Genomic DNA, 56,902 nt, shown 5'->3' on the forward strand with positions numbered 1-56,902 from the left:
GACATACATTTTTTAACGTTTATACCCACAAACTTACTAATTTATCTCTCACTCCCCACCGCACATCATCAACTCCAACAAGAAAAGCGTCGCCCCCGTGCGGCGCTCACCGAAGTACGTCCACGTACTCAAATTGCCTTGGAGTCCGTCATGGTTACCGCAGCAACAACTTCCGCCCCGCTTATCGAAAAACACACCATCGGCTACGTGCCCCCCGAAGATCGCCACGGAAAAACCAGAGACCTGTTCACCCTCTGGTTCGGCGGCAACATCGCGCCGTTGCCCATCGTCACCGGCGCCCTCGGCGTGCAAATGTTCCACCTGAACCTGGTGTGGGGCATCGTCGCCATACTCGTTGGCCATCTGGTCGGCGGCGTGCTGATGGCGCTGCACTCCGCGCAAGGCCCGCAGATGGGCATTCCGCAAATGATCCAGAGCCGCGCCCAGTTCGGCTCCCTCGGTGCGCTGCTGGTGGTGCTGATCGCCGGCATCATGTACATCGGCTTCTTCGCCTCCAACATCGTCCTCGCCGGCAAGTCGCTGCATGGCGTGGTCGACAGCGTCCCGGTGCCCGTGGGCATCGTCATCGGCGCCCTCGGCTCGGGCATCATCGGCATCATCGGCTACCGCTTCATCCACGTGCTCAACCGCATCGGCACCTGGGTACTCGGCGCCGGCATCGTGCTCGGCTTCGGCTACATCTTCACCCACGTACAAACCGCCGACTTCCTCACCCGCGGCAGCTTCAACATCTCCGGCTGGCTGGCCACCGTCTCCCTCGCCGCGCTCTGGCAAATCGCCTTCGCGCCCTACGTCTCCGACTACTCGCGCTACCTGCCGGCCAACGTGCCCGTGGCCGCTACGTTCTGGACCACTTACCTGGGCACCGTGCTCGGCTCCAGCCTCTCGTTCATCTTCGGCGCCGTCGCCGTCCTCGCCACACCCGTCGGCATGGACACCATGGACGCCGTCAAACTCGCCACCGGCTCCATCGGCCCGTTGATGCTCGTGCTGTTCCTGCTCAGCGTCATCAGCCACAACGCCCTCAACCTCTACGGCGCCGTGCTGTCGCTGATCACCCTGATCCAAACCTTCGCCTACCGCTGGATCCCGACCGCCAAAAGCCGCGCCGTCCTCTCGGTCATCGTCCTCGCCGCCTGCTGCTTCGCCGCCGTCGGCGCCTCCGCCAACTTCATCGGCCACTTCGTCGACATGGTGCTGGTGCTGCTCGTGGTGCTGGTGCCGTGGACCGCGATCAACCTGATCGACTTCTATGCGATTCATAAAGGTCAGTACGACATCAACTCGATCTTCAAGGTCGATGGCGGGATTTATGGGCGGTACAACCCGCAGGCGCTGTTGGCGTATGCGATCGGGATTGTGGTGCAGATTCCGTTTATGAATACGCCGTTGTATGTCGGGCCGATTTCCGAACATATCAACGGCGCAGACCTGTCCTGGCTAGTGGGGTTGTTGGTGACTTCGCCGTTGTATTTCTGGCTGGCGAATCGGGACAGTGCTTATAAGCGTCGGTTGTCGAGAGGGAAACTGGCCACCAGTCTGTAATTGGAACCCAATCCCCTGTGGGAGCGAGCCTGCTCGCGAAGAGGCCCTGACAGTCAACATCCATGTCGACTGTCACACCTTTCGCGAGCAAACCCGTTTTCGCTTTACCCGCCCGCCCCACAAAACCCCAAAATTTAATGAACCCCGCCCACACCCACTCACCTAACTGAATGACCATCAGGAGGTAACTCATGCAAACCGAAACAATCTGGATCGCACTCACAGCAATTCTTTTGCTGGTCGAGTTATGGGCGATCAACAGGGTGCGCAAAGCCGAAGGCAAATCGAGCAACAAACTCTTGTGGATAGTGGTAATCGTGTTTGTACCGCTGTTCGGGCTGATAGCGTGGGCATTGACGGGACCGAAACACACTGATCCCAACCCGCATTCACCGCAGGCCAGACAATGACGTCGGAGGGTGTGCGGTAAGGATTCAAGAACTGCGCAAACTCAAACAACAAAGCCCCAAAGATTCGGGGCTTTGTTGTTTCCAGTCATTAGATCAGCGTGGAAGCCACCGAAAGCCAAAATCTTCTGATCTTCCGATCCGAAAATCTTGTAGGAAACCACCCTCTGTGGCGAGGGAGCTTGCTCCCGCTGGGCGGCGAAGCCGACCCAAACCCTGCCGATCAGTTAAACAACGCCCAACCCCTGTAGCAGCTGGCGAAGCCTGCGTTCGGCTGCGCAGCAGCCGCAAACCCGCCACGCAAGGTCCACCTGACACTAAACAACTTCTGATTCCCGATTGTTTCTCAGCCGAATACAAGCTCCGCCATTAACCACAAAACCCGAATTTACGTCCTACACACCCGTTTGCAGCCACGAAAATCGACGCCTATATTCGACGCGTCGCTGACCGCAGTTAGCGATTGGGTTTCGCAGCCCTACAGAATAGAATCAGCCGGCACCGTCATAAGACACCCAGGCGAGCTTCGCCTGCGTCGCAGTTTATGGCGGCTGTGCGTGGGAGACTTTCGAGTCTGCCGGGTTTGATTCTTTCCTGGTCTGCGAACCCGCGCACAGTTGCCACCCATTTTGTTTCGCAGCAAAAAGGTGGCAGTTCATTCCCTTCATAAAGAATCTTATCCAATGACAATGAACAATCCGCCTCGCCGCTTCACCCCCATGTCCCAATTCGCCACCGACTACCCCGTCCTCCTCATCGACAGCGACGCCCCACTCCGCGAACTCCACAACTGCGTCAGCGAACGCCTTAGCGCCGTCCTCAAGTACCTCAACCTCATGGCCTGCACCAGCCTCCCCGACTACGCCGAAAACGACATCAACACCGTCACTAACATCGCCCGGATCATGATCCAGGATGTGAGCGATGTGTTTCGGGTGATTGAGCAGCGTGGGTTTGATGTGCCAAAGACCCAGTGCCCGAGTTAAATCGCAAAAAAACCGCATTACTGCGGTTTTTTTTCCATGAAACGGCGTTTGTCGGTCATTAAAAAGCTCCTCGGTAGATATTTTCCACCTACCGGGGGGCTGGGGAAATTAGACCACTACACCGATCCCGTCTAGTGAGCGGGAGCCATCATTGCCACGTCTATGGACAGACTAATGGCAAAATAGTAGCGTTGCAGGGCTGAGAGCAGCAGAAATAGCTGCAAATATTTAAGCGAAAACATGTTTAAGGAAGAATTGTTAATGCGTTCACCAGTTAAGGTTTTTGTTAGTTATAGTCATGAAGACGAATGTTTTAGAGATGAGCTAGTAAAAGCATTTGCAAATATGGTACGCAATAACGAAATATCAACCTGGACTGATCGCGATATCAGTGCAAGCCAGTTATGGCGCGAAGAAATAGATAAAAATCTAAAAGATACTCAAGTCATTATTTTTCTAATCAGCTCAGACTTTATTAATTCCGACTACTGTGTTGATGTGGAAATGACACAAGCACTAAAGATGCACAGTGAAGGTGTCGCATTAATTGTCCCAATTTATGTTCGAGCTACAGACGTAAAGAACTCTCTGCTTGCAGAAATCCAATTCTTGCCTACTGACAAGAAGCCTATAAAATCTTGGGAGGATAGAGATCTCGCTTGGCTTGATGTAGTTGAAGGTTTGAGAAAGTCAATAGAGACCTTGCCAGAGGTAAAAACTATGACCAAATTAATAAGTGAAATCTTAAAAGTTTCAGAAACACATATCAATTGGCTTGATGATACAGAGATAGCATTGGTACATAGATTGGTACCGAAAGTTAAATTGAGCGATATATATGTTCCGCCGGATTTTACGCTAAAAATTGGTGACTTCAGCAAAGTCAGACGAGTAGTGAACTACAGGAGGATTCTTGATGACTTTGACGGGACTGTAGTTATTGGCGAAGAGCAAGCAGGTAAGACTTCGCTCGCCAAGTTCATATTCAGAGAAAGCCTGAGCGAAGGTTATTTTCCGGTCTACTTGAGCGGAAAATAAATTGTCTCATCTGCTGTAGACAAATTAATCAAAAAACGAATTGCAGAGCAGTATTCCGAGCCTTTAGGTGGTCTTGAAAAAAATGGCAAACGGGCAATCCTATTGCTCGATGACTTTCATCTAATTACACTTAACAAGAAGTATATTAATCAGCTTGTAGAATATGTACAAGGCGCGTTTGCAAAAGTAGTTATCTTTGCGAAAGACACTTTCCGATACGTGATGCCTGACCACACGTCTCTAGATACATTTCAAGTGATGAGTATTCATGATTTCGGAAATGTGAAACGGACTCAGTTGATTGAAAGATGGGTAGCATTAGGGCGGGAGGAGCAGATTGATGATTCCGACTTGTTCAGAGACGCGGATGACATCAAGATCAGAATCGACGCCATCATCCGAAAGAATGTTGTTCCTTCAAAACCAATTTTTATATTATCCGTATTACAGATGCTGGAGGCGTACACTTCACAGCGCTTAGAAATGACCTCGCATGGTCACTGTTATCAAAATCTAGTTTATCAAGCGCTTGAAAAGATTCATATCAAGTCCAAAGAGATAGATAAATATATCAATGTGCTTGCAGAGCTTGCTTGGGCACAATATACAAATGATAGTAACCCACTAACTTCAGACGGACTATTAAGATTTTTCTCCGAATACGAGAAAAAGTACCTAAGTGTGGACCGAGACAAAGTCACAAGCGATCTTGTGAGTTGCCATTTATTACAGCAAGTAGATGATGAAATATCTTTCAAATATCCTTATATTTACTACTTCTTTGCTGCAAAAAAAATTGCGGATACTTTTGGCAAAGACCCCGAAATAAAGAAAGAAATAACACGACTCCTCGATGGACTGCACAGAGAGGACCACGCCAATATAATAATATTCATAACCCACCACACGAAAGATGCATGGATTCTTGACGAAATACAACTATCGTTGATGGCCTTATTTCCGGAAAATCGATTAGCAACCCTCGATGCTGCGGATTTAAGTTTCTTGGATGATTTTTTAAAAGAAATTCCTAAGCTAGTAATGAATGAGCGTGTGGTTCAGCAAGAGCGGTTGAAGCGAAATGAAGCGCAGGACGAATATCACTTTTCGGAACAACAGTCTCAACCCAATGAGTCACAGCCGGATGAAGATCCAGAAGAATCCAATAGTTTATTCGCAAATGTTAACAAGGTATTCAAGGGTTCTGAGCTTATTGGGCAAATTATTCGAAATAGACATGCGTCGCTTAATAGAGATGAGATGACCCATCTCTTGAGAGAGACTTATGGTTGTGGATTGAGATTTTTGCAATTTTTTATTGAACTGTCTGATATGGCTAAGGAAGGAGTGATTCAGACAATCTCTCTGGAAATGCGACAGAATCCACTGCAAACAAATTTAGCAATTGAAAAGGAAGCGAAAAGCACTTTCTTATCCATGACATTCGTTGCCATTTATGCCGTTTTGAAAAAGATGGCCACATCTACCGGATGTGCTGAAGCGGAAGAAATCTATAAAAGTCTGGAAAATGAAATTTCAAGCCCAGCAATTAAAATAATTAATCAAGCCATAACACTCGACTTTCATAAGAAAATTGATTTTAAGGCGTTGGGCGCTCTGGCAGAGGAATTCAAGGCGAACGCTGTATGCGATAGGATATTAAAAGAGATAGTGATACAGCACGTTTATATGTTTCCCGTAGATTATAAGGATAAGCAAAAAATATCGTCTTGCCTTAATGTCCCCATTGAACGACTTCAGCTCCAGGACCTTAACAAAAATGTAAAAATGCTAGAGGTTAAACGTTAATGGTCTCAACAAACAAAGCTCCGCTTATCATTTATCCGGAATTGCAGAAGCTAGTTAGCAACAAGTCAAAGCTTGCTCAAAAATGCCATTTCTACTTGATCTTTTTGAACTTGGCGCTTTTAGTTACGGCCGCGTTCTTGAGTAAGTTCAAAATAGGCATTCTTGATTTTCAATTTAATCAGACGTTGATATTGATTTGTGGTTTTTCAATATTGGTTTATTTGGGACTGATTAAACCGGAAAGGGCTTGGTATGCTAGTCGATCCCTTTCTGAAACGATAAAAACGTTAAGTTGGCGTTTTTGCTACAAAGCGGGCCCATTTGGAAATTCTGATGAGACCGATTCAAGTATTTTCGCGGAACGTGTGCGTGAATCCTGTATGGAGAGTGACTCCGTTGATGGGTTCAGCGCAGGCTATCAATTGCCTGCGGAGCCCACGCTTCAGATGCTTCTTATTAGAGAACTTACATTGGAAGAAAAGACAAAATTTTACGTAGTTAATAGAGTTGGGTCGCAGCTTAGCTGGTACAAACGCAAGGCGAAGGCAAACAAAACTCTTGCTAAGTTTATTTTTGCCTTGTCATGCTTTGTCAGCGCGGGGGCGGTTGTTTTTTCCTATTTCAACGAGTTAAGGGGAAATGCGCAGTTGCCTACGGACTTACTCATTGCGCTTTCAAGTTCCCTTATAGCGTGCATGCAAACTAAAAAATATACCGAGTTAACTGCAGCTTATGAATTAACGGCTTATGAGATCAGTCTGGCTAGAGATTTAGTCCATTCACTTAAAACTTCTCTCGAATTGGAGCGGTTTGTTAACGAGATGGAAAATTTATTTTCTCGTGAGCACACGCAATGGACTGCAAAAAGACAGCCGTTATTTAGATAAACGTAGAGATCGTAAATTCCTCATCGAGCTCGACGACATATACTCCACTCTTCTGCCCTTCGAATAATTCGCTCTGGCCAATCAGGATTAAGAGCAGAAAAAAGGTGACAGATCTATTTATTTAAATAGATCTGTCACCTTTTTTACGGTTTCCTTTTTTTCACGTTCTCTGGATCTCTACTTTTACTCTTTTGGCTTTAAAGGGATTATAAATGGCATTTCAAATTCAATGTTACCATGACCATTTGGAGGCCGCGCAGTAAACTCCGCACCATTACAGTAACCACCTAGAACACCCATTTGCCCCACAACACCTGTCACCAGCTTGGAAACAACTCTCTTTTCTTTGGACTCTTCGTCCACATAACATACAACTTTAGGCGGTTTAAACACTACATCCAATTTTGGCGGATTATTAGTATTACTACATGCCGTATCTAGCATGCCTTGTGTCAACCCAATTACCCCAATCATGTTAGCGCCGCTAAGATCCGCATCTGACAGACGCGTATTACTTAATTTAGCATTGGAAAGATTTGTTTCTTGCAACTCTGAAAATGACAAGTCCGCATCAGTAAAATCAGCCTGGGTGAAATCAGCTTTTGAGAAATCCGAGGCGGTTAAAGAGGTGCCTTTAAAACTTGACCATCGAGATATCGACTCCGAAAAGTCTGAAAAAAGCATGTTTGATCCGTCAAAATTAGCATTATCGACAATAGCACCTATATAAGAGCTTGTATTCAACTCACTATGGGAAAGGTTAGCCATATACAGATTAGATCGTATGAACTTTACACCAGTACCTTTCAGCCATTCAGCGCTCATTCTACTCAACTCTAATTTTGACATGTCTTGACACCTAAGTGATGCGGCATCCAAATTTACACTATCCAAACTAAATTTTGCCGAACGCACAGCAGACACTGATTCCGCAAATGACGGCGGCAAAGGAGCGTTTCGAGCAGAGTAAATCACTCTAACCGATTTCTCTAAATAGGTTTGTGCTTCCGGTTTATATAAGTACCACGCCACACCCAGTACAAACGCCGCGGCAATACCAAAAAACCCTAAAACCTTCATGTCTCTGTTGCGTTTTTCCTTCGAAAGAAAAATATTAATAACCGATTGAGCTTCAGCAACAGTAACTCGTTTGTTTTCGACAAGTCGAATAGGCGTACCTTCGCGCGATAGTACGGAGGTAAGAACATCAAGACCCGGCACGTTAAGTGTACTGGCGTCTTCGACAAGCTGTAGCAACGCTGAGCCCAGACTCCTTAGTTTTGTGACTGGTAATGCATCAAGCCTTGGCAGACTAAAAAGATTAGAGGCAATATCTTCGCGAAACTCCTCAAGACTTTTCCCCTTGACAAACTCCAACTTTCTTAAAACATCTTTCAATACACTCAATGGAAGTTTTGCAGAATTCGATATCCTTTCTAACTCCTCCAAATAAATCTCTTGAGACAGCTCTTCGGAACTATTGGAAATATTTTTTAGAACAATTAGACTTTTATATTTTTTTGCATCTGCACTCGCCACTTCCGATGGTATATAAGGGGGCACATTCGAATAGATATAATATTTATTTATATTTTTCCCAAATTTAATTTCGAGCTGCCCAAACTTGGAAAGAGATTTAACAATATCTTTATCTCTAGACGTCCATTTTGGTGCTGATGACTTTGTTTTAACTTGAAAAACATCTATCTCTCCGTTTTTTCTAACCCCTATAATGTCATCCTTACGTTCATACCAAAACTCTTTGTATGTTCCATTTTTGATAGCATCGCAAAGAAGGAGAACCCCCGCCACACTTTGGTAAATATAGGCCCTTCGCACTTCGGAAGCGACATCGGAAGAAATTGAGGGTTCTTCCTCAAAATCTAAAATAGTATTTCCTGTATTACTTTCTAGACTCAACGACTTCCCACCCTGAATTATTGTTCTGCAAAAAAAGGTGACAGATCTATTTATCCAAATAGATCTGTCACCTTTTTTCTGACCTTTTTTGCTGAATTTTTGTTGATCATGGAATTAATTAGCGCCTGCGACCCGGCTTCCAAACATAGTGAGAAAAAACAAACACGGCACATGCAAAAGCAAAAAACAAAGCCCCAATGGCACCCCAATGAGGTAAATTACTCAAGAATTTGACCTTATCTATCTGAGGGATAAAAATTATGGTCCCAATTGAAGCGCCGATGAAGATTGCTATCCTGGAAGCTTGCACACTGGTGTACTTGCCATTCAACGTCTCATCGAGTTCAATTCTCCGCAACCTTGGAACGTAGTAGCGCAAGCCGAGAAAGCAAAAAATCACATAAACTGCAAGCCCCACAGCATAGAAGTGTGTGTCTTCCAGGGTTATTACCTGTATCAACCCCAACATAAGTATCGCAGAATAAAACGCTGCACAGGCGAAGACCATGGGCCATGCCCAGAGGTAATAGCGAATTGTTCGAATATCCATAAACACATAATCCATCATGAGTACAACGTTCAAAACCTTCAGGGCCCTGCATCCAATGCAGGGAAACACTGAAACAGTTAACTAATTAGAAGTTAGCCGGCGTATTCGCACTAATAATCTCCGCCTCATCCGCCCCAATATTCCGAAACCGATGCGGCAGCGTCGTCGGAAAGTAATACCCATCCCCGGCATTCAACACACTAATCTGCCCATCAACCGTCAGTTCAACAGTGCCACGGGTAACAAGCCCACACTCCTCCCCTTCCGAGTGCACAATCGGCTCCTCCCCCGAGCTCGCCCCAGGCGCGTACTGCTCGCGCAAAAGCCGCATCTGCCGACTCGGCACCGAAGCGCCAATCAGCAACAACCGCAGCCCATGACGCCCGAGATCCGGCTGTTCATTGGCGCGGAACACGTATTGGTGTTCGCGAGGCGGTTGGTCGAAGGTAAAGAAGTCCGCCAAAGACATAGGAATGCCTTCGAGCAGTTTTTTGAGGGAGCTGACGGAGGGACTGACGCGATTTTGTTCGATCAGGGAGATGGTGGCATTGGTGACGCCGCTACGCCGGGCCAGCTCGCGCTGGGAGAGTTTGTAGCTTTCGCGTACTAATTTGAGTCGTGAGCCCGTGTCCATGACAGCCTTATGCGAAGAATACTTAAGGGTTATGGGGGTGGATGGCGGGCGACTTTTGGCCGCGAAGATACCGCTTCCCTGTCCCGGAAATTTGAAAGGCGGGTATTAAATCACGTTTGGTGGTGTTGCTCAGCAGGTTCGATAAATGGTTGGGTAAAAAGGTTGTTTTGACCTGAAGTTGGGTGGTTTGACCGTGCGAACTGTGGATGCGATTACTGGGTGTCAGGTGGGATTGATAGCGACTGGGATGGCCTCTTCGCGAGCAAGCCCGCTCCCACATTTTGGTTCTGGTTGTATACAGATTTTGTGTATGCCATGGATCTCTGTGGGAGTGAGCTTGCTTGCGATGGCGGTGTATCAGGCGACATTGATAGCGACTGATATGGCCTCATCGCGGGCAAGCCCGCTCCCACAGGGATTGCAGCAGGCTTAACTTAAATACCGAATCGGTCGCGCAGTGCGTAGTACGCGGCGCCCATGGCGGTGAGTGGGGCCTGGAAGGTGCGGCCGCCGATCATTGGCATGTGCGGGAGCGAAGCGAATGCATCGAAGCGTTCGGCGTCGCCGCGGATCATTTCCGAGATGAGTTTGCCGGCCAGGTGCGAGCAGGTGACGCCGTGGCCGCTGTATCCTTGCATGTAGTAGGCGTTTTTTTCGATGCGGCCGAATTGCGGCATGCGTGACATGGTCAGCAGGAAGTTGCCGGTCCAGCGGTAGTCGATTTTCACGTCCTTCAGTTGCGGGAAGGTCTTGAGGATTTTCGGTTTGATCAGCTGTTCGATGTCGTCCGGTTCACGGGCGCCGTAGACCACGCCGCCGCCGTACAGCAAGCGGTTGTCGGCGGTGAGGCGGTAGTAGTCGAGCAGGTAGTTGCAGTCTTCGACGCAATAGTTGTTTTTGATCAGGCTGCGCGCAACCTTTTCCGACAACGGCTCTGTGACGACGATTTGCGAGCCGCACGGCATGCTTTTGCGCGTGACGCGGTTGTCGAGGTCTTGCGGCAAATAGGCGTTGCCGGCGATCAGCAGGTACTTGGCGCGGACCACGCCTTTGGCGGTGCGCACGGTGATCGGTTCGCCGTAGGTGATTTCCACTGCGGCGGATTGCTCGTAGATTTTGCCGCCCAGGCCGATGATGGCCGAGGCTTCGCCGAGGGCCAGGTTCAGCGGGTGGATGTGGCCGCCCTGCATGTCGAGCAGGCCGCCGAGGTAGTTGTCGCAACCCACTTCGCGCTTGATATCCGCCGCGTCGAGCATTTTAAGGTTTTTGTTGCCGTAGCGCTCCCAGCTGCTTTTCTGCGCGGCCAGGCCTTTGAGTTGCTTTTTGTTCAGCGCAGCGAAGATGCCGCCCGGACGGTAGTCGCACTGGATGTCGTAGTGTTGTATGCGCTGACGGATGATGTCGGCGCCTTCAAAAATCATGCTGCCGAGGACTTCGGCAGTCTTGTCGCCGTAGCGTTCTTCGATGACATCGACGTCGCGGCTGTAGGAGTTGACCAGTTGACCGCCGTTGCGACCGCTGGCGCCGAAACCGACTTTGGCGGCTTCGAGTACGGTCACGCTGTAGCCCGCTTCGGCGAGGAACAGGGCCGAGGACAAACCGGTGTAGCCGGCGCCGATCACGCAGACGTCGCAGTCCACCGCTTGTTCGAGCACCGGGAAGTCGCCGGTGAAGTTGCGGGTGGCGGCGTAGTAGCTGTTTACATGTGCTTGTTTCATAGGTTTCTCCGATGGCCGCTGGCACCTGCCGGCGACCGTCGCTTTTTTTATAGGTATTAGAGCTTGATCCAGGTCGCTTTGAGTTCGGTGTATTTGTCGAACGCGTGCAGCGATTTGTCCCGACCGTTACCCGACTGCTTGTACCCGCCAAACGGCGCGGTCATGTCGCCGCCGTCGTACTGGTTGACCCAGACGCTGCCGGCGCGCAAGCCGCGAGCGAAGGTGTGAGCCTTGCTCAGGTTGCTGGTCCACACGCCTGCGGCCAGGCCGAAGATGCTGTCGTTGGCAATCGCCAGAGCTTCTTCTTCGGTGTCGAAGGTGATCAGCGACAGCACTGGGCCGAAGATTTCTTCGCGGGCGATGGTCATGGCGTTGGTCACGCCGTCGAAGATCGCCGGTTCCACGTACAGGCCACCGGTGTCTTCGAGGGTGCGACTGCCGCCGGCGATCAGTTGCGCGCCCTGGTCTTTGCCGACCTGGATGTAGCGCAGCACGTTGTCCAGTTGACGCTGATCGACGACTGCGCCGACGGTGGTTTCTGGATCGAGGGCGTGCCCCGGTTTCCAGGCTTGCAGGGCTTCCACCAGCAGCGGAATGAACTGCTCGCGAATCGAACGTTCCACCAGCAAGCGCGAACCGGCGGTGCAGACTTCGCCCTGGTTGAAGGCAATCGCACCGGCCGCCGCTTGTGCTGCCGCGCGCAGATCCGGCGCGTCGGCGAACACCACGTTCGGGCTCTTCCCCCCTGCTTCGAGCCAAACGCGTTTCATGTTGCTTTGCCCGGCGTAGATCAGCAGTTGCTTGGCAATCGCGGTCGAGCCGGTGAAGGCCAGCACGTCGACGTCCATGTGCAACGCCAGCGCCTTGCCGACGGTGTGGCCGTAGCCCGGCAGGACGTTAAACACGCCTTTCGGGATGCCCGCTTCCAGCGCCAGTTGGGCGATGCGAATCGCGGTCAGTGGCGACTTTTCTGAAGGCTTGAGGATGAACGAGTTGCCGGCCGCGAGGGCTGGAGCGAACTTCCAGCTGGCCATGATCAACGGGAAGTTCCACGGCACGATGGCGGCGACCACACCGGCAGGTTCGCGGGTGATGAGGCCGAGTTGGTCGTGCGGCGTGGCGGCGACTTCGTCGTAGATCTTGTCGATGGCCTCGGCGCTCCAGCGGATCGCGTTGGCGGTCGCTGGGATGTCGATGCTCATCGAGTCGTTGATCGGCTTGCCCATGTCGAGGGTTTCGAGCAGGGCGAGTTCTTCCTGGTTGGCCAGGATCAAGTCCGCGAAGCGAATCAAAATGCGCTTGCGTTCTGCGGGTGCTAATCGCGCCCAGATGCCGGACTCGAAGGTGCGGCGCGCGACGGCGACGGCCGCATTGGCGTCGGCTTCGTCGGTGCTGGCGACGTTGGCCAGGAAGCGACCGTCGACCGGGCTCATGCATTCAAAGGTGTCGCCGCTGAGTGCCGGGCAGTATTGGCCGTCGATGAATGCACGGCCTTCGAGTGTTAAGGACTGGAAGCGTTGCTCCCAGTCGCTGCGAGTGTTTGTCATGGTTGTGACTCGACGCAGAGGAATAAGTGATCGTCAGGCTGATGCCCGTCAGTTGAAACTTGCAATGCAATCCCCTGTGGGAGCGGGCTTGCTCGCGAAGGCGGTGTGTCAGGCGACATCAGTGTTGACTGATCCACCGCTTTCGCGAGCAAGCCCGCTCCCACATTTGATTGTTGGTGTCTGCAGAGAATGCGTACACCTCTTGGCTCATCAAACCGTGTGCAAGTACCAGTTGTACTCAAGGTCCGAGATGGAGTTCTCGAATTCAGCCAGCTCGCTTTCCTTGCACGCCACGAACACGTCGATGTACATCGGGTCGATGTAACGGGCCATGACTTCGCTGTCGTCCAGTTCGCGCAGTGCATCGCGCAGGTTGTTCGGCAGGCTCTGCTCGTTCTGCTCGTAGCTGTTGCCTTCAACCGGGGCGCCCGGTTCGATCTCGTTGGTCAGGCCGTGGTGAATACCGGCCAGTACCGACGCCATCAGCAAGTACGGGTTAGCGTCGGCGCCGGCTACACGATGCTCGATGCGCACGGAGTCCGGCGAACCGGTCGGCACACGTACCGCAACGGTACGGTTGTCGATGCCCCAGCTCGGTGAGTTCGGCACGTAGAACTGCGCTCCGAAACGACGGTACGAGTTGACGTTCGGGCAGAGGAACGCCATCTGCGCCGGCAGGGTCTCGAGCACACCGCCGATCGCGTGTCGCAGCGCGGCGTTCTGCTCGGGATCCTCGCTGGCAAAGATGTTGTTGCCTTCTTTGTCGAGAATCGAAATGTGCACGTGCAAACCGTTGCCCGCCTGGCCCGGATACGGCTTGGCCATAAACGTGGTGTCCATCTCGTGGTCGTAGGCGATGTTCTTCACCAGACGCTTGAGCAACACCGCGTAGTCGCAGGCCTTGATCGGGTCATTGACGTGATGCAGGTTCACTTCGAACTGCGCCGGGGCGCTTTCCTTGACGATGGCGTCAGCAGGGATGCCCTGCTCTTTCGCGCCTTCGAGGATGTCTTGCAGGCAATCGACGTATTCGTCGAGGTCATCGATCAAATACACCTGAGTCGACATCGGACGTTTGCCGGAGACCGGCGAACGTGGCGATTGCGGACGACCGTTCACGTTGTCCTGGTCGATCAGATAGAACTCGAGTTCGAACGCGGCGCAGATGGTCAGGCCCATTGCATCGAACTTGCTCACGACCTGACGCAGCACTTCGCGAGGGTCAGCGAAGAACGGCTGGCCTTCGAGTTCGTGCATGGTCATTAACAGTTGCGCGGTCGGGCGCTTCTGCCAGGGCTCGATGCTGAGCGTATCAGGGATGGGGAAGCAGATTCGGTCTGAGTCGCCGATGTCCAGACCCAGGCCGGTGCTTTCCACCGTAGAACCGTTGATGTCCAGAGCAAACAGTGACGCCGGGAGGTTAATGCCTTTTTCGTAAACCTTATGAAGACTGGTGCGCTCGATGCGCTTGCCGCGCACCACACCGTTCATATCCGCAATCAGAAGGTCGACGTACAAAACCTCAGGATATTTCTTAAGGAATGCGTTTGCTTCGTTGAGTTGAACGGTACGCAGAGGGACCGACATGATGCACCTATTAGCTGTTAATTATTATGTTCACTACCTTGTTGCGAGCCCAGTCAACCCGAACGGCAAAATGAAGTCAATAGCGAACACCTGGCCTCTCAACCTTTATTTTCGGGCCTTTCTTGGGCACGAGAGTGCCAGATCAGTCCTGCGCACCGTGTAAATCCTGAAGATCGGACGTGCGGCGTTTAGAATTTTTTACATGAGAGTTGTTAATTAAAATCAACAAGGCTAAGCTCCGGAAAAGCTCGTTCAAGTGTGAAACTTCGAGGTGATAAAAATGGCATTCAAGCCATTGATCGGCGTTACAGCGTGCGTCAAACAGATTGGCCTGCACCCCTACCATGTCAGCGGCGACAAGTACTTGCGTGCTGTCAGCGTCGCGGCTTCGGGGCTGCCGGTCGTCATTCCTTCCTTAGGCGATCTGACCGAAATCGATGACCTGCTCGCGCAGCTCGACGGTCTGCTGCTGACCGGCTCACCCTCGAATGTGGAACCTTTCCACTATCAAGGCCCCGACAGCGCCCCCGGCACGGATCACGATCCGCAACGGGACGCCACCACCCTCCCCTTATTGCGTGCGGCCATTGCGGCGGGCGTTCCGGTGCTCGGCATCTGCCGGGGCTTTCAGGAAATGAACGTGGCGTTCGGTGGCAGCCTGCATCAGAAGGTCCACGAACTCCCCGGCATGCTGGATCACCGGGAAGCGAATCATCCGGACCTGGCGGTGCAATACGCGCCGGCGCATGCGGTCAACGTGCAACCGGGCGGCGTGTTCGAGGCGCTGGATTTGCCGCAGGTGTTCCAGGTCAATTCGATTCACAGCCAAGGCATCGACCGACTGGCTCTCGGACTGCGCGCCGAAGCGATTGCGCCGGACGGCTTGATCGAGGCGATTTCGGTTGAACACAGCCCTACTTTCGCCGTTGGCGTGCAATGGCACCCGGAATGGCAGGTTCTGTCGAACCCTCCTTATTTGAGTATTTTCCAGGCGTTTGGCGACGCGTGCCGGCGACGGGCGGTGTTACGTAACAAGCGCTGACTTAACACTCGATTAATCAATTTACTGCCCCCGTGAGGCTGGCGGGTGTGCCTTTGCGCATCCGTGACTCGCGAAAACAACACACTGCAATAACAACAAGTACTACCAGGCAGCCAGGACGGCGGCGCCGAATAAGCCCAGGCCGGGCGATGCCAGTGAGCCAAACGCAATTCCAGGGTGGGAGCGGGCTTGCTCGCGAAGAGGGAGTGTCAGTCGACATTGATGCTGCCTGATACACCGCTTTCGCGAGCAAGCCCGCTCCCACAGGGGATCACAGCTGGATTCACTGGCATCACCGGGATTGGGCTTGTAATCAACTATTAAGTCAGGCCGCGTTGGCCCGACGACTGAAACCTGTTGGGAGTTTCACATGGCAAACGCCTCCAGCATCTACAGGAAGGCTCTTGAAGGTCACCAGACATCGAAAAAGGTGTTGGTGAAAGTCGACCGCGTCACCAAGAAATTCGACGAAACCACCGCAGTGGACGATGTCTCGCTTGAGATCCATCAAGGGGAAATCTTCGCCCTGCTCGGCGGTTCCGGCTCCGGCAAATCGACCCTGCTGCGCATGCTCGCAGGCTTCGAGCGTCCGACCGAAGGGCGGATTCTGCTCGACGGTGTCGACATCACCGACATGCCGCCGTACGAACGGCCGATCAACATGATGTTCCAGTCCTACGCGCTGTTCCCGCACATGACGGTGGCGCAGAACATCGCCTTTGGCTTGAAGCAGGATCGTCTGTCCGCCAGCGAAATCGACGCCCGCGTCGAAGAGATGCTGCGCCTGGTGCACATGACCCAGTACGCCAAACGCAAACCCCATCAGTTGTCTGGTGGTCAGCGTCAGCGTGTGGCGCTCGCTCGCTCCCTGGCAAAACGTCCGAAGCTGTTGCTGCTCGACGAACCGATGGGCGCGCTGGATAAAAAGCTGCGTTCGCAGATGCAACTGGAGTTGGTGGAGATCATCGAGCGGGTCGGCGTGACCTGCGTGATGGTGACCCACGACCAGGAAGAGGCCATGACCATGGCCCAGCGCATCGCGATCATGCACCTCGGCTGGATCGCGCAGATCGGTAGCCCGGTGGACATTTATGAGGCGCCGGTCAGCCGCATGGTCTGCGAGTTCATCGGCAACGTGAACGCCTTCGACGGCACGGTTGTGGAAGACCTTGAAGGTCACGCGATCATTCACAGCCCGGACCTGGAGCAGAAGATTTACGTCGGTCACGGCGTCAGCACCTCGGTGCAAGACAAGTCGATCACCTATGCCATCCGCCCGGAAAAACTGCTGGTCAGCACCACCAAACCGGATACCCGCTACAACTGGTCCAGCGGCAAGGTGCATGACATCGCCTACCTCGGCGGTCACTCGGTGTTTTACGTGGAGCTGCCTGGCGGCAAGGTTGTGCAGTCGTTCATGGCCAACGCCGAACGCCGTGGTTCACGTCCGACCTGGGACGATAAAGTCTACGTGTGGTGGGAAGACGACAGCGGCGTGGTACTGCGCTCATGAAAACACTCAATCAGCAGTTTATGCGGCTGATGCCGAGTGGTCGAAAGCTCGTCATCGGGGTTCCTTTCCTGTGGCTGTTCCTGTTCTTCATACTGCCGTTCTTCCTGGTGATGAAGATCAGCTTCTCGGAAGCGGCCCTGGCCATTCCTCCTTACTCAGAAATCTACACCTTCGCCGAGCAGAAATTTCAGCTGCTGCTGAACATCGGCAACTACTCGCTGCTGACCGAAGATGAGTTGTACATCTCGGCCTACTTCGGCTCGTTGAAGGTCGCGTTTTTAAGCACGCTGATGTGCCTGGTGATCGGTTTCCCGATGGCCTACGCGATCACCAAAGCGAGCAAGGAAACGCAAAACGTTCTGCTGCTGTTGATCATGATGCCGACCTGGACGGCGATCCTGATCCGCGTTTATGCGTGGATGGGCATCCTCAGCAACAACGGTTTGCTCAACGCATTCCTGATGTGGACCGGGCTCACCGACCACCCGATCGAGATCCTCAACACCAACACGGCCGTGTATATCGGCGTGGTGTATGCGTATCTGCCATTCATGGTGCTGCCGTTGTACGCCAACCTGGTCAAGCACGATCAAAGCCTGCTGGAAGCCGCTTCGGACCTGGGTTCGAGCAACTTCAACAACTTCTGGAAAATCACCGTGCCGCTGGCCAAGAACGGGATCATTGCCGGTTGCATGCTGGTGTTCATTCCGGTGGTCGGTGAGTTCGTGATTCCGGAGCTGTTGGGTGGCCCGGAGACCCTGATGATCGGTCGCGTGCTGTGGCAAGAGTTCTTCAACAACCGCGACTGGCCGGTGGCGTCTGCCCTGGCGGTGGTGATGCTGTTGATCCTGATTGTGCCGATTCTGCTGTTCAACCGCAGCCAGGCCAAAGAGATGGAGGCACGGGGATGAAACGCTTCGGATTTGCAAAGTTCATGCTGATTTTCGGCCTGTCGTTTATCTACCTGCCGATGTTGATTCTGGTGATCTACTCGTTCAACGCCTCGAAACTGGTAACCGTATGGGGCGGCTGGTCGTTCAAGTGGTACGCGGGCCTGCTCGATAACTCGCAACTGATGGGCTCGGTGGTGCGCTCGTTGGAAATCGCCTGCTACACCGCGATTGCTGCGGTGGCGCTGGGGACGTTGGCGGCGTTTGTGCTGACTCGCGTCACTCGCTTCAAGGGCCGCACGTTGTTCGGCGGGCTGGTGACGGCACCGCTGGTGATGCCGGAAGTGATCACCGGTCTGTCGCTGTTGCTACTGTTCGTGGCCATGGCGCAGTTGATCGGTTGGCCGCAGGAACGTGGCATCGTCACCATCTGGATCGCCCATACCACGTTCTGTGCGGCGTATGTGGCGGTGGTGGTTTCGGCGCGCTTGCGTGAGCTGGACCTGTCCATCGAAGAAGCGGCCATGGACCTCGGGGCGAAGCCGTTCAAGGTGTTTTTCCTGATCACCATTCCGATGATCGCGCCGTCACTGGCGGCCGGCGGCATGATGTCATTTGCCCTGTCGCTGGATGACCTGGTACTGGCGAGCTTCGTGTCCGGCCCGGGTTCCACCACCCTGCCGATGGAAGTGTTCTCGGCGGTGCGTCTGGGCGTGAAGCCTGAGATCAACGCCGTGGCCAGCTTGATTCTGTTGGCGGTATCGATCGTGACCTTCATGGTCTGGTTCTTCAGCCGCCGCGCCGAAGCGACCCGTAAACGTGCGATCCAGGAAGCCATGGACCAGACCGCCAGCGAGTCCTGGCAGCAACCCAACAAGCAAATGGCTGGAGCAACGGCTTAAGAGCCTGCAGGACGCACACTTTGTAGCAGCTGGCGAAGCCTGCGTTCGGCTGCGAAGCAGTCGTGAATTCAGACACTGCAGTTCTTTCAGGAAGATTGAATTCGCAGGTTTTACGACTGCTTCGCAGCCGAACGCAGGCTTCGCCAGCTGCTACAAGGGGTGCCCCAAGACTGCAATTGTTTTGCGTATCTGAATAAAAAAGAATGGAGTTGTACCGATGAAAATGTTTGGCAGGACTCTGCTGACACTGTCCTTATTGGGCGCAATGGCTACCGGCGCCCAGGCCAATGACAAGGTACTGCGCGTCTACAACTGGTCGGATTACATCGCCCCGGATACCGTCAAGAAGTTCGAAGACGAGACCGGCATCCGCGTGACCTACGATGTGTTCGACAGCAATGAAACCCTTGAGGCACGGCTGCTCGCCGGTAAATCCGGCTACGACATCGTCGTGCCGTCCAACAGTTTCCTGGCCAAGCAGATCAAGGCTGGCGTCTATCAGGAACTGGATAAGTCGAAGCTGACGAACTGGAAAAACCTCAACCCGGTCCTGCTGAAAAATGCTTCCGCCAGCGACCCGGATAACGGCCACGCCTTCCCGTACATGTGGGGCTCCATCGGCATCGGCTTCAACCCGGACAAGGTCAAGGAAGTGCTCGGCAGCAATGCGCCGACCAACTCCTGGGACTTGCTGTTCAAACCGGAAAACGCCGCCAAGCTGAAAGCCTGCGGCATCAGTTTCCTTGATTCGCCGACCGAGATGCTCCCGGCCGCCCTGCACTATCTGGGTTACCCGGTGAACTCGCAGAACAAGGAGCAGATTGCCGAAGCTGAAGCGCTGTTCATGAAGATTCGTCCTTCGGTGGCGTACTTCCATTCCTCGAAATACATCTCGGACCTGGCCAACGGCAACATCTGCGTGGCGGTCGGTTACTCCGGTGATGTACTGCAAGCCAAGGCGCGCGCCCAAGAAGCTGGCGATAAGGTGAAGGTCGATTACAGCATTCCCAAGGAAGGCGCGGGCAGTTTCTACGACATGGTCGCAATCCCCCGGGACGCGACGAACGTGGAAAACGCCTACCTGTTCATGAACTTCCTGATGCGCCCGGACATCATCGCCGAGATCACCAACAACATCGGCTACAGCAACGCCAACGCGGCGGCCACGCCTTTGGTGGATGAAGCGATTCGGGATGATCCGGGGTCGTATCCGTCGCAGGCTGTGATGGCGACGCTGTATGCCATTCCGGATATGCCGATTGGCGTTCAGCGGGTGATGACCCGCGGGTGGACAAGGGTGAAGCTCGGTAAATAACCACGAAAATCGGCTTCTGTAGGAGCTGTCGAGTGCAACGAGGCTGCGATCTTTTGATCTTGTTTTTTCCGGATCAAGATCAAAAGATCGCAGCCTCGTTGCACTCGACAGCTCCTACAGAGGGTTGTGGACACCCTGAATTCTGTTTTCCGTTCACGCAGCGCCTTACCACCGCTGCACTCCTATCTGCAGAACGGCCTCACCTGGCTTCCTCGGTTAAGGTGAATTTGGGCGCCCTCCTCGGGCGCCTTTTTTTTATGATGGAACGAGCGGCCATTCGGCCAGCGCTCGGTAGCGGCCCTTATGGGATTCGAACAAGGTGAAGTGATCGGCCCGCAGATAGAACTCGGGCGGCGTTGCGGACTCAGGCACCGGCACTCGGTAATCACGCATCAGCGTCAGATGCGGGCGGAATTCCTTCGGCGAATCCTCAAACCCGAACGGCAGCATTGCCTGCTCAAGCGCATAAACCAGCCGCAGCAACTCCGGTGATGCCTGCTCCGGAGCGAGCACCAATACCCCTGCCCTGCGCCAGACATCCAGCCGATCAAGCGCAACCCTCAAAGGCACACCCGGCGTTCGAATATTGGCAGCGGCTGTGCAGATATCGGCGATTTTCGCCACCTCGACAGCGCCCAAAAACATCAACGTCAGATGAAAGTTTTCCACCGGCACCGGGCGTCCGCTCGTGAGCTCAAGTGCGCTGCGCCATTGGGCAATGGCCCGACGTTGCTCGGGTGTGCAGTTCAGGGCAAAAAACAGTCGTTTCAACGGTTCATGGGATTCGTCGCTCATATCTGGCACCTCCTGACATCCAAGTTATAGTTCATGCAAACGATTCAACTGGAGGGGGCCATGCGCGAGATCATCAGCAAGGAACCATGGTGGGCCGTGCCACCGAAACCTGGTCAGGATGAGTCCGAGCTGGAATGGGGCTGGCTGGTTCATTACAACGAAGGTGAGCCGCGCTTCGAGTTCGTCAAAGAGCGGCCGACGGACAGCGAGATTCGTAATCGCAAGAGTTGCAGGATCACCCCGACACCAGAGTGATCCTGTCGTTGGTTTCAGGCTTTTACGATCATTTCGAACCCGCCAAAGATCAGCCTCTGACCATCGAACGGCATCGGGTTGACGTCCTGCTGCATGCGCGGATCGGTCATGAGTTTTTCCATGCCTGCATCGCGGGTGACCTTGTCTGGCCAGATGATCCAGGAGAACACCACGGTTTCGTCTTCCTTGAGTTTTACCGCCATCGGAAACGAGGTCACTTTACCGTCAGGGACGTCGTCGCCCCAGCATTCGGCAACGCTGAGGGCGCCGCTTTCCTTGAAAATGACAGCGGCGGTTTCGGCGTGCTTCTTGAATTTTTCGCGGTTGGCGGTAGGTACGGCAGCGATGAAGCCATCAACGTAGGACATGGTCGTTCTCCTTGGTTATGGGGCGATCTGCTGGTTAGTCGATTCCGTCGGTCCCCAATCGACAGTTCCGCTGCCCGAACTGACCGACGGTACTTCGGCGCTCCCCGCCAGATTGCCCTCGATCTGCGCCGCCATGTACAACGTACCGGCCATCACGCCGGTGGTCGGGTTTTGCACCAGTTTCAGCCAGGCCTTGTCGAACGTGTTACCCAGACTGCTGCGAATCAGTGCCTCGCTGTCAGGCCGATCATTGGCCTGGATAATCGCGCGGATCCCCGCCACACCCACGGAAATCAAGCCCCCGGCCAATTTGCCCGCTGCAGCGGCCACAGCACTGGCCGCACCTCGCGGGACCATTTCGGCTTCCATCCGTTTACTGGCGCGCTTGGCCACCGGCGCCATGGCGGTGTCTGTCGAAGCCACCCCCTTGTCACCGCCCGCCTTGTGGATCTTCTCGATCAGCGCCGCGTAGGCCGGCAAGGTATTCAGCGGCTGGGTATGCACCACTTGATACAGCGAAGCATCCCGGGCCGGCGGCGGCCCGAGAGCGATCGCCGGGATTTTCTGGATTCGGCCATTGAGCTGGGCCATCGGCACGCCGTGACGCTGGGAGATTTTCTGCAGTTCTTCCTGAAGAATGTCCACGTAGAACGCCGTTGCCAGGCCAAGAATGGCATCGGGATCGATCTCCACTGCGACCGGCGCCAGCACACGCTCTTGGTATTGCTCCAGCAGATAGGCCGCCAGGCGCTTGGCCGAGGCATCCTGCTCGCCCTTGGCGCTGAGGGTGTACCAGCTGACTTTCATCGACAGCCATTCCTGGGTCCAGTAACTGCTGAACCAGGGAATGAAGTTCTCTTCGGTCAGTTGATGGACCCGCGTTCGCCAGTAATCCATGGCACCGCGCGCGTAGATTCTGGTCTGCTCGGTGGCCGATTGCGACGCCGAAACAATCTCCTGGTCCACCATCTGCCAGGTGCTTTGGGAAATGATCACCGGCACCACTTCCACCGGGGCACGCTCAGTCGTGACGCATCCCGCCAACACCACCAACACGGCAACGATCAGCGAACGCAGGTTCAAGATCGCGGTTCCTACAGACTTGCCCGAACGGGATGTCCGGTGTTCAAAGGTCTATTAATTTGAGTATAGGTGTCGGTGTTTGTTCGCTTGGGGTTGAGGGTGTTCTTAAGGGCCTCTTCGCGAGCAAGCCCGCTCCCACATTTGATCTTCAGTGGACACAGTATTTGTGAGCGCCGCGGGCCAAATGTGGGAGCGGGCTTGCTCGCGAAGGGGCCGGATCAGACGGCGAAGATCTCACCATCACTTATGTCGATATTCACCATCGCCACGAATGCCTTCCGCGTAAAAACCGTCAGCGTAGGATCAGCCTTAACCCAACGCAAAACCCCGCATCGGAGGGGCGAATCATGATTATCCATCTCCTGACCTGCCTGGCCCTGACGGCCGTCACCCTGAGCGTTTTTTCCTGGTACGTCCTGTCCGAGGAGCACACGTCATGATTCACTCCGTGACCCTGGCTGTAAGCTTTGCGGTGTTCGGCAATAACTACTATTCCCAGTCCTTCGTTTCGCGCAAAACGTTCGAACTGGTGTTCGACAAAAACTTCGAGGCGTTGCTGATGCCGTCCGCCGCCAATCACTTCAACAATGAAGTGATTGGGCTAAATGATCAGTTCCGATTCTTGAGCGATGTGCTGGAGGAGCACCTGCTGGCGACTGAGCTCGCCGCTACCGCCCCCCGGAATCAATACTTCTGAGCAGCTGCCCTAGGCCCTCGGCAAAACAGGTCGGTGATTTCAAGGAAAAACGCTCAAGCAGGCGACTGTTGTCCGCTCGCGAATGTTTGATATCCCCGGAACGTGGCGCGTCGTAATTCAATGTCAGGGACCGTCCCAAAAGCTCGCTTAACGTCGCCGCCAATTCGTTAACGCTAGTGGATCGGTTAAACCCGACATTGACCGGTTCGATAATCGGCTCTGACTCACCGACCGCCTGTACCAGGACCTTTACGAGGTCATCGACGTATACAAAATCCCTTGTTTGCTCCCCATCACCGTAAACCGTGATGGGGAGTTTTTTTTGCGCCCTCTCGCTGAAAATGCTGATGACACCGGAATAAGGCGATGAAGGGTCCTGACGGGGTCCGTAAATATTGAAGAACCGCAGGATGACCGGTTCGAGACCGTGTTGGCGTCGGTAGAAATCGAGGAAATGTTCGCTGGCCAGCTTGTCGGCGGCATACGGGGTCAGCGGATTCTTGGGCGTGTCCTCGGTAATTGCCATGCCCTCGCCATTGTTGCCATAGATCGCCGCACTGGACGCGTAAACCACCCGTCTAACGCCAGCCTCGCGCATGGCTTCGCAGATATTCAGCGTACCGATGAAGTTGCTTTGGTGAGTCGCGATCGGGTCATCGACCGACGCCTGCACCGAGGCCACCGCCGCCAGATGCACCACCGCGCTGCAGTCTTTCATCGCCCGCTCCACCGTCGGCGCGTCGGCGACATCCCCCACCACCAGGGTCAAATGGCAGCGATCAATCGGCAGGTTCGACAGTTTCCCACTGGAAAGATCGTCCAGAACCCGAACGCTATAACCGCTTTCAAGCAGTGCTTCGACCAGGTGCGAACCGATAAAACCGGCACCGCCCGTCACAAGAATTCGATCAGCAGTCATGATTTATTTACTCCCCGGCGCAGTGGTGGGTGTTCGATCCATTGCAATGAAGTCGCCTAATTGCTCGATGAATTCACGGCTGTTACTGAGCATTTGTTGCCAGTCGGTCGGAAAACGAACATTCAACGGCAGTTGATCGATTCTCCAGCGCGGCGACAGGGGGCGATCAAACCGGGCGGCGACCTGCAAACCCATCTCGCTGGCAGCGAACGGCCCACGCAACACCGTCGGCGTGCGACCGGCGCTGTCGACGGCCTGAACAACATGGGCTGCCAACCACTCGCCATCGGGCATGCGAACGCGCAGCGGCTGGCCAATCGCGGCGTAGCTGATGTTCAGCGGTTCCAGATAAATCCACAGCAGGGGCTCTTCCAGCCGCTCAAGGCGCATTAACAACGTTCCGGCGCCGACGTTTTCGCCGGGCGTGACCAACACCTCCGCAATTCGACCGCTCTGGGTAGCTTTGACCGACAACGCGGCGAGTCGCGTTTTCAACCACTGTTGCTCGGCGGTCTGTTGAATAATTTCGCGCTCAACGCTCAGCGGCGACTGACGAGCCAGTTGTTCGCGGCGCTCGAACGCCAACAGGTCGGCTTTAAAAGCGTCGAGTTCGGACTGGGCGGCCAGCACTTCTCCACGAGAGACTGCGCCTGATACAACGAGGTCCTCAAGCACCTGCACGCGCTCCTCCGTCCTGCTCACTCGGGTTCTGAGCAACTGACGCTCCCTGGTGTCCAGTTTGGTGTTGTTGGTGGGCACCGTTTTGGTCGGCATCGCGGCGAGTTGCAATAGCCGCGCACGCCATTCGGGATTGTCGAGACTGACCAACGGCTGATCAACCTGGACCTGCTCCCCGGCCATGACGAACAGCTGATCGACCCGACCGGCATCCCGTGCGCGTACCTCAAGAATCGGCAGGCGCAATTGCGCCGGCGCGTCGATCATCACCAGGCCGTAAGTCAGCCGCGCTCCCAGCCAGATCAAGGGACTCGCGACCAGGAACAGGATCAAATACCAACGCACGCGAAACGCCATGCGTTTGCCCGGTGCGTACAGCACCGTCAAACCCTGTTCCTGGGTGGGGTTCAGTTCTTTGCGACTGTCGAATCGAATCTTCATGACGGCTCACCGTTTTGGAAAGTCTCGCCAGGCTTGCCAGTCAATGCCGGCAATTCCCCGTGGTTGCAGCTGTTCGCGCCAGACATTGGTCTGGTGCTGCAACTGCTCAGTCGACGCGCCGGCCCAGGATTCTGTGGAATCCAGTTGCGGCTCCGTGCTTTGCGCCAGGCGAAACTGCAGATCAGGCCAACGTTGGGCGATCTGCTCTGCCATTCGTGCGCTGTTTTTCGGGTTGCGGGTATAGATCATCAGGCTGACCTGACGCACGCCCGCCTCGGGAAGCGCGCACGGCAGACAGGTTTTTCCGGGTTTTGCCTCTGCAAACCAACGATGATGGCTGGAGATTTCTACCGGCCATGGGCTGGCTGCGGAGGCTGCGCGCAAGGTATCGAGCAAGTCCTTCAAGCGCTGATCCGGGACCGGCACGCCCAGTTGTTCGAGTTCCAGGTCCAGGTGCAGGCTGGTGAATGAAAGCCCCTTCAGCTTCGCCAGTAAATCGGTGAGCTGATGGCGTTCCTGCGGCTCGATCCAGGCCGGATCGCCGAGCAACAGACTGACTTGCACCCCCTTGCCGGCCGCGTCCTGCAGCAATTGTTCCAACCGTTGGCGCGTCTTGGCAAAGTCTTTCAACTGGGCGGACTTGAGGCCAAGGTAGATCTTGTCCATCCCGGCTTTACGCAGTTGCTCGAGCTCCGCCTTGCGCTGATCGGGATCGAGCAACGCTTCGCTGTCCCAGACATAACTGGCCTGGGACCATTGGCTCGACGGCGCCACCGCCGCCTGAGCCGGCAGAGTTTGTGCGGCCAGTATCATCGGCGGCAACGACAGCGTCAGAAGCAGAAGTATCGATCGCATAATCAAAACCTCGTGGCTCGTTTAAGCACCCACCACGGCGCCATCGAGCTTTCTTCGTGGCCCCGGCGAAAGATCTCGTTGAGCATGGCCACTGCGCTCCAGCACCGCAGGAGTAGCATGAACAGCGGGAAGAAAGGCACCAACAACCCCAGGACCATGTCCTTTGCAGGTCGGTCGGACACCATCAACAACATGGCGGCGAATAACATCGCGGTGATCGTCAGGTACAGCGCATAGATCAGTACAAACAGAAACAACAGCGTCTTGCCCGGCAGAACAAACAGCGCCAGCAACGTGTAGCTGAAGATGAGAAACGGCAGCACCAGCTGAAAAAAGAAGCCGCTGAGCAGGATCATCAGAAAGGTCGGCCAGCCCAACAAGCTGGGGTTGATGTTGTGGTTGTGTTTTCTGATGTACAGAAAAAACAGGTCGCCATCCCAGCGCAAGCGCTGCATCAGAAACTGACTGAGCGTCGACGGTGCATCGGTGTGTCCAATCGCTTCCGGCTCAAAGGGAATCCTCAAGTCGTGTCGCTTGAAGTAACTTTTGATGCGCAACGTCAGGTCCAGATCCTCCGCGGTGTGCGTGTTCCAGCCTCCGATTTTCACCAGAAAGCTGCGGCGGAATGCCCCGAAGGCCCCCGAAACGTTATTGACCAGGTTCCATTCGGCCAGACCGATTTTCGACATGTGGATGGATAACAGGTATTCCAGCGCCTGCATCGCGGTCACCCACGAAGCCCACACATTGCGCACTCGCAGGCTACCCGCGACCGCAGGCACCGACGGGTCCTCGAAATGGCGCACGATGGAGCTGACCATGTTGTTGTCGAAGGACGTGTCACCATCGAGCGCCATCACGATTTCACCGCTGGCAAGCGACAGGCCGGCGTTCAATGACGACACCCGCCCGCCCCTCTGCCATTTGGCGATCGGGCGCAAATGGCGTCTGGGGTACAACTGCGGATCCACGTTGAAACTGCGCACGGCGCTGAGCGTCGGCTGATTCATCGTGGCCCCGTCCACAACCGGAATCATCTCGATGTGGCCGGGGTACGTCTGCTCGCACAGGCTTAACAGCGTGGTCTGAACGTCCATCCCTTCGCTGTAGCAGGTAATGATGCAAGAGACCTTGGGCCGATAGACACTGATCTTCGGTACACGGGTACGCCGACGTGCGAACCAGCGCAATACCCCCAGCATCACCATGATCATCAGGGGCAACTCAAAGATCAGAAACAAAGGGAAAAGCATGAAAAACACCCGGCTCAAACCATCCGGCCCCATGAGCCCGCCGAGTGCGCTGAGGAGTTGCTCCAGGAAAGGACTCATGGCGGTCACGCCAACTCACTGGCCAGACGGGCCAGTAGTAGTTCGCCATCTTCCTGTTCGAGCAGATCCTGGGGCGCCGTGATGCTGACGACACGCAAGGAAATGTCGCTGACCTCCGGTGCTGAAAACAACTCGGCGACCCGGCTCAAGCGTTGTTTGACGGTTTCCAGGCCCTTGTCATCGGTATGCGGAAGCATGATCCAGAAGTACTCTTCGGTACTTCGAGAGCAGCGGTCCGTGTCCCTGACGGTTTCCTTCAACCGATCAGCCACGCTATCGATGAAGGCATGTCCGTGATGTTCACCCAGGCGAGTCAACGTACCGGCCAGGTTGACGAAGCGCAGACCGAGCACTGAGAAGGCAGGCGACTGGTAGCGACGTACGACCTGCATCTGCCAGGTCAGCAGGTCATAGAAATCCTTGCCGCCTAACAGATTGAGTCGACCGAAGTGATGGACCGTTTGATCACTGAACTCCTGGCGGCAGCGGAAACGGCCGGCCTCGGCCAGGCGAAAATCCCTGACCTCGCGTACTCGCAACTTGTCAGGCGTGTGTGACAGGCCGCAGTCCAGGCAGCGCGCCTGCACGTCGGCATCGACAAAAAACGCCTGACATGAGCGACAACGATAGTTTTCCATAGGACGGTCGTAATCACTGCCGATATGGCGCAACCGGTTCAAGCAGTTGGGGCACAACAACACCCCGTCTTTGAGAAAGTTTTCCTGTGGCCCCACATGCCCACAGGTAAAGCAGTGCAATGAAGGCTGCCGTGAAATGTCCAGGGCCTGGCATTCGGCACACACATCAATGTAATTGAGCCGGCCCGAGCCACACTCCGAACACAGGCGAACGCGATCGACCAGGACCCCCTCTTGCAGCCAGTCCTGCTGCACCATCAAGCTGAGCCAGACAAACGAGTTGACCTGCTCGTTATCAGCCAGGGCGTCCAGCAGTGGGTAGCGATAATGCTGAGGCACCTCTGGGTCTCGCAGGGCATAAATGTGCGCGTTGTCGCGCAACCACAACCACGAAAGCACCCGACTTTCGAAACGCTCAGGGGCAGAACCCTGATTGAACAACCTGTAGCGTTCTTGCCACACGCCCCAGAGGGTTCTTATTTCGCTGGAATCGACAGGGCACGCACCATCACCCAAGGCTTCACACCAGCCGTTCTGATCACGGCAACAGTAAATGAGGCTGTAGCGATAAGGGGGAATCGAGCGCAACTTTCGAAGCACCCGCCCTGCGTAAGCGGCTGGCAGGTCCAGCAGCACGACATCGAAGGCGGGGGCAGCCAACAAGCTGGCTATATCGGCAAAGTGTTCAAGCTCTGGACTATTCAAGCTTGGAGCTCTAATACCCAGTATTGCAATTCGTGGAGTTGGAGTCGGCATGACGCACGGCCTCTGCAGACAGACAAGTACGATGAAGACGAGTTAGAAACACTAGCACCGCAACAGAAAAACGTCAGTATTATTATGAAGTTATTTTTTGATATATAGACCGTCAATATTTCGCCATCATCCTTAATTGGATCCCGCCTTGCTCACCGCGTTTCAGCGCAATAAAGCGCCTGATCATCGTAAAAAATAATTACTTATATTTCATCATCTTATACGCACTAAGTAACTCAAGAGTTACAACCACACTCACTACTAGTTAATGGCCACCATTGATAGCGTCGCGCCATTTAATGGCATCAGCAGTTAATTCCCACTTGCGACAAAGCCTTTCAGCTACCGCCTATATATTAATAAGTTCAAAGTATTTTTATACCAAAATTACTCACTTATAGAACCAGAATAGTCATGCAATAGTTACACGAGTGAAACACCCCCTGTTTCAATAATTAACATTAGATCAAATCTGACAATTTTTTACTCAGAACAAACCTCTCGAAGGCAACCACGCAACCAGCGATGCACAGGGTCGGCATCCAGCCGCGGATGCCAGAGCATGGCGACGGTGAACGCCGGCAGAGACAACGGCAGTGCAAAGCTGTGCATGCCGGCGCGCAGGCTAGCGGTGTGGCGTTCGGGAACGCTGGCGATCAGATCAGTGACCCGGGCGACCGTCAGCGCAGTGGAGAAGCCTGCAACGATTGTTGCTATGTGCCGCTCCAGTTCCAGGTGCTCAAGGGCTTCATCTATGGGCCCCTTGTCGAGCCCCCGCCGAGAGACGCTGATGTGGTTGCCTGCCGCATAACGCGCGGGGGTTATCTCGCCTTCGCTCAGCGGATGCCCCATTCGCACGACGCCAATAAAACGATCCCGAAACAAGCCCTGGGTACGCAACTCCGGGCCAGCGGCTGTCCCAACCACACCCGTTTCCAGATCGACCGTGCCGTCGCGCAGTGACGTGCTGTCTTTGTCGGGTTTGTGCATGAAGCGCAGCCGCACGCCAGGGGCTTGCTCGGCGACGCGGGCAATCAGGTCCGCGCCGAAATTCTCGACAAAACCTTCACTGGTGCGCAGCGTGAACGTGCGGCTCAGCAGTTTGAGGTCGGGTTGCTCGGCAGGCCGAAGGACCGCTTCGGCGTCCTGCACCAGCTGACTGACCCGCTCGCGAAGTTCGAGCGCTCGCGGGGTGGGCACCAGTCCCCGCCCGGCCCTGACCAACAGCGGATCGCCTGTGGTTTCACGCAATCGCGCCAGTGCCCGGCTCATCGCCGACGGGCTCAGTCGCAAGCGTTTGGCGGCGCGCACCACGCTGCCTTCGGCGAGCAACACATCAAGGGTGATCAGCAAGTTGAAATCAGGAGTGGACATGCGGTGCCCCGTGGCAGAGTGATATGGCGTTGAACGCACGTATCAAGTGCAAACGGTGCGTCTTCCGCCATGTTAGGCCGAGGCGTAGATTTCTGATAGCTCCGCTTCGGGAGTGGCCAGAGAAGAGGAACAGCATGAAATCACTCAGTGCAATCGCAGAGCGTGCGCAACAGACACCGTCGGTTCGGTGGGCGCTGGCCAGTCTTTCGTTGTCGATGCTGCTGTCCTCGCTCGGCACCAGCATCGCCAATGTGGGTTTGCCGACCTTGGCCCAGGTGTTCAACGCCTCCTTCCAGCACGTGCAGTGGATCGTCCTCGCCTACCTTCTGGCCATTACCACCCTTATTGTCAGTGTCGGTCGGCTCGGTGACATCACTGGCCGTCGGCGGCTGCTCTTGGCCGGTATCGGTTTGTTCACCCTGGCGTCGGCCCTGTGCGGCTTTGCGCCCACGCTCTGGCTGCTGATTGGCGCCCGGGCGCTGCAGGGCATCGGTGCGGCAATCATGATGGCGCTGACCATGGCCTTTGTCGGCGAGACGGTGACGAAGGCAAAAACCGGCAGCGCCATGGGCTTGCTCGGGACGATGTCGGCGATTGGCACCGCGATGGGGCCGTCGCTCGGCGGCCTGCTGATTGGCGGGTTTGGCTGGCAGGCGATCTTCCTCATCACCGTACCGCTGGGCTTACTAACGCTGGTGCTCGCGCATCGCTACTTGCCTGCCGATCGCCAGAAGCTCAAGACCGATCGCGCCGGCTTCGACCCGCTGGGCACACTGCTGCTGGCGTTGACGCTCGCCGCTTATGCGCTGGCCATGACCCTTGGGCGAGGCAGTTTCGGTCCGTTCAACATCGCCTTGCTGTTGGCGGCGGGTGTCGGCGTTGGCCTCTTCGTGTTCGCCGAAGCTCGAGTCACCTCACCGTTGATTCGATTGGCGATGTTCCGCGATCCCGTGCTCAGTGGCAGCCTCGCCATGAGCCTGCTCGTCGCGACAGTGATGATGGCGACGCTCGTGGTCGGGCCCTTCTATCTCGCGCATGGGCTGGGGCTCGATGCGGTTCTGGTTGGACTGGTTTTGTCAGTCGGGCCGTTTGTCGCGGCACTGACGGGTGTGCCCGCCGGCCGTATTGCCGACCGCTTTGGCGCCCAACGCATGACCCTCGTCGGCCTCGCGGCAATGGCGACTGGATGCCTCACGCTGTCGGTATTGCCGAAGACGTTCGGCATCGGCGGCTACCTCTTGCCGATGGTCGTGATAACCCTCGGCTATGCCCTGTTCCAGACAGCCAACAACACGGCGGTCATGGCAGATGTTCAGCCGGACCAGCGAGGCGTCATCTCCGGCATGCTCAACCTGTCACGCAATCTGGGGCTCATCACGGGGGCGTCCGCCTTGGGCGCGGTGTTCGCGCTCGCATCGGCCTCGGTCGACATTGCAACGGCGCGACCCGAAGCGGTTGCCAGCGGTATGCGGATCACCTTCGCCGTGGCGCTGGTGCTGATCGCTGTCGCACTGGCCATCGCGCTGGGAAGCCGCGCGTTGGCAGTGCGTCGTGACCGCTGATAACCCGATACCTCGTTTACTTTTCCAGCACGACCAGTGGCGTGTCTTTCTTCACAATGTACGTCGCCAGCTCAGACGCCTTGCTCGCGCCGACGTTCTTCGCGACGTGCGCAGTGCCTGCAGGGATGTACAAGGAATCGCCAGCCTTGAGCGTTACAGGGGGCTGACCTTCGAGTTGATATTCAAACGTGCCCTCAATCACGTGGGCCACTTCCACCCCGGGATGCGAATGTTTGGGGGACACCACACCCGGCTCGAAATCAACGCGGACCTGAATCACCTCACGCCCGGCGACGTCGAGGTCCTGGCGCAGCAGATCGGTGCGGTGAAGGCCCGCCTGCCAGCTTTTTACTGGCGGCGCCTCTTGTGCTTGAGAGAGGCCCGCGAAGGCAGTGAGTGCCGCAGCAACGGCGACGCCGAGCATGCCAGCAAAAATACGGTGGTTGAAACGGGACATGGCATTTCTCTGTGCGCGGGAATGCGCGCGGAGCTTGCCGCGGATGCGGTGGCTCTATTTGGAGGCCGCCGTGTATCGCGCAAGTGTCGCCAAGGCCCTGGTTTTGTATGCGAAGGTAGCTGCAGGTGCGCGGGATACGTTCCGATACAAACGAATCCCGCACACACGAAAAAGCCCGCACAAGGCGGGCTTTGTAAATCGAGTAGGTGGCCGGCGCTGGTCTCCGGCTTACAAGGTTTATCAGGCCTCCCACAGAACAGTTTTGTGCTGTCCTGCTTCACACGGCATAAGGGCTGGATCTCAGCGCGGAGATCTTTCTAACCGTGTACCCTTCGGAACGCGCCCCACGTTTCCTCGCCATCCGCTTGCGCATCAGTCTGCGTCTTCACCTACAACTTCAAGAATAGTACAAACTCCAAAGCGCAAGGCGGGCTTTTTAGAACGATTTTGTCCTGTCGCAGGCGTGGCAGGATGGAAAAATGCTATCGCCAGTCACCTGGGGTACACGCCGACAAAAATAGTCGTCGTGTACCCCGCTTTTCGGCTCACTGGGTCGTGCCAGCCGTTTACAGATCGGTGATTTCCTTATGACGTGGCACCAGCGCCTTCATCACGCTCCACGCCACCAGGTAGGCCACCGCACAGATGGCAAACATGATCATGTAGCCGGTATGGATATCGCCGATCAGTTTGTAATGGTCGATCACCCAACCGCCAGTCTTGGTCATCACTACCCCGCCCAAACCGCCGGCCAAACCACCAATGCCGACCACCGACGCGATGGACTTTTGCGGGAACATGTCAGACACGGTGGTGAAGATGTTGCACGACCACGCCTGATGCGCCGATGCGCCCACGCCGATCAGCAGCACCGGCACCCAGAAACTGATGTAACCGAATGGCTGCGCCAGCAACACCAGCAGCGGGAAGAAGGCGATCACCAGCATGGCTTTCATACGACCGTCATACGGCGCGTCGCCGCGTGACATGAAATAGCTCGGGAACCAGCCGCCGCCGATACTGCCGACCATGGTCATGCTGTACAGCACGGCCAGCGGCAACACGATGGCCTGGCCCTTCATGCCGTATTGCGCCGACAGATAGGTCGGAAGCCAGAACAGGAAGAACCACCACACGCCGTCGGTCATGAACTTGCCGAAGGCAAAGGCCCAGGTCTGGCGGTAGGTCAGCAACTTGAACCACGATACTTTTTTGGCCGCAGCACCCGAGTCGGTGCCGGTGAGCGCTTGCGCGCCCTGATCGCTGCGGATATAGGCCAGCTCTTGCACCGACAGGCGTTTTTGCTGCTCCGGTTTTTCGTACAGTGCAATCCACACCGCCACCCAAACGAAGCCCAACGCACCGATCACGATGAACGCCGCTTCCCAGCCCCATATACCGGCGATCAGCGGCACGCAGATCGGTGCCAGGACCGCGCCCACATTGGCGCCGGAGTTGAAGATACCGGTGGCGAAGGAACGCTCCTTCTTCGGGAAATATTCGGCAGTGGCCTTGATCGCGATCGGGAAGTTACCCGCTTCGCCGATCGCCAGTACGGCGCGCGACAGCATGAAACCTGCGATCGAAACCGGGATGACGGCAAGGCCCAAGGCGCTGCTGATGCCGGCAATACCCTCGCCCATCGGCACCGCAAAGGCGTGCATGATCGCGCCGGTCGACCAGACGCCGATCGCTACCACATAGGCGGTCTTGGTGCCGATCTTGTCAACGAAGCGGCCGGCGAACAGCATGGAAATCGCGTACACAAATTGAAAGACGGAGGCGATGTTCGCGTAGTCGGTGTTACTCCAGCCAAATTGCGTCGACAGATCCGGCGCCAACAGACTCAGTACCTGACGGTCCAGGTAATTGACGGTGGTAGCGAAAAATAACAGCGCGCAAATCGTCCAGCGGTACTTGCCGACAGCCTGGCCGATTCGTTGCGGATTGATGGGCTCGTTCAGATTCATGGCATCACTTTATTGTTGGTTTATGGTGATGATCTCTCGGTTTCAAGCGAGATCAATTGTGTCGTAGAGCATCGGCAAAACGCGATGAATCCGCGCCACAGCCCGGTTTCAGCTCATTAGCGTGGGCACTGCTCGGACACTGAAATCATAAGAAGCGGTATTCAGAGAGGCGCGCGGGAGGATTGAATTCATGATGGGGCCGACACTCGTTTTTATTTTTAGTGTTTAACAGCCGATGATCGTCTGTCGTCGTACAACCATGCCTTTTATATCGAGTTCACTACTAGGCTGTCAATCTGAAAAATAGCCGTTCGTCTCGACAAAGACCGCCCGTTAACATTGCGATTTCGTACGCGTGCTGCTGGTTGTGGGGCCGTTAGCCTTTTGACGTTTCGGGTGTTAAACACAGGGTATGGGTGATTTGATGATTGAGCCGCGTTGTACGACAACGCGCTTCACACGCCATGACGAGAGACCTCAATTGCGGTCATCTCGTCAGCGTGCTTTTCGACTGGCAGATCGGCGAAGACGAATCAGGATTTCACAGGCGGTTTGGTGCGAGCGGCCGCGCGTGCCGAGGCGTTGAGCGCCACAGCGGCGAGAATGAGCGCCTTCAATGCGCTCTCATCAAGCTTGTCCCCCTCATGCAAATCAATGGCACGTCGGGTGTTGCCTTCAAGACTGGCATTGAAAAGCCCTGAAGGGTCTTCCAGCGAGGCGCCCTTGGCAAACGTCAGCTTCACGACCTGCTTGTAGGTCTCACCGGTGCAGATGATTCCGGCGTGCGACCACACTGGAACCCCCCGCCACTTCCATTCCTCGACCACGTCGGGGTCGACCTGCTGGATGAGCGTTCGGACCCGAGCGAGCGTCTCGCCCCGCCAATCTCCCAGGTCTTTGATTCTCGCGTCTATCAGCTGAGAGGCCGAAGGTCCTCCCTCTTCTTCCTTAGCACCGACCTGCTCTTTCTTCATGGTGGTTGTCGCCTTTTTCATGAGGGTGTCCAAAGCGTGGCCTTACAGGGTTCTTTGACCGTTTCCGACGTCCCTTGCGTTTTTGATTCCCCAGTCAAAGGCGTCTTCCATATCCAGCAGATGCGGGGATGGCTTGTTGTCTTCCTCTATGACCGTGCCGTCCGGCCGGTAAACGCCGATGAACATCTTCAGCGAGCCGTCCCTCAATATCTCGGCTTTGACCTCGATCTTGCATCCGTTCGACAGCGTTTCCTTGTGGTGCATATGGCGTTCAGTCATGGCTGCATTTCTCCCGTCGTTGAAGTCCGAGTAGCGCATTTACCCATTGGCCATGTTAGCTCAGTGCGGCCCACTGAAAGGCCTGTCAGGACAGCGGCGTAATGCCACCTATACTAGAAGCCACCGCCCCCACGGGGTCTGCACTCCCAACAATAAAAAGCAGAGGTGGAACATGGTCTGGCAGCAAGTCTACGATCCGTTCGGCAATCCGATACTTTCAACCATCATGGCAGCAGTGCCGGTCGTGGTGATGCTGGCAGCCCTGGCGTTTTTCCATATCAAGGCGCATCTGGCCGCATTGCTGGCCCTGACCTCCGCGCTGGTGATCGCGATCTTCGCGTTCGGCATGCCGGCGAACATGGCCGGCTCGGCCGCACTTTACGGCGCCGCCAACGGCTTGCTGCCCATTGGCTGGATTGTGCTCAACATCATTTTCCTGCATCGGCTGACCACCGAGAACGGCTCGTTCAAAGTGCTGCAGGATTCCCTGGCGCGCATCACCGACGATCGACGCCTGCAATTGCTGCTGATTGCCTTCTGCTTCGGTGCTTTCTTCGAAGGAGCCGCAGGCTTCGGTACGCCGGTGGCGGTGACCGGGGCGATTCTGATCGGGTTGGGCTTCTCGCCACTGGCCGCGTCTGGCCTGGCGTTGATCGCCAACACCGCGCCCGTGGCGTTCGGTGCGCTGGGCACGCCGATCATCACCCTGGCCAAGGTGACCGGGCTGGATGAAATGGAGCTGTCGATGATGGTTGGCCGGCAACTGCCGTTCTTCTCGGTGATCGTGCCGTTCTGGTTGATCTGGGCCTTCGCCGGCTGGCGCAAGATGCTGGAAATCTGGCCGCCGATTCTGGTGGCCGGGGTCAGTTTCGCCGTGCCGCAGTTCCTGGTGTCCAACTACCACGGACCGATGCTGGTGGACGTGATCGCCGCGCTGATTTCCATGGCCTGCCTGACCGGTTTCCTCAGGGTCTGGAAACCGGCCACCGTGCATACCTCCGCCGCGCTGTCCGGGCGCGTCGACAACTCCAAAATAGCCGAAGAGCATGACGAAAAACCCGTCGCCAGCGCGGCCTTTGCCAGCGATGCCAAGCCTGCTGTGATGCGCGCGTGGATGCCGTGGATCATCCTCACCGTGTTCGTGTTCGCCTGGGGAACCCAGGGCTTCAAAAACATGTTCGATACCCGCCCGGCGATTGATCCGGCCACCCACTCGGCCAAGCTCGACCCTCAAGGCAAACCGATGCGCGAAGCGAACCCGATCTTCGCTCCGATCGTGACTTTCACCACGATCCACCAGCAGATCGAGAAGGTCCCGCCCGTGGTGCCCGCACCTAAAACCGAGGACGCAGTCTACAAGTTCACCTGGTTCACCAGCACCGGTAGCGGCATCCTGCTGTCGGCGATCCTCGGCGGGTTGCTGATGGGTTATTCCATTCCGCAACTGATCCACCAGTACGTGCGAACGCTGTGGGTGGTGCGCTATTCACTGATCACCATTACCGCCATGCTCGCCCTCGGTTTCCTCACTCGTTATTCGGGTCTGGACGCGACCATGGGCCTGGCCTTCGCCGCGACGGGCATCTTCTACCCCATGTTCGGCACCCTGCTCGGCTGGCTCGGCGTGGCGTTGACCGGCTCGGATACGGCGTCAAACGTGCTGTTCGGCGGCTTGCAACGGGTTACTGCCGAGCAATTGGGCCTCAGCCCGGTGTTGATGGCGGCCGCCAACAGTTCCGGCGGGGTCATGGGCAAGATGGTCGACGCCCAGTCGATCGTGGTGGCCTCGACCGCCACCCGCTGGTACGGGCATGAAGGGGAAATCCTGCGTTATGTGTTTTTCCACTCGATCATCCTGGCCATCCTGGTCGGTGGCTTGGTGACGTTGCAGGCGTATGTGGCGCCGTTCAGCCATATGGTGGTGGGCGGGCATTGATTGACGTAGCCCGGGCTCACCGCCCGGGCATTACGCCCACCCCTCAAGTCGCAGCGTGGCCCGAACCAGACGTTGTTCCTCGCTTTCGATTTCCTTGAGGTTCTCGCAGATGCTCTGGATGTGCGCGATGGCCGCCTTGCGTGCCTGCTCCGGCATACGGCCGGTGACGGCGTTGTAGAGCCGCGCATGTTGACGGTCGATCTGACGTTTTTGCGGCTCGCGGTGGTAGAGGTTATTGACCGAGGCAAACACCGTGTTGAGCAGTAAGTCCGTCAGCGAGCGCAAGGTCTGAACCAGCACCGGGTTGTGCGAAGCCTCGCAAATCGCCAGGTGAAACGCATGATCGAGCCGGGCGTGTTCGGACGCCTCCAGCGAACGGCTATGGGCATTGAGCAACGCCTCGTAGCTGCGGGTGATGAGGACAAAGTCGGCGTCGGTTCCGCGCAACGCCGCCAGACGTGCGGACTCGCCTTCGAGCAGACTGCGAACCTCGAACAAATCATAGAGCGTGCGGGGTTGTGAGCTGAACAAGTGCATCAACGGTGACGCGGCACCGTGACCCGAAAGGTCGGCTACAAATGAACCTTTACCCTGCTCTGTCTTGATAATCCCGCGAGCGCGCAACAGCTTCAGGCCCTCGCGAAGTGCCGTGCGGGAAACGCCGAGTTTTTCGGTCAGACGACGCTCCGACGGCAATAGCTGCCCGGTCTTGAGTACCCCGCCCACGATCAGCCGTTCTATGCGTTCACAGACCACGTCTGCGACTTGTGGATTACGGCTCGTTTCTGCCCTTTCCATCGACTCTCCAACTGGTATGACCAGTCTCGCTGCCAAAACTACAAATGCTCAAACACAAACATAATCTTATGTTTTAAAACAATTTTTTTTAACTAATAAAAAACCATCGAATAAAAAACTGGTTCGACCAGCCAAACAACACATAGACAGTAGAACGCCTCAGGCCAATGATGCAAGTCAGTGGTAAACGGACACAGACCTCCTATAAAAACAACTGAGGGTCGTCAACCGACTATGAACATTCTTTACGATGAACGCGTCGACGGCGTCCTGCCTGATGTCGACAGAGCTGCCTTGCTGCAAGCCCTGCACACACAGTGGCCGGATCTGGAAGTCCTGCATCAACAGGAAGAGCTCAAACCGTACGAATGCGACGGACTTTCTGCTTACCGCACCACGCCCATGCTGGTGGTGCTGCCGCGCCACATCGACGAGGTGCAAGGCGTGCTTCGACTCTGCCATGAGCGGCAGGTCGCGGTGGTTGCCCGCGGTGCCGGCACCGGTTTGTCTGGCGGTGCATTGCCGCTGGAAAAAGGCGTGCTGCTGGTGATGGCGCGTTTCAACTCTATACTGCACATCGACCCCGCCGCCCGCACCGCTCGGGTTCAGCCGGGGGTGCGCAACCTGGCGATTTCCCAGGCTGCAGCGCCGTTTGGCTTGTACTACGCGCCGGACCCTTCCTCGCAGATCGCGTGTTCAATCGGCGGTAATGTGGCGGAAAACGCCGGTGGCGTGCATTGCCTGAAGTACGGGCTGACCGTGCACAACCTGCTCAAGGTCGACATCCTCACCGTCGACGGCGAACATCTGAGCCTGGGTTCGCAGGCGCTCGACTCTCCGGGCTTCGACCTGTTGGCGTTGTTCACCGGTTCCGAAGGCATGCTCGGTGTCATCACCGAGGTCACGGTCAAACTGTTGCCCAAACCCCAGACCGCCAAAGTGCTGCTGGCGGCGTTCGATTCCGTCGAAAAGGCGGGCCGCGCGGTGGGTGACATTATTGCCGCCGGCATCATCCCGGGCGGTCTGGAGATGATGGACAACCTGGCCATTCGCGCCGCCGAAGACTTCATCCACGCTGGTTATCCGGTCGACGCCGAAGCCATTCTGCTGTGCGAGCTCGATGGCGTTGAAGCCGATGTTCACGATGACTGCGACCGCGTGCGCCAAGTGCTGGAACAGGCCGGCGCCACCGAAGTGCGCCAGGCCCGCGATGAAGCCGAACGCGTACGTTTTTGGGCCGGGCGCAAGAATGCCTTTCCGGCGGTGGGCCGTCTTTCACCGGACTATTACTGCATGGACGGGACGATCCCGCGCCGCGAGCTGCCCGGTGTGCTGCACGCGATTGCCGCGTTGTCGGCCGAGTACGACCTGCGGGTGGCCAACGTTTTCCACGCCGGTGACGGCAACATGCACCCGCTGATTCTGTTCGATGCCAACCAACCGGGCGAACTGGATCGCGCCGAAGCCCTGGGCGGCAAGATCCTCGAATTGTGCGTGAAGGTCGGTGGCAGCATTACCGGTGAACACGGCGTGGGCCGGGAGAAAATCAATCAGATGTGCGCACAGTTCAATAGCGATGAGCTGACCGTGTTCCATGCCGTCAAAGCCGCTTTCGATCCGAGTGGCTTGCTCAACCCCGGCAAGAACATTCCGACGCTGCACCGCTGCGCCGAGTTCGGCGCCATGCACGTTCACATGGGTCAGCTGCCCTTCCCTGAACTGGAGCGTTTCTGATGCGCAGCGAACACGATATCGACGACAGCGCCTCGCTGCTGGAACAGGTCAACCAGGCGCTGCAAAACGCTACGCCGTTGCGCATTCAAGGCTCCAACAGCAAGGCGTTTCTTGGACGCATCGTGGCGGGCGAAGTGCTCGACACGCGCAGCCACCGAGGCATCGTCAGCTACGACCCGACGGAGCTGGTGATCACCGCCCGCTGCGGCACCCCGTTGGCAGAACTGGCTGAAGTGTTGGACGCGGCGCAGCAGATGTTGCCCTGCGAACCGCCCTCCTTCGGCGACGGCGCGACGGTCGGCGGCATGATCGCCAGCGGGTTGTCGGGACCACGGCGTCCCTGGTCCGGATCCGTCAGGGACTTCGTCCTCGGAACACGGGTCATCACCGGCCACGGCAAGCATTTGCGTTTTGGCGGCGAAGTCATGAAAAACGTCGCCGGCTACGATCTGTCGCGCTTGATGGCCGGCAGTTACGGCTCGCTCGGCGTGATCACTGAAGTCTCGCTCAAGGTCCTGCCCAAGCCACGGCAAGCCTTAAGCATCAGCCTGGAAATGGACAGCGATCGCGCCTTGCTGCGCCTCGCCGAATGGGGCCAGCAGCCGCTGCCGATCAGCGCTGCGTGCCACGATGGGCAGCGCCTGCACCTGCGGCTTGAGGGTGGCGAAGGTTCGGTGGCGGCGGCTCATGACCGACTCGGCGGCGAGTTGCTGGACGCTTCGTATTGGGATGATCTCAACGAGCATCGATTGAGCTTCTTCGATGAGGACCAGGCACTTTGGCGCCTGTCCGTTCCTCACAACACGCCTCGGCTTTCCCTGCCTGGCCGTCAGTTGCTCGATTGGGGCGGTGCACAGCGCTGGCTCAAATCTGACGCGGAGGCAACGTTCATTCGCTCGATCGTCGTAGAAGTCGGCGGGCATGTGACCTGCTATACCCATGGCCTGATCGACAGTCCATTTCAACCGCTGCCTGACGCATTGATGCGCTACCACCGGAACTTGAAGCAACAACTCGATCCCCGGGGCATCTTCAACCCCGGGCGCCTGTACGCGGAGCTTTGACCCATGCAGACCACTTTGAGCGAACAAGCCCGCCAACTGCCCCGCGCCGAAGAAGCCGAAAGCATCCTGCGCACGTGTGTGCACTGCGGTTTCTGCAATGCCACGTGCCCGACCTATCAATTGCTGGGCGATGAACTGGATGGACCGCGGGGCCGCATCTACCTGATCAAGCAGGTTCTGGAGGGCAACGAAGTCACGCAGAAGACCCAACAGCACCTGGATCGCTGCCTGTCTTGTCGTAATTGCGAAACCACTTGCCCTTCCGGTGTCGACTACCACAACTTGCTGGACATCGGCCGGGCGGTGGTCGATGCGGCGGTGCCGCGCCCACTCGGTCAGCGCTTGTTACGCGAAGGACTGCGCAGCGTCGTACCCAATCCGGCGCTGTTCAAAGGGCTGGTCAGCAGTGGCCAGGTGTTCCGGGCGCTGTTGCCCAACACCTTGCAGATAAAGTTGCCTCGCCGCGTCTATCCGGCCAAGCCGCGCCCGGTCATTCGCCACGCCCGGCAGGTGCTGATGCTCGAAGGCTGCGTGCAACCGAGTCTGTCGCCCAATACCAACGCGGCCGCCGCCCGAGTACTGGATCGACTGGGGATCAGCGTCACTCCGACCCGCGAGGCGGGCTGTTGCGGCGCCGTGGATTATCACCTCGACGCTCAGGCCGCCGGCCTGGATCGTGCCCGTCGCAACATTGATGCGTGGTGGCCGAGCATTGAAAACGGTGCCGAGGCCATCGTGCAAACCGCCAGCGGTTGCGGTGCCTTCATCAAAGATTATGGTCACCTGCTCAGCACCGACCCGGCCTATGCCGAGAAGGCGAAAAAGGTCAGTGCGCTGGCCAAGGATCTGGTCGAAGTGCTGCGCGACGAGCCGCTGGAAAAGCTCGGTATCCACAGCGCCCAGCGCCTGGCCTTCCATTGCCCCTGCACCTTGCAGCACGCGCAGAAACTGGGGGGTGCGGTGGAAGCGATTCTGACGAGTCTGGGCTTCAACCTCACGCCTGTTGCCGACAGTCACCTGTGCTGCGGCTCGGCGGGCACCTATTCGCTGACCCAACCCGAACTGTCCCGGCAACTGCGCGACAACAAGCTTAATGCGCTGGAAAGCGGACATCCCGAAGTCATTGTCACGGCCAATATCGGCTGTCAGTCCCACCTCGACGGTGCGGGCCGAACCCCTGTCAGGCACTGGATCGAACTGGTCGAAGCCGCCTTGCCCTAACCGAGTACTGGAGAATCCCCATGAAAAGCAAAGCCGTATTGAGCCAGACCGAAGTCAGCCAAATCCTTGCATCTGCACGCACCGAAGCGCAGAACAACCAATGGGCCGTGACCATCGTGATTGTCGATGACGGCGGCCATCCACTGGCCCTCGAACGCCTCGATGGTTGCGCTCCGATTGGCGCCTACATCGCCACCGAAAAGGCCCGCACCTCAGCCCTCGGTCGGCGCGAATCCAAAGGTTATGAAGAGATGGTCAATGGCGGACGCCACGCCTTTTTGTCCGCGCCATTGCTGACATCCCTTGAGGGCGGCGTGCCGATCATCGTCGACGGTCAGGTGATCGGCGCGGTCGGGGTGTCCGGTGTCAAAGCCGAGCAGGACGCACAAGTGGCCAAGGCCGGGGCGCAATGCCTGAACTGAATTGATTTGAGCTGAGCACTGAAACAGTCGGGCCATGTGGCAAACGGCCCGACGTTCGTTTTCGATCACTGCCCTTCAGCAAGTTTCGCCTTCGGTATCCGCAAAGCGCGCCAGGCAATTAAAATCGCCATGAGTGCCAAGCCGAACGTCACCCACGAAACCAGATTAATTCCACCCTCGAAGGCACTTCCCGCCTGCGTCATCAGCTCTCGTGCTTGATCTCCTGACAACTGCACCGCTACATGATTAGCACCCGATAGCGTCTCACTCGCCAGCATCGTCTGCACCTCGCTCAAAAAGCCCGGAAGCTGCAATGCACCGCGATAGTAGGCAGTGACGAGACCACCGAGTACTGTCGTCCCCAAAACCACACCCACTTCATAGGCCGTTTCACTAATGGCCGACGCTGCACCCGCCTTTTCCGGCGGTGCAGCCGACAAAATCACGTCGTTTGATACCGTCGCGATCGCGCCCACACCAATGTTCAGCAAGGCAAAAGCCACCACCAGAACGATCAGACTGCTGCCGATGCTGGCGACCAACAAAAACGCCGCCCCAGCAAACGCCATCAGAATCGGTACCAGCACATGCACCGGTACTCGCCTCGCTACAGGCACGACTGCCATTCCCACTACGATCGCCATGATCTGACCAGGTACTAATGCAAAGCTGGCATTCAACGGTGACATCTGAAGAACGATCTGTAAGAACTGAGTGGTGAAGAACACAAAGCCGACGAGGAACGCGAGGCTCATCAGATTGATGAGTACGGAGCCGCTAAAGGTGCCACTTCGGAACAAACTCAGATCCATCAGCGGCACAGGCAGACGTAACTGCCGATGCACAAACATCCACCCAGCAACCATGCCGATTACAAATGCTGTCAGCGCCATCCAGTCGAGACCATTACTGGCGCTGTGTTTAATGCCGTAAACGATGGCACTGAGGGCAACCATCGATTGCAGGATACTTAGCGGATCCAATGGCCCTGAACAGTCTTTCTCGGACTCGGGCAACAACACTGGTCCCAATACCAACAACGGCACCAATACGGGTATCGCCAATAGGAAAATCGCCCCCCAGCTGAAAAACTCCAGCAAAACCCCACCGACCAATGGGCCGAGCGCCGATCCTACCGTCAGAGTTGTTGCCCAGATCGCGACAGCTACTCTGCGCTCCTCTCGGTCCAGAAACACCGAACGTATCAATGCCAAAGTAGAAGGCATCAACATCGCACCGAAAATCCCCATGCAGGCTCGCCCGGCAATCAGTTGCATGGCCGTTTGGGAATAGGCGGTCAGCACCGACACAATGACAAAACCCAAAGACCCGGCCAGTAACAACTTTCGATGACCTACTCGATCGCCCAGACTACCCATCGACACCAGTAATCCCGCCAATACCAGCGAATAGGCATCGATCATCCATAACTGCTGACTAGCACTCGGACTCAGGGCCTCGGCAATCTTTGGTAACGCGAATCCAAGCACCGTATTGTCTACGGTCACCAGTAGTACTGGCAGCATCAGCACGCTTAGGGCTGACCATCGTTTTGCTCTGTGTTGCGCTGTCTCATTTATTAACACCATTGATCCAAGCTCCTTATTACCTCAAAAAATCACGGGACATTTTTCAATGCTTCCGTGAAACGAACCCTGCGCACTTCCATGGCGAGGGTTTAAGAATGCAACTTGCAACGTAAGAAAAATTAACTTTTCTCGCGGGAAAGCAGAACACTTCTATAATTTCGTTACATAACAACTCAATCGACTATTTGTTTCATATTGTTTGATGGCACTGATGGGCTGAAAGCCCTTTTCCGTCTGCCCCACCCCAAAAGCAAGCGCCCCAAACAATCCCTGGCGTTTGCTTGAGTCACCCTCTTCGCGTTTTCACCCCGTCTGCGAGGCCTCTTTTTTGAACGGCTACGCTCAATAGGTACCGCTCACACTGTCCAACCGACAGAGCAATCGACCCGCCCAAGAGGAAGCGCACAGATGACCCGTCTCACGGCGAAAGACTTTGCCCCGGAACTGCTCGAACTGTACGACTACTACGCCCACGGCAAGATCAACCGGCGTGAGTTTCTGGATCGAGCGGCGTTGTTCACCTTGGGTGGTTTTACCGCGAGCGCGCTCCTCGCCGCCCTCAGTCCGAATTATGCACTCGCCGAGCAGGTTGAATTTACCGACCCGGAAATTGTTGCCGAATACATCACCTACCCCTCACCCAAAGGCAACGGGCAGGTCCGTGGCTATCTGGTGCGCCCGGCGAAAGCCACCGGCAAGGTGCCGGCGGTGGTGGTCGTGCATGAAAATCGCGGGCTCAACCCGTACATCGAAGACGTCGCGCGGCGTGTGGCCAAGGCAGGCTTCATCGCCCTCGCCCCTGATGGTCTGACGTCGGTGGGCGGCTATCCCGGCAACGATGACAAAGGCCGGGAGCTGCAGGCGACCGTCGACCCTGAAAAGCTCATGAATGACTTTTTCGCCGCCATCGAGTGGCTGATGAAGCATGACGCGACCACCGGAAAAGTCGGCATCACCGGGTTCTGTTACGGCGGTGGCGTCGTCAATGCCGCGGCCGTCGCCTATCCGGAACTGGCGGCTGCCGTGTCCTTTTATGGCCGCCAGCCAGAAGACAACGATGTCGCCCGAATCAAGGCGCCGGTGATGCTTCACTACGGTGAGCTGGATACGCGCATCAACGAAGGCTGGCCCGCCTATGAGAAGGCATTGAAAGCCGCGGGCAAGACGTATGAAGCCTACATCTACCCCGGCGCCAACCATGGTTTTCATAACGACTCCACGCCTCGATACGATGACGCCGCGGCCAGGCTGGCCTGGGACCGGACGCTCGGATGGTTTCGGCGGTATCTGGCTTAGTGGTGAAGCTGAAGTCTGCTTTGACACTGTTGCCAGATTCCGCATGAATGGAGGGTTTCGAACAGCTGACGAGTCAGCTGCTCAAACGCGCCTCAATAGGTCACGTCTCAATCACATCATCCGCCCAACTGATGGCCGCAACGACGGTGGGGAAACCGATCGTGCTGGTCAGGGAGATCAGCGTGTGACGGATCTGTTCTGGTGTAGCGCCCGCCTCCAGTGCCCGTCGTGTATGACTGTGCACCGCGCCCTCAGAACGGATGGCCGCCGCGGCACCGAGCTGGATCAGCTGGACAACGATCTCTTCCAGTGGGCCGGTATGACGCACCGCCGTACCCAAGGCTTCCACGGCAGCCAGGTAATCCGGGTACTGCTGTTCGAGACGTTGGTAGGTGTTGTGCGTTTTCTTCTTTGTCATGTTTGTTTCCTCGCGTTGGAGGGCGATCAGTTCTCGCCTTTGCGCCCGAGTCATCAGGCTGCGATTTCCGAAACTTGCACACTGCAACAGTAGGCTACGCTTACAGCAGCTTATTGCACACGATGCTCGCGTCTGCAGGTTTTGGTTTGTTCTGGAGAGCGTCTGCAACAGCTATTTCAGACAGGCCCAAACAATTCACGCAGGACTACGTGATGACCGAGCCCCTCCTCAGTTTTGATCAACTCAAGCGTGCCGCCGCCTCCGGCGAGATCGATACCGTTCTTGTTTGCATGGTCGACATGCAAGGCCGATTGGTCGGCAAGCGATTCCAGGTCGAGTTTTTCATCGACAGCGGTCATGAAGAAACCCATTGCTGCAATTACCTGCTGGCCGACGACATCGACATGGAGCCGGTGCCGGGTTACGCCGCGGCCAGTTGGAGCAAAGGCTATGGCGACTTTGTGCTCAAACCCGACATGGCCACGTTGCGACGGGTGCCCTGGCTCGAATGCACGGCGCTGGTGCTCTGCGATGTGCTCGATCATCACCATCGGCGCGACCTGCCGCACAGCCCGCGGGCGATCCTGAAAAAGCAGGTCGAGCGACTGCGCGAGCGCGGCTACACCGGCATGTTCGCTTCGGAACTGGAGTTCTATCTGTTCGACGAGAGCTACGAGGCCATCCACGAGCGCAACTACCACAAGCCGAAGACGGCCGGTCACTACATCGAGGATTACAACATCCTGCAGACCACCCGCGAAGAGCCGGTGCTGCGGGCGATTCGAAAGCATCTGCAGGCCAGTGGCATTCCCGTGGAAAACTCCAAGGGTGAATGGGGGCCAGGCCAGGAAGAAATCAATATCCGTTATGCCGATGCGCTGACCATGGCCGACCACCACGTCATCATCAAGCACGCCTGCAAAGAGATCGCGCAACTACAGGGCAAGGCGATCACGTTCATGGCCAAGTGGCGCTACGACGCCGCCGGCTCCAGCAGCCACATTCACAATTCGCTGTGGGACAAGAACGGTAAAAAGCCGCTGTTCTTTGACGCCAAGGCTGAGTTCGGCATGTCGAAACTGATGCGTTCCTGGGTGGCCGGGCAGCTCAAATACGCCAACGACATTACCTGTTTTCTCGCGCCCTACATCAATTCGTACAAGCGCTTTCAGGCCGGCACTTTTGCACCGACCCGGGCGGTGTGGAGTCGGGACAATCGCACTGCGGGCTTTCGTTTGTGCGCAGAAGGCAGCAAAGCCATACGCATCGAATGTCGCATCGGCGGCGCCGACCTCAACCCATATCTGGCCTTCGCCGCCTTGATCGCGGCGGGACTGGCCGGCATCGACGAGAAGCTCAGCCTCGCGCCGCCCTTCGAGGGCGATGCCTACGTAGACGAACACTTGCCTGAAGTATCGAAGACCCTGCGTGAAGCTTGCGCCGCACTCCAGGGCTCGACCATGTTGCGCGAGGCGTTCGGCGATGAAGTGATCGACCACTACGTGCACACCGCCGAATGGGAGCAGAAAGAGTACGACCGGCGGATCACCGACTGGGAACTGCAGCGCGGGTTTGAGCGCTATTGAGACCGCCATCATGACTTCAACGATTCAACTCATCTCACCGGTCGATGGCCGGGTCTATGCCGAACGCCGCTGCGCCGATGCAGCGCAAATCGACCAGGCGCTGGCGGCGGCCGAAGCGGCCCAAGCGCAATGGAAACGCCGGCCACTGAGCGAACGCGCCGCTTTTTGCAGCGCCGCGGTGGACGCGATGCTGGCCATGAAGGCTGACATCGTGCCGGAACTGGCCTGGCAGATGGGCCGACCGGTGCGCTTTGGCGCTGGCGAACTGCGCGGTTTCGAAGAGCGTGCCCGGCATATGATCGCCATTGCGCCTGACGCCCTGGCAGCGCTTGAGCCCACGCCCGTCGCCGGTTTTCGACGCTGTATCAAACGCGAGCCGCTGGGTACGGTGCTGGTTGTCGCGCCCTGGAATTACCCCTACCTGACGGCGGTCAATACGATTATCCCGGCGCTGATGGCCGGCAACAGCGTCATCCTCAAACATGCGTCGCAAACGCTGCTGGTGGGCGAACGGTTCGCCGAGGCCTTTCGCCGCGCCCATCTGCCCGAAGGGCTATTCCAGAACCTGCTGCTCAGTCATGTTTATACCGGAGCGATCATTGCCTCTGGACGCGTGCAGCAAGTGAACTTCACCGGCTCGGTCGAAGCCGGAAAATCCATGGAACACGCGGCCGTCGGAGGTTTCCTCGGTGTGGGCCTGGAGCTCGGCGGCAAAGACCCGGCCTACGTACGGGCAGACGCCAACCTCGAACACGCGGTGGAAAACCTGGTGGACGGCAGCTTCTTCAACTCCGGGCAAAGCTGTTGCGCGGTCGAGCGTATTTATGTCGATGAAAAAATATACCCGGCGTTTGTCGAACGCTTCGTCGCGCTGACTCGCCAATACGTGCTGGGCAACCCGCTGGACGAAGCCACCACACTGGGTCCGCTGGTCACACCGAACGCCGCTGATTTCGTTCGTGGGCAGATCGCCGATGCACTGACCCAAGGCGCTCGGGCACTGATCAATCCAAAGGATTTTCCTGCCGACGCGCCGGGCAGCGCCTACCTCGCGCCGCAAGTATTAGTCGACGTCACCCATCAAATGTCGGTGATGCGCGAGGAAAGCTTTGGTCCCGTGGTCGGCATCATGCCGGTGGCCAGCGACGACGAAGCCATTGCCTTGATGAACGACAGTGAGTTCGGGCTCAGCGCCTCCATCTGGACGCAAGACCTTGCCGCCGCCGAACGCTTGGGCAACGAAATCGACACCGGCACCGTGTTCATGAACCGCTGCGATTACCTGGACCCGGCCCTGGCCTGGACCGGAGTGAAGAACAGCGGACGCGGCGTCACGTTGTCGCGCCTGGGTTATGAAAATCTGACCCGCGCGAAATCCTTCCATTTGCGCCACGAGATCTGAGCCATGAGCCTGACCGCGAACTGGAACTACCCCACAAGCATCCGCTTCGGTGTCGGCCGCATCGCCGAGCTTGCCGAGATCTGCCGCAGCCAAGGAATCCAGCGACCATTGCTGGTCACCGACAGTGGCCTGGCGCGTGCCCCGATCACCACGGCAGCAGTGGACGCCTTGCGCGCCGCCGGCCTTGGCGTGGCGCTGTTTTGCGACCTTAAACCCAATCCGGTTGAGGCCAACCTGGCGGGCGGGCTCGATGCCTGGCGCGCCGGCAAACACGATGGTGTGGTCGCCTTCGGCGGTGGCAGTGGCCTGGACATGGGCAAGCTCATCGCCTTCATGAGCGGCCAGACCCGGCCGGTGTGGGATTTCGAAGACATCGGCGACTACTGGACCCGCGCCGACGAAGGCAGCATCGCCCCGATCATTGCGGTGCCGACCACGGCGGGTACCGGCTCCGAGGTGGGCCGTGCCGCGGTGATCATCGATGAGCGTACGCACACCAAACGCATCATCTTCCACCCGAAGATGATGCCGCGCGTGGTCATCAGCGACCCGGCCCTCACCGTCGGCATGCCGGCCAAGGTCACCGCTGGCACCGGCATGGATGCGTTTGCGCATTGTCTGGAATCGTATTGCGCCCCCGGTTTTCATCCCATGGCCGAAGGGATTGCGGTGGAAGGCATGCGCCTGGTCGCCAATGCCCTGGTGCGAGCCGTACACACACCCTCGGACCTGGAGGCGCGAGCGGAAATGCTCGCGGCGGCCGCGATGGGCGCTACCGCTTTCCAGAAAGGCCTGGGCGGGATGCACGCCCTCTCACATCCGGTGGGCGCCCTGTACGACACCCATCACGGCATGACCAACGCCACGTTCATGCCCTATGTCCTGAAATTCAATCGCCCGGCCATCGAGGAACGCATCACCCGCCTCGCGGCTTATTTGCGTCTGCCCTCGCCCGGCTTCGACAGTTTTCTGGCCTTCGTCCTCAAGTTGCGCAAGGACATCGGCGTGCCCCATACGCTGGTTGAGCTAGGGGTGGATGACCGGCAGGCCGACCTGATCGCGGACATGGCGATTGTCGATCCTTGCGCCGGCGGCAACCCGCTGCCCTTGACCCGAAATGGCGCGGCAGAAATTTTCGAAGCGGCGTACCACGGCCGTCTGTAGAACAGTTGTCTGTCCATGGCCAAGGTGCGAACTCGCAGCATGGACGGGATTTATCCGCAAGAAACAGGAGCAGTACGACAAGGGGTTGAAGGCCAGCCCATCCGGCCACGTAAAACCCGGATGGATGCGTATCAAAACCTAAGGGGCACACAACATGAATCCAGCAAGTCAGCCCGACACGAGCGCGCCGCAAGACGATGACGTCAAGGTGCTGCACAGCATGGGCTATGCCCAGCAGCTCTCACGACGCATGGGCGTTTTCTCCAACTTTGCCATTTCCTTTTCGATCATCTGCATCCTCTCGGGTGGTATCAACTCACTCGCCCAGGGCACCTCGGGTGCAGGCGGTGCGTCAATCGGCATTGGCTGGCCGATCGGTTGCCTGATCTCCGGGGTTTTCGCCATGGCCATGGCGCAGATTTCCTCGGCCTACCCTACCGCTGGCGGCCTCTATCACTGGGGCTCGATTCTCGGTAACCGCTTCACCGGCTGGCTGACCGCTTGGTTCAACTTGCTCGGGCTGGTCACCGTGCTAGGCGCGATCAACGTCGGTACCTATTACTTCTTTTTCGGCGCCTTCGGACCAGCGCTGGGTATGGAGGACACCACCACGGTGAGGGTGATTTTCCTGGCGATCCTGACCGGCCTCCAGGCCTTGTGTAACCACCTGGGTATCGGCCTGACCGCTAAACTCACCGACTTCTCGGGCTATCTGATCTTCGCCACGGCGCTCGCGCTGACCATCGTCTGCCTGATCTCTGCACCCAGTTATGAGTTCATCCGGTTATGGACCTTCAGCAACTATTCCGGCGAGGCTGGCGGCAGCGTTTGGCCACAGGTCTCGAACGGCTGGATTTTCATGCTCGGCCTGCTCTTGCCGATCTATACCATCACCGGCTATGACGCCTCTGCGCACACCTCGGAAGAGACCCGAAATGCCGCCATGTCGGTGCCACGCGGCATGGTCATGTCGGTGGTCTGGTCGCTGCTGTTCGGCTGGGTCATGCTCAGTTCGTTTGTGCTGATGCTGCCAAGCATGGACGAGGCGGCGAAGCATGGCTGGACCGTGTTTTTCTGGGCCATGGACACCCAGGTCAATCCGACTGTGAAGTTGGCGCTTTACGTGGCCATTTTCATCTCGCAATTTCTTTGCGGGTTGGCGACCGTGACCTCGGTCTCACGCATGATCTTCGCGTTTTCCCGTGACGGCGGCCTGCCCTTCTCCAAAGCACTGGCCTCGGTCTCGCCGACCCTACGCAGCCCGGTGGCGGCGATCTGGACCGGTGCCACGCTCGCGGTGTTGTTCGTCTGGGGATCGTCGGTGATCTCGGTCGGTGAAACGCCGGTCTATACCATCGTGGTGTCCTGCACGGTGATCTTCCTGTTCTTCTCCTTCATCATTCCCATCGTGCTGGGCCTGTTTACCTACGGGACTTCGAAGTGGCCAACCATGGGACCGTGGAACATGGGGCGCTTCTGGTACTCGGTGTTTGCCCTCCTCTCGATCCTCTCGATGGTGATCATTTTCGTCATCGGCATCCAGCCACCGAACGAATGGGCGCTGTACATCACCATCGGTTTTCTGGTGCTGACGGCAATCGTCTGGTTCGGTTTTGAAGCCCGTCGCTTCCAGGGTCCGCCGATTGGCGACATGATCGTCAAGCGTCAGGCTGAAATTGCGGCGGCTGAAGAGGCGTTGAATAAACGGGGTGGAAGTTGATTGCTGCAGTCATGAGCAAACGGTGGCGAGGGAGCCAGCTCCCTTGCCACAGCGAGCCGCGCCTACGCAGGTAGATCGATTTTATCCAACAACCGGTTCGCCGTGATCTCCGCCACCATGATGCTGTTTGAAATACCCAACAGGGCATAGCGCGACCCACCGTCCAGATGATCCACCAGCTGATGGACCATCACATCGACCGAAGCCAGCGTCTCGACCAAATAAACGGCCTGGGTTTCGGTAGTAGCCCCTGGGTCCACGGAAAACAGAGTGCGGTGGGTACGCCCGGTGGCTTTGATGTCGGCAGTCGACGGGAAGTGAAAGTCGAGGGCCCGTTCGGCGGCCTCGTTGAGTTTGTTCGAATCGGGTTCGTACGGGGACACCGGATCGGTGTCCGGTGGATTGGGCGTTACTTTGAACATAGATGCTTCCCCGTTGGCGGGGAACCTGAGAGAGCTATTGGACTCCTCGGGCGAGGGGATGATTTATCGCCACTGCTACTCGACACCGGACATCGAGAAAGCCTATGACTGATGGTCGCCGGTGTTCAGCCAGAAGACGAAAACGGAGAGCCATTGGCCCGCGCGAACCTGCAATCCCCGTCCGGGACACGCATCATCTGGTTGCCCAAGCGCTTCGGGCACTTCTCTATCGAAATCCTGGAAGACAAGGCGCTGGAGGCATTTGTCGAGGCTGCGTTTGCCTGAGTGTTGCTGCGGTGAATGTATGCTTTGGGCTGAAGTAGGTGCTGCTGGTACCATCATCCAAGAACTGACAAGCCGAGCAGAAAACATGAATCGTCGTAAAAAAATACAGCAGTTATTGAAGGCTCACGCAAAAAAGGCCAGCGCCAAATTGGCACCGTCAAGCAAGTCTAAATACATTAGTAAAGCTGACCGATTGAAACTAGCAGCTGAACCCAGTGCAGACTCGATCATTTCCCCTGAGAGCTGATTTACGCACTCAATGTCGCTCTCCTCGGTTGCTGGACGCTGCGCGATAAAGCTGGGACCGGGCCGCGCGCCCTTAAACAAACGTTAGGCACTTATCCAACCTTACCGTACGGAGCATATAAGACATGTCAAACATCGTCGCATGGACCCTGTTCGCCCTGGGCGTCCTCCATATTCCATTCGGTATTATCAAGTTCAAAACAGCATTCGCCGCCGCCGTAGGCTCTGGCTTCGTTGACCAATTCAAAGCGCACGAAGATCGGCGCACTGCTCTCTGGTTTACCATGCTGGGGCCGCTTTTTATGCTCGCAGGGCAGACAGCGATTCACGCCGTAGCCGTTGGCGATCTCGCGCTACTTAAAATGGTTGGCATCTATGTGCTTATGATCTCGATCATTTGCGTCATTGCAGTTCCAAAATCGGGGTTCTGGGCAACGCTGCTGGTTTCTCCGCTGATCATCGCGGCAGGGTATGGCTGGTAGGCCTAAAAACGCGCATAGAGTTGGACGCCACAAGAGAAACGATCGCACAAGGACGTATTGGCTTTGCTGACTGTTACATTGTTGGCCGCATGGATCCTCAACTCGCGCGAGAACGAGCCAAAGCAGACACCACCCGCCGACGGAGTAGATTCGAACTACACGTGCGCCTCCAACAAGCTCTGCGGACCTGGTACTCAGCTATGGATGAAGTGCTTCCCGGCAGAGTTCGATTCAGTTTTCCTTCAGAAATGCCGACCTTGAAAAGCCTTGATGGAAGATATGCGGTAGCGGCCTTTGATCAAATGATCGCATCCCTTCCACGACCTACTCACACCCCAGAACCTCCTGACCGCAGATGAAGTGAAATCCCATTGCCGCCGTGGAATGACCGTAAGCGTACGGGGAATACGCCTTGTGCAGGGTATGCGTGTGGTGAAGGCCGTACTCAAATTAGTGCCGTGGGCCAGTGACATGGACGTTAGCCCTAGGAGACCAATGGCGTGCACTAGAGCTGGAGATTGGTAGATCGCGTTAGCTCGGCGGCTTGCCTTATTCAGTTACCCAATTTAGTTCATGACTTAGGTCCGCCACGGTGGAAGAGCCTCTTCGAAAAGTGAAAAGGCTCGATGCAGGAAACTGTTGAAGCGAGCGGCATCACGCCGCAGCCCTGCCTGTTGACCACCAATCAGGCACAGATGGGCCACCTTACCAATCACTTCTGCTTCGCCTGGCATATGGACCAAGCGGCGGCACGTCCGTATCGCGAAGTCCAGTCGTCTTGTGTCAACACGCTGCTGAAACTCGCCTACCAACGGATCGTGCAGCGACCAGGCTCGGATGGAAACTTCCCGCCCAGGTTGTTTCTCAGCGGCAATACTCAAGTAGCGTTTCAAGGTTTCGCCCGCGCTACGACCCTGCGCCGCATAAGCGAGCATGCGCTTCGTGTAGTCTTCTTCCCAAGCGGCCAGCAAGGTGCGGACAAAGTCTTCGCGATTGCGGAAATGGTGATAGAACGATCCGCGGGTCACATTCAATCGGCGCGATAGACTCTCGGCCGAAACGCCAATATGCCCTATTTGATCGAGAGCCTCAAAACCAGCCGCGATCCAATGGTTACGAGTTAGTTTTCTCACCAGTTATTTCGCTCCATATTTAGCGCCATACAGACTGTGTATGGTGCGCAACCGATTGATACGCTGCGAACACCAGCAAAGATGGCCGTTGCGTTTTGCACGCCAGCACTTTTCATGGAGCTCGCCTTGAAGAAAATCGTTCTGGTTGCTTTCGACCAATTCACTGATATCGACCTATTCCTGATGTGGGACATTTTAGGCCGCAACACTGAGGACTGGCACGTCCGAATATTGGGTTCTAGCTCTATCGTGCGATCGGCGCACGGCCTGCCTGTTTCGGTGCATGGTCCGCTTTCCGAGGCCAATAGTGCCGACGCGGTATTGTTCGTCAGCGGCAAGGAAGGGATACCCGCTGCACTTGCCGCCCCAGATTTCCTGCCGTCGTTTGAACTTGACTCCAGACGCCAGCGAATCGGCTCCATATGCGCCGGAGCTTTCATTCTCGAACGGCTTGGGCTGCTCAGCGGCCAAGCAACTACACACCCGGATGCACGATCAAGCTTGCAAGCTCTGGGACTTGAGCCCATGGACCAGCCTCTTGTATGCCAGGGGAACGTTGCAACCGCTGGCGGATGCCTTGCGGCGCTCTATCTGGTGGGATGGTTGGTTGAATCCTGGTTCGATGTCGACAAGCGCCGTGCGACGTTGCTCCCTGTTCTGCCAGCTGGGCAGCAAGAGCTCTATGATGCCTTGATCGGGCTCAGTATCCGACAAGGAGAAGTTGACGCCTCAACAACATCCAGTTAATCCATGCTCGCTCAGCGAGGCTCTGGACCTCATCAAGGCGTGGACATTGGTTATCCGGACGGCATCGCCACGACCCATGCGAGCTCCGCTCCTGGTGCGCTACTGCGCCTGGAACCTGAAGTTGCCGTGAACCCCACACTTGAATACGTACCTGATAGCCTAAGTAGGCACGCCGCAATATGGAAAAAGAGCCGCTTGTACAGCGAGATTCCTCCACTATGCAGATACCTCGTGTGCTTGGGAATGAGCAGTGAGCGCGGTTGTCCCTGTCCGGCTTGAAAGTCGGTAACCGTCACTTCTAAGCTAGACAAGCACTTACAGGGCGACAAGGAGCGTTATACGACAAAACCATCGCAACAAGAAACGCGACATGGCATGTCGTCTAATTAGTAGTTAGAACTCAGGAGAGATCCCCGATGCCCCGAGAATTTGAGCTCATTATGTCCGTGCCAGTCCCCTCGAGGTCCGGCATCACCCACCTTTATAAGTCGATGCACCTAGCGGACGCTTTTGCGATTCGGCTCCCTGCGGGCACATCTAGCAATCCAGATTTGCTAGCTCGATTCATCCTTTCCCACCAGCCATCCTGGATCGGATGGCTCTTGAAAGTCCGAGACACTATCGTTGCCTGTTTTGGTCTCAAGACAGCCAAACATTTGGCATCACTCGCTAATCGGATTGGAGCCTTCAAGGTCTACAGCACGAACCAGACTGAAATCGTGTTGGGAGAGGACGACAAGCACCTCGACTTCCGGATATCGATCCTATGTTCTGGAGAGGCAGAGCCAGAAGGCAGTCGCCAACTCGTTTTTTCAACCGTGGTCCAGTGCCACAACCGTCTAGGCCGGGCCTACATCTTCGTTATTGCCCCATTTCACCGCTTGGTTGTTAAGGCCAACCTCCTCCGTGCAGCGCGCGTCGGTTGGCCTCTGGCTACCTGCCCCTAAGGTCCGGCACCCACTGATGCGGTAGCAGTTGCCCGATCTCACTCGCCCGCTGTGTCGGCAGCCGTGTCAGCACATCTTTTAGATAGGCATACGGATCATGCCCTTTAAGCCGTGCCGACTGGATCAAACTCATAATCGCAGCCGCACGTTTTATGATCTGGTTTAGAAACCAAAATCTTTGGAGGCATCGCATGCGCCCTTTGTGCCCAATCAAACCTCCGTCCTTCTCGACGCCATTTCCAGTCCGTCTGCCAAACAGGCTCACGCGGACCTGTCTGCGATGGGTTTTATGCCTGAGCATTGTCGTGCCCGGCATGGCCGCTGCAGAGACACGCCCCGAGAACATGGTGTATCTGCGTATGATTGATCCGGGCATTGAGCAAGACATTCGTTATGCCAGCGCTCACAACTTCACTGGGCACCCACTCGACGGTTACGACGCGGCGCAGTGTCTGTTATCGCTGGACGCCGCCAAGGCCCTCGCTCGGGTACAAACAGCGTTGCGTGCACAAGGCTACGGTTTGAAGGTGTTTGACTGTTATCGCCC

53 protein-coding genes and 3 pseudogenes (1 of these 56 running past the window's edge) are annotated in these 56,902 nt (G+C 56.5%); 31 read left to right on the top strand and 25 right to left on the bottom strand.

Going from position 1 to position 56,902, the window contains the following annotated elements; all coding sequences use genetic code 11:
- Positions 1–150: 150 nt before the first annotated feature.
- The 6 genes from CUN63_RS31110 to CUN63_RS31135 all read left to right on the top strand — a co-directional run bounded on the left by CUN63_RS31110 (position 151) and on the right by CUN63_RS31135 (position 6,693).
- The gene (locus CUN63_RS31110) at positions 151–1,566 is read left to right on the top strand and encodes a cytosine permease (RefSeq protein WP_129444952.1); all 1,416 of its coding nucleotides are present in this window, start codon (positions 151–153) and stop codon (positions 1,564–1,566) included.
- A 191-nt stretch (positions 1,567–1,757) separates the two neighbouring features.
- Positions 1,758–1,976, top strand: coding sequence for a PLD nuclease N-terminal domain-containing protein (locus CUN63_RS31115; protein WP_129444953.1), 219 nt, complete (start codon positions 1,758–1,760; stop codon positions 1,974–1,976).
- Between the two features lie 680 nt (positions 1,977–2,656).
- The gene (locus CUN63_RS31120; RefSeq protein WP_129444954.1) at positions 2,657–2,959 is read left to right on the top strand and encodes a fructose-bisphosphate aldolase; all 303 of its coding nucleotides are present in this window, start codon (positions 2,657–2,659) and stop codon (positions 2,957–2,959) included.
- Between the two features lie 240 nt (positions 2,960–3,199).
- Entirely contained in the window at positions 3,200–3,997 is a 798-nt protein-coding gene (locus CUN63_RS31125; RefSeq protein WP_129444955.1) for a toll/interleukin-1 receptor domain-containing protein, read from the top strand.
- 102 nt (positions 3,998–4,099) lie between these two features.
- Positions 4,100–5,806 (top strand): toll-Interleukin receptor, encoded by a 1,707-nt coding sequence (locus CUN63_RS31130; protein ID WP_129444956.1) that lies wholly within the window; start codon positions 4,100–4,102, stop codon positions 5,804–5,806.
- Positions 5,806–6,693: a DUF4231 domain-containing protein gene (locus CUN63_RS31135; protein WP_129444957.1), complete on the top strand. Its 888-nt coding sequence runs from the start codon at positions 5,806–5,808 to the stop codon at positions 6,691–6,693. The genes CUN63_RS31130 and CUN63_RS31135 overlap by 1 nt, the downstream gene beginning before the upstream one ends.
- Before the next feature lie 183 nt (positions 6,694–6,876).
- On the opposite strand, the gene CUN63_RS31145 is transcribed toward CUN63_RS31135, so the two are convergent.
- The 6 genes from CUN63_RS31145 to CUN63_RS31175 all read right to left on the bottom strand — a co-directional run bounded on the left by CUN63_RS31145 (position 6,877) and on the right by CUN63_RS31175 (position 14,649).
- The gene (locus CUN63_RS31145) at positions 6,877–8,613 is read right to left on the bottom strand and encodes a dsDNA nuclease domain-containing protein (protein WP_129444958.1); all 1,737 of its coding nucleotides are present in this window, start codon (positions 8,611–8,613) and stop codon (positions 6,877–6,879) included.
- A 118-nt stretch (positions 8,614–8,731) separates the two neighbouring features.
- Positions 8,732–9,163 (bottom strand): hypothetical protein, encoded by a 432-nt coding sequence (locus CUN63_RS31150; protein WP_129444959.1) that lies wholly within the window; start codon positions 9,161–9,163, stop codon positions 8,732–8,734.
- An 85-nt stretch (positions 9,164–9,248) separates the two neighbouring features.
- Positions 9,249–9,797 (bottom strand): cupin domain-containing protein, encoded by a 549-nt coding sequence (locus tag CUN63_RS31155; protein ID WP_007895886.1) that lies wholly within the window; start codon positions 9,795–9,797, stop codon positions 9,249–9,251.
- 434 nt (positions 9,798–10,231) lie between these two features.
- Positions 10,232–11,515, bottom strand: coding sequence for an FAD-binding oxidoreductase (locus CUN63_RS31160; protein ID WP_129444960.1), 1,284 nt, complete (start codon positions 11,513–11,515; stop codon positions 10,232–10,234).
- 56 nt (positions 11,516–11,571) lie between these two features.
- Entirely contained in the window at positions 11,572–13,062 is a 1,491-nt protein-coding gene (locus CUN63_RS31165; RefSeq protein ID WP_129444961.1) for an aldehyde dehydrogenase, read from the bottom strand.
- A gap of 210 nt (positions 13,063–13,272) precedes the next feature.
- The gene (locus tag CUN63_RS31175; RefSeq protein ID WP_056745147.1) at positions 13,273–14,649 is read right to left on the bottom strand and encodes a glutamine synthetase family protein; all 1,377 of its coding nucleotides are present in this window, start codon (positions 14,647–14,649) and stop codon (positions 13,273–13,275) included.
- 280 nt (positions 14,650–14,929) lie between these two features.
- Here CUN63_RS31175 and CUN63_RS31180 point away from each other — a divergent pair, with 280 nt between their 5' ends.
- From CUN63_RS31180 to CUN63_RS31205, 5 genes are all read left to right on the top strand, one after another.
- Positions 14,930–15,691, top strand: coding sequence for a gamma-glutamyl-gamma-aminobutyrate hydrolase family protein (locus tag CUN63_RS31180; protein WP_129444962.1), 762 nt, complete (start codon positions 14,930–14,932; stop codon positions 15,689–15,691).
- 370 nt (positions 15,692–16,061) lie between these two features.
- Positions 16,062–17,204 carry a polyamine ABC transporter ATP-binding protein gene (potA, locus tag CUN63_RS31190; RefSeq protein WP_046049293.1) on the top strand — a complete coding sequence of 381 codons (1,143 nt, stop codon included), beginning with the start codon at positions 16,062–16,064 and terminating at the stop codon, positions 17,202–17,204.
- 29 nt (positions 17,205–17,233) lie between these two features.
- Entirely contained in the window at positions 17,234–18,115 is an 882-nt protein-coding gene (locus CUN63_RS31195) for an ABC transporter permease subunit (protein WP_165353335.1), read from the top strand.
- Positions 18,112–18,996, top strand: coding sequence for an ABC transporter permease subunit (locus CUN63_RS31200; protein ID WP_129444964.1), 885 nt, complete (start codon positions 18,112–18,114; stop codon positions 18,994–18,996). Before CUN63_RS31195 ends, CUN63_RS31200 begins: the two co-directional genes overlap by 4 nt.
- A gap of 217 nt (positions 18,997–19,213) precedes the next feature.
- Positions 19,214–20,311 carry a polyamine ABC transporter substrate-binding protein gene (locus CUN63_RS31205; RefSeq protein ID WP_129444965.1) on the top strand — a complete coding sequence of 366 codons (1,098 nt, stop codon included), beginning with the start codon at positions 19,214–19,216 and terminating at the stop codon, positions 20,309–20,311.
- A 255-nt stretch (positions 20,312–20,566) separates the two neighbouring features.
- Here the strand turns inward: CUN63_RS31205 and thpR are convergent, their stop codons facing one another.
- Positions 20,567–21,106: an RNA 2',3'-cyclic phosphodiesterase gene (gene thpR, locus CUN63_RS31210; protein WP_129444966.1), complete on the bottom strand. Its 540-nt coding sequence runs from the start codon at positions 21,104–21,106 to the stop codon at positions 20,567–20,569.
- A gap of 60 nt (positions 21,107–21,166) precedes the next feature.
- Here thpR and CUN63_RS31215 point away from each other — a divergent pair, with 60 nt between their 5' ends.
- A complete protein-coding gene (locus tag CUN63_RS31215; protein ID WP_129444967.1) occupies positions 21,167–21,361 on the top strand; it encodes a hypothetical protein in 195 nt (64 codons plus the stop codon).
- A 14-nt stretch (positions 21,362–21,375) separates the two neighbouring features.
- Here the strand turns inward: CUN63_RS31215 and CUN63_RS31220 are convergent, their stop codons facing one another.
- Positions 21,376–21,729 (bottom strand): DUF1428 domain-containing protein, encoded by a 354-nt coding sequence (locus CUN63_RS31220; protein ID WP_129444968.1) that lies wholly within the window; start codon positions 21,727–21,729, stop codon positions 21,376–21,378.
- 15 nt (positions 21,730–21,744) lie between these two features.
- On the bottom strand, positions 21,745–22,812 hold the full coding sequence (locus tag CUN63_RS31225) for a hypothetical protein (protein WP_129444969.1): 1,068 nt from the start codon (positions 22,810–22,812) through the stop codon (positions 21,745–21,747).
- Between the two features lie 436 nt (positions 22,813–23,248).
- On the opposite strand from CUN63_RS31225, the gene CUN63_RS31230 reads away from it, so the two are divergent.
- Positions 23,249–23,509, top strand: a complete 261-nt coding sequence (locus tag CUN63_RS31230; RefSeq protein ID WP_046049286.1) for a hypothetical protein — start codon at positions 23,249–23,251, stop codon at positions 23,507–23,509.
- On the opposite strand, the gene CUN63_RS31235 is transcribed toward CUN63_RS31230, so the two are convergent.
- The 6 genes from CUN63_RS31235 to CUN63_RS31260 all read right to left on the bottom strand — a co-directional run bounded on the left by CUN63_RS31235 (position 23,481) and on the right by CUN63_RS31260 (position 30,501).
- Positions 23,481–24,428, bottom strand: a complete 948-nt coding sequence (locus tag CUN63_RS31235; RefSeq protein ID WP_129444970.1) for an NAD-dependent epimerase/dehydratase family protein — start codon at positions 24,426–24,428, stop codon at positions 23,481–23,483. The two genes, CUN63_RS31230 and CUN63_RS31235, sit on opposite strands and share 29 nt — an antisense overlap.
- 3 nt (positions 24,429–24,431) lie before the next feature.
- Entirely contained in the window at positions 24,432–25,547 is a 1,116-nt protein-coding gene (locus tag CUN63_RS31240) for an HlyD family secretion protein (RefSeq protein ID WP_129444971.1), read from the bottom strand.
- A 6-nt stretch (positions 25,548–25,553) separates the two neighbouring features.
- Positions 25,554–26,402, bottom strand: a complete 849-nt coding sequence (locus CUN63_RS31245; protein WP_129444972.1) for a hypothetical protein — start codon at positions 26,400–26,402, stop codon at positions 25,554–25,556.
- A gap of 2 nt (positions 26,403–26,404) precedes the next feature.
- Entirely contained in the window at positions 26,405–27,733 is a 1,329-nt protein-coding gene (locus tag CUN63_RS31250; protein ID WP_129444973.1) for a glycosyltransferase, read from the bottom strand.
- A 5-nt stretch (positions 27,734–27,738) separates the two neighbouring features.
- Positions 27,739–29,127 carry a diguanylate cyclase domain-containing protein gene (locus tag CUN63_RS31255; protein WP_129444974.1) on the bottom strand — a complete coding sequence of 463 codons (1,389 nt, stop codon included), beginning with the start codon at positions 29,125–29,127 and terminating at the stop codon, positions 27,739–27,741.
- A gap of 483 nt (positions 29,128–29,610) precedes the next feature.
- Positions 29,611–30,501 carry a LysR family transcriptional regulator gene (locus tag CUN63_RS31260; RefSeq protein ID WP_129444975.1) on the bottom strand — a complete coding sequence of 297 codons (891 nt, stop codon included), beginning with the start codon at positions 30,499–30,501 and terminating at the stop codon, positions 29,611–29,613.
- 134 nt (positions 30,502–30,635) lie between these two features.
- On the opposite strand from CUN63_RS31260, the gene CUN63_RS31265 reads away from it, so the two are divergent.
- Positions 30,636–32,063: an MFS transporter gene (locus CUN63_RS31265; RefSeq protein ID WP_129444976.1), complete on the top strand. Its 1,428-nt coding sequence runs from the start codon at positions 30,636–30,638 to the stop codon at positions 32,061–32,063.
- A gap of 16 nt (positions 32,064–32,079) precedes the next feature.
- On the opposite strand, the gene CUN63_RS31270 is transcribed toward CUN63_RS31265, so the two are convergent.
- From CUN63_RS31270 to CUN63_RS31285, 4 genes are all read right to left on the bottom strand, one after another.
- A complete protein-coding gene (locus tag CUN63_RS31270; RefSeq protein ID WP_129444977.1) occupies positions 32,080–32,520 on the bottom strand; it encodes a cupin domain-containing protein in 441 nt (146 codons plus the stop codon).
- Between the two features lie 566 nt (positions 32,521–33,086).
- A complete protein-coding gene (locus CUN63_RS31275) occupies positions 33,087–34,490 on the bottom strand; it encodes an MFS transporter (RefSeq protein ID WP_129444978.1) in 1,404 nt (467 codons plus the stop codon).
- A gap of 533 nt (positions 34,491–35,023) precedes the next feature.
- The gene (locus tag CUN63_RS31280; protein WP_218570156.1) at positions 35,024–35,464 is read right to left on the bottom strand and encodes a DUF1801 domain-containing protein; all 441 of its coding nucleotides are present in this window, start codon (positions 35,462–35,464) and stop codon (positions 35,024–35,026) included.
- 42 nt (positions 35,465–35,506) lie between these two features.
- Positions 35,507–35,743, bottom strand: coding sequence for a hypothetical protein (locus tag CUN63_RS31285; protein ID WP_129444980.1), 237 nt, complete (start codon positions 35,741–35,743; stop codon positions 35,507–35,509).
- A gap of 172 nt (positions 35,744–35,915) precedes the next feature.
- Between CUN63_RS31285 and CUN63_RS31290 the strand changes: the two genes are divergently transcribed.
- Positions 35,916–37,679: an L-lactate permease gene (locus tag CUN63_RS31290; protein WP_129444981.1), complete on the top strand. Its 1,764-nt coding sequence runs from the start codon at positions 35,916–35,918 to the stop codon at positions 37,677–37,679.
- A 30-nt stretch (positions 37,680–37,709) separates the two neighbouring features.
- Here the strand turns inward: CUN63_RS31290 and glcC are convergent, their stop codons facing one another.
- Entirely contained in the window at positions 37,710–38,477 is a 768-nt protein-coding gene (gene glcC / locus CUN63_RS31295; protein WP_129444982.1) for a transcriptional regulator GlcC, read from the bottom strand.
- A 234-nt stretch (positions 38,478–38,711) separates the two neighbouring features.
- Between glcC and glcD the strand changes: the two genes are divergently transcribed.
- The 4 genes from glcD to CUN63_RS31315 are packed head-to-tail and all read left to right on the top strand — an operon-like array spanning position 38,712 to position 42,918.
- Positions 38,712–40,211 (top strand): glycolate oxidase subunit GlcD, encoded by a 1,500-nt coding sequence (glcD, locus tag CUN63_RS31300; RefSeq protein ID WP_129444983.1) that lies wholly within the window; start codon positions 38,712–38,714, stop codon positions 40,209–40,211.
- Entirely contained in the window at positions 40,211–41,275 is a 1,065-nt protein-coding gene (gene glcE, locus CUN63_RS31305) for a glycolate oxidase subunit GlcE (protein ID WP_129444984.1), read from the top strand. Before glcD ends, glcE begins: the two co-directional genes overlap by 1 nt.
- Positions 41,276–41,278: 3 nt before the next feature.
- A complete protein-coding gene (gene glcF / locus CUN63_RS31310; protein ID WP_129444985.1) occupies positions 41,279–42,496 on the top strand; it encodes a glycolate oxidase subunit GlcF in 1,218 nt (405 codons plus the stop codon).
- A gap of 20 nt (positions 42,497–42,516) precedes the next feature.
- On the top strand, positions 42,517–42,918 hold the full coding sequence (locus CUN63_RS31315) for a heme-binding protein (protein ID WP_129444986.1): 402 nt from the start codon (positions 42,517–42,519) through the stop codon (positions 42,916–42,918).
- A 65-nt stretch (positions 42,919–42,983) separates the two neighbouring features.
- On the opposite strand, the gene CUN63_RS31320 is transcribed toward CUN63_RS31315, so the two are convergent.
- Entirely contained in the window at positions 42,984–44,507 is a 1,524-nt protein-coding gene (locus CUN63_RS31320) for an MFS transporter (RefSeq protein ID WP_129444987.1), read from the bottom strand.
- A gap of 408 nt (positions 44,508–44,915) precedes the next feature.
- Here CUN63_RS31320 and yghX point away from each other — a divergent pair, with 408 nt between their 5' ends.
- A complete protein-coding gene (yghX, locus tag CUN63_RS31325) occupies positions 44,916–45,803 on the top strand; it encodes a YghX family hydrolase (protein ID WP_129444988.1) in 888 nt (295 codons plus the stop codon).
- A gap of 100 nt (positions 45,804–45,903) precedes the next feature.
- Here the strand turns inward: yghX and CUN63_RS31330 are convergent, their stop codons facing one another.
- Positions 45,904–46,221 (bottom strand): carboxymuconolactone decarboxylase family protein, encoded by a 318-nt coding sequence (locus CUN63_RS31330; protein WP_129444989.1) that lies wholly within the window; start codon positions 46,219–46,221, stop codon positions 45,904–45,906.
- Positions 46,222–46,433: 212 nt separating this feature from the next.
- Between CUN63_RS31330 and CUN63_RS31335 the strand changes: the two genes are divergently transcribed.
- The 4 genes from CUN63_RS31335 (at position 46,434) to CUN63_RS31350 (ending at position 52,093) form a co-directional block, all read left to right on the top strand.
- The gene (locus CUN63_RS31335; protein ID WP_129444990.1) at positions 46,434–47,807 is read left to right on the top strand and encodes a glutamine synthetase family protein; all 1,374 of its coding nucleotides are present in this window, start codon (positions 46,434–46,436) and stop codon (positions 47,805–47,807) included.
- A 10-nt stretch (positions 47,808–47,817) separates the two neighbouring features.
- A complete protein-coding gene (locus CUN63_RS31340) occupies positions 47,818–49,209 on the top strand; it encodes an aldehyde dehydrogenase family protein (protein WP_129444991.1) in 1,392 nt (463 codons plus the stop codon).
- A gap of 3 nt (positions 49,210–49,212) precedes the next feature.
- Positions 49,213–50,373: an iron-containing alcohol dehydrogenase gene (locus CUN63_RS31345; RefSeq protein WP_129444992.1), complete on the top strand. Its 1,161-nt coding sequence runs from the start codon at positions 49,213–49,215 to the stop codon at positions 50,371–50,373.
- A 154-nt stretch (positions 50,374–50,527) separates the two neighbouring features.
- The gene (locus CUN63_RS31350) at positions 50,528–52,093 is read left to right on the top strand and encodes an amino acid permease (RefSeq protein WP_129444993.1); all 1,566 of its coding nucleotides are present in this window, start codon (positions 50,528–50,530) and stop codon (positions 52,091–52,093) included.
- 62 nt (positions 52,094–52,155) lie between these two features.
- Here CUN63_RS31350 and CUN63_RS31355 read toward each other — a convergent pair whose 3' ends face one another.
- A complete protein-coding gene (locus tag CUN63_RS31355) occupies positions 52,156–52,515 on the bottom strand; it encodes a DUF6124 family protein (protein WP_129444994.1) in 360 nt (119 codons plus the stop codon).
- Positions 52,516–52,525: 10 nt separating this feature from the next.
- Between CUN63_RS31355 and CUN63_RS31360 the strand changes: the two are divergent.
- From CUN63_RS31360 to CUN63_RS32505, 4 genes and pseudogenes are all read left to right on the top strand, one after another.
- A pseudogene (locus tag CUN63_RS31360) lies at positions 52,526–52,800 on the top strand (methylmalonyl-CoA epimerase); the annotation flags it as partial.
- An 85-nt stretch (positions 52,801–52,885) separates the two neighbouring features.
- The gene (locus tag CUN63_RS31365) at positions 52,886–53,047 is read left to right on the top strand and encodes a DUF2986 domain-containing protein (RefSeq protein WP_129445197.1); all 162 of its coding nucleotides are present in this window, start codon (positions 52,886–52,888) and stop codon (positions 53,045–53,047) included.
- A gap of 124 nt (positions 53,048–53,171) precedes the next feature.
- On the top strand, positions 53,172–53,528 hold the full coding sequence (locus CUN63_RS31370; RefSeq protein ID WP_129444995.1) for a DUF6463 family protein: 357 nt from the start codon (positions 53,172–53,174) through the stop codon (positions 53,526–53,528).
- 11 nt (positions 53,529–53,539) lie between these two features.
- Positions 53,540–53,887 (top strand): annotated as a pseudogene (locus CUN63_RS32505) (hypothetical protein); the annotation flags it as partial.
- A gap of 219 nt (positions 53,888–54,106) precedes the next feature.
- Here CUN63_RS32505 and CUN63_RS31380 read toward each other — a convergent pair.
- Complete coding sequence (locus tag CUN63_RS31380; RefSeq protein ID WP_129444996.1) at positions 54,107–54,661, bottom strand: TetR/AcrR family transcriptional regulator; 555 nt, start codon at positions 54,659–54,661, stop codon at positions 54,107–54,109.
- Between the two features lie 126 nt (positions 54,662–54,787).
- Here CUN63_RS31380 and CUN63_RS31385 point away from each other — a divergent pair, with 126 nt between their 5' ends.
- Entirely contained in the window at positions 54,788–55,408 is a 621-nt protein-coding gene (locus CUN63_RS31385; protein ID WP_129444997.1) for a DJ-1/PfpI family protein, read from the top strand.
- Between the two features lie 416 nt (positions 55,409–55,824).
- Entirely contained in the window at positions 55,825–56,355 is a 531-nt protein-coding gene (locus tag CUN63_RS31390; RefSeq protein WP_129444998.1) for a DUF2867 domain-containing protein, read from the top strand.
- Here the strand turns inward: CUN63_RS31390 and CUN63_RS31395 are convergent.
- Positions 56,342–56,506, bottom strand: a pseudogene (locus tag CUN63_RS31395) (transposase domain-containing protein); the annotation flags it as partial. The gene CUN63_RS31390 and the pseudogene CUN63_RS31395 overlap by 14 nt on opposite strands.
- A 163-nt stretch (positions 56,507–56,669) precedes the next feature.
- Between CUN63_RS31395 and CUN63_RS31400 the strand changes: the two are divergent.
- Positions 56,670–56,902, top strand: the start of a protein-coding gene (locus CUN63_RS31400) for a M15 family metallopeptidase (RefSeq protein ID WP_256657636.1). Its footprint extends 1,135 nt past the window's final position; the window shows 233 of its 1,368 coding nt (coding positions 1–233); it begins with the start codon at positions 56,670–56,672; the stop codon falls past the right edge of the window.

This window comes from Pseudomonas sp. ACM7, from assembly GCF_004136015.1.
Classification (GTDB): Bacteria; Pseudomonadota; Gammaproteobacteria; order Pseudomonadales; family Pseudomonadaceae; genus Aquipseudomonas; species Aquipseudomonas frigoris.

What these genes read in the sequence shown, in the direction of transcription:
- CUN63_RS31280 (WP_218570156.1), bottom strand. Translation starts at nt 35,464, where the DNA reads ATGAAGAAAGAGCAGGTCGGTGCTAAGGAAGAAGAGGGAGGACCTTCG.
- CUN63_RS31115 (WP_129444953.1), top strand. Translation starts at nt 1,758, where the DNA reads ATGCAAACCGAAACAATCTGGATCGCACTCACAGCAATTCTTTTGCTG.
- CUN63_RS31235 (WP_129444970.1), bottom strand. Translation starts at nt 24,428, where the DNA reads ATGACTGCTGATCGAATTCTTGTGACGGGCGGTGCCGGTTTTATCGGT.
- CUN63_RS31215 (WP_129444967.1), top strand. Translation starts at nt 21,167, where the DNA reads ATGCGCGAGATCATCAGCAAGGAACCATGGTGGGCCGTGCCACCGAAA.
- CUN63_RS31180 (WP_129444962.1), top strand. Translation starts at nt 14,930, where the DNA reads ATGGCATTCAAGCCATTGATCGGCGTTACAGCGTGCGTCAAACAGATT.
- CUN63_RS31320 (WP_129444987.1), bottom strand. Translation starts at nt 44,507, where the DNA reads ATGGTGTTAATAAATGAGACAGCGCAACACAGAGCAAAACGATGGTCA.
- CUN63_RS31200 (WP_129444964.1), top strand. Translation starts at nt 18,112, where the DNA reads ATGAAACGCTTCGGATTTGCAAAGTTCATGCTGATTTTCGGCCTGTCG.
- CUN63_RS31125 (WP_129444955.1), top strand. Translation starts at nt 3,200, where the DNA reads ATGTTTAAGGAAGAATTGTTAATGCGTTCACCAGTTAAGGTTTTTGTT.
- CUN63_RS31370 (WP_129444995.1), top strand. Translation starts at nt 53,172, where the DNA reads ATGTCAAACATCGTCGCATGGACCCTGTTCGCCCTGGGCGTCCTCCAT.
- CUN63_RS31135 (WP_129444957.1), top strand. Translation starts at nt 5,806, where the DNA reads ATGGTCTCAACAAACAAAGCTCCGCTTATCATTTATCCGGAATTGCAG.
- CUN63_RS31260 (WP_129444975.1), bottom strand. Translation starts at nt 30,501, where the DNA reads ATGTCCACTCCTGATTTCAACTTGCTGATCACCCTTGATGTGTTGCTC.
- CUN63_RS31110 (WP_129444952.1), top strand. Translation starts at nt 151, where the DNA reads ATGGTTACCGCAGCAACAACTTCCGCCCCGCTTATCGAAAAACACACC.
- CUN63_RS31290 (WP_129444981.1), top strand. Translation starts at nt 35,916, where the DNA reads ATGGTCTGGCAGCAAGTCTACGATCCGTTCGGCAATCCGATACTTTCA.
- CUN63_RS31240 (WP_129444971.1), bottom strand. Translation starts at nt 25,547, where the DNA reads ATGAAGATTCGATTCGACAGTCGCAAAGAACTGAACCCCACCCAGGAA.
- CUN63_RS31270 (WP_129444977.1), bottom strand. Translation starts at nt 32,520, where the DNA reads ATGTCCCGTTTCAACCACCGTATTTTTGCTGGCATGCTCGGCGTCGCC.
- CUN63_RS31195 (WP_165353335.1), top strand. Translation starts at nt 17,234, where the DNA reads ATGCCGAGTGGTCGAAAGCTCGTCATCGGGGTTCCTTTCCTGTGGCTG.
- CUN63_RS31315 (WP_129444986.1), top strand. Translation starts at nt 42,517, where the DNA reads ATGAAAAGCAAAGCCGTATTGAGCCAGACCGAAGTCAGCCAAATCCTT.
- potA (WP_046049293.1), top strand. Translation starts at nt 16,062, where the DNA reads ATGGCAAACGCCTCCAGCATCTACAGGAAGGCTCTTGAAGGTCACCAG.
- CUN63_RS31345 (WP_129444992.1), top strand. Translation starts at nt 49,213, where the DNA reads ATGAGCCTGACCGCGAACTGGAACTACCCCACAAGCATCCGCTTCGGT.
- CUN63_RS31220 (WP_129444968.1), bottom strand. Translation starts at nt 21,729, where the DNA reads ATGTCCTACGTTGATGGCTTCATCGCTGCCGTACCTACCGCCAACCGC.
- CUN63_RS31165 (WP_129444961.1), bottom strand. Translation starts at nt 13,062, where the DNA reads ATGACAAACACTCGCAGCGACTGGGAGCAACGCTTCCAGTCCTTAACA.
- CUN63_RS31265 (WP_129444976.1), top strand. Translation starts at nt 30,636, where the DNA reads ATGAAATCACTCAGTGCAATCGCAGAGCGTGCGCAACAGACACCGTCG.
- CUN63_RS31255 (WP_129444974.1), bottom strand. Translation starts at nt 29,127, where the DNA reads ATGCCGACTCCAACTCCACGAATTGCAATACTGGGTATTAGAGCTCCA.
- CUN63_RS31205 (WP_129444965.1), top strand. Translation starts at nt 19,214, where the DNA reads ATGAAAATGTTTGGCAGGACTCTGCTGACACTGTCCTTATTGGGCGCA.
- CUN63_RS31350 (WP_129444993.1), top strand. Translation starts at nt 50,528, where the DNA reads ATGAATCCAGCAAGTCAGCCCGACACGAGCGCGCCGCAAGACGATGAC.
- CUN63_RS31230 (WP_046049286.1), top strand. Translation starts at nt 23,249, where the DNA reads ATGATTCACTCCGTGACCCTGGCTGTAAGCTTTGCGGTGTTCGGCAAT.
- CUN63_RS31175 (WP_056745147.1), bottom strand. Translation starts at nt 14,649, where the DNA reads ATGTCGGTCCCTCTGCGTACCGTTCAACTCAACGAAGCAAACGCATTC.
- glcC (WP_129444982.1), bottom strand. Translation starts at nt 38,477, where the DNA reads ATGGAAAGGGCAGAAACGAGCCGTAATCCACAAGTCGCAGACGTGGTC.
- CUN63_RS31365 (WP_129445197.1), top strand. Translation starts at nt 52,886, where the DNA reads ATGAATCGTCGTAAAAAAATACAGCAGTTATTGAAGGCTCACGCAAAA.
- glcE (WP_129444984.1), top strand. Translation starts at nt 40,211, where the DNA reads ATGCGCAGCGAACACGATATCGACGACAGCGCCTCGCTGCTGGAACAG.
- CUN63_RS31335 (WP_129444990.1), top strand. Translation starts at nt 46,434, where the DNA reads ATGACCGAGCCCCTCCTCAGTTTTGATCAACTCAAGCGTGCCGCCGCC.
- CUN63_RS31155 (WP_007895886.1), bottom strand. Translation starts at nt 9,797, where the DNA reads ATGGACACGGGCTCACGACTCAAATTAGTACGCGAAAGCTACAAACTC.
- CUN63_RS31390 (WP_129444998.1), top strand. Translation starts at nt 55,825, where the DNA reads ATGCCCCGAGAATTTGAGCTCATTATGTCCGTGCCAGTCCCCTCGAGG.
- CUN63_RS31160 (WP_129444960.1), bottom strand. Translation starts at nt 11,515, where the DNA reads ATGAAACAAGCACATGTAAACAGCTACTACGCCGCCACCCGCAACTTC.
- CUN63_RS31245 (WP_129444972.1), bottom strand. Translation starts at nt 26,402, where the DNA reads ATGCGATCGATACTTCTGCTTCTGACGCTGTCGTTGCCGCCGATGATA.
- CUN63_RS31275 (WP_129444978.1), bottom strand. Translation starts at nt 34,490, where the DNA reads ATGAATCTGAACGAGCCCATCAATCCGCAACGAATCGGCCAGGCTGTC.
- CUN63_RS31150 (WP_129444959.1), bottom strand. Translation starts at nt 9,163, where the DNA reads ATGGATATTCGAACAATTCGCTATTACCTCTGGGCATGGCCCATGGTC.
- glcF (WP_129444985.1), top strand. Translation starts at nt 41,279, where the DNA reads ATGCAGACCACTTTGAGCGAACAAGCCCGCCAACTGCCCCGCGCCGAA.
- CUN63_RS31330 (WP_129444989.1), bottom strand. Translation starts at nt 46,221, where the DNA reads ATGACAAAGAAGAAAACGCACAACACCTACCAACGTCTCGAACAGCAG.
- yghX (WP_129444988.1), top strand. Translation starts at nt 44,916, where the DNA reads ATGACCCGTCTCACGGCGAAAGACTTTGCCCCGGAACTGCTCGAACTG.
- CUN63_RS31120 (WP_129444954.1), top strand. Translation starts at nt 2,657, where the DNA reads ATGACAATGAACAATCCGCCTCGCCGCTTCACCCCCATGTCCCAATTC.
- CUN63_RS31355 (WP_129444994.1), bottom strand. Translation starts at nt 52,515, where the DNA reads ATGTTCAAAGTAACGCCCAATCCACCGGACACCGATCCGGTGTCCCCG.
- CUN63_RS31340 (WP_129444991.1), top strand. Translation starts at nt 47,818, where the DNA reads ATGACTTCAACGATTCAACTCATCTCACCGGTCGATGGCCGGGTCTAT.
- CUN63_RS31250 (WP_129444973.1), bottom strand. Translation starts at nt 27,733, where the DNA reads ATGAGTCCTTTCCTGGAGCAACTCCTCAGCGCACTCGGCGGGCTCATG.
- glcD (WP_129444983.1), top strand. Translation starts at nt 38,712, where the DNA reads ATGAACATTCTTTACGATGAACGCGTCGACGGCGTCCTGCCTGATGTC.
- thpR (WP_129444966.1), bottom strand. Translation starts at nt 21,106, where the DNA reads ATGAGCGACGAATCCCATGAACCGTTGAAACGACTGTTTTTTGCCCTG.
- CUN63_RS31285 (WP_129444980.1), bottom strand. Translation starts at nt 35,743, where the DNA reads ATGACTGAACGCCATATGCACCACAAGGAAACGCTGTCGAACGGATGC.